At 54.0% G+C, this 55,908-nt stretch carries 60 protein-coding genes and 3 tRNA genes (2 of these 63 running past the window's edge); 42 read left to right on the top strand and 21 right to left on the bottom strand.

Going from position 1 to position 55,908, the window contains the following annotated elements; translation table 11 throughout:
• Together groL and VSR74_RS19795 are read left to right on the top strand one after the other, a co-directional pair.
• Positions 1-106: the 3' end of a chaperonin GroEL gene (gene groL / locus VSR74_RS19800; protein WP_347796279.1), read on the top strand. It extends 1,541 nt beyond the left edge of the window; the window shows 106 of its 1,647 coding nt (coding positions 1,542-1,647); its start codon lies off the left edge, out of view; it ends in the stop codon at positions 104-106.
• Positions 107-240: 134 nt separating this feature from the next.
• The gene (locus VSR74_RS19795; RefSeq protein WP_347796278.1) at positions 241-594 is read left to right on the top strand and encodes a DUF4156 domain-containing protein; all 354 of its coding nucleotides are present in this window, start codon (positions 241-243) and stop codon (positions 592-594) included.
• A gap of 87 nt (positions 595-681) precedes the next feature.
• Here VSR74_RS19795 and yjeJ read toward each other — a convergent pair whose 3' ends face one another.
• Positions 682-1,530, bottom strand: coding sequence for a YjeJ family protein (gene yjeJ, locus VSR74_RS19790; protein ID WP_347796277.1), 849 nt, complete (start codon positions 1,528-1,530; stop codon positions 682-684).
• A gap of 201 nt (positions 1,531-1,731) precedes the next feature.
• Entirely contained in the window at positions 1,732-2,760 is a 1,029-nt protein-coding gene (gene epmB, locus VSR74_RS19785; RefSeq protein WP_347796276.1) for an EF-P beta-lysylation protein EpmB, read from the bottom strand.
• A 40-nt stretch (positions 2,761-2,800) separates the two neighbouring features.
• On the opposite strand from epmB, the gene efp reads away from it, so the two are divergent.
• The 4 genes from efp (at position 2,801) to sugE (ending at position 4,290) form a co-directional block, all read left to right on the top strand.
• On the top strand, positions 2,801-3,367 hold the full coding sequence (gene efp / locus VSR74_RS19780) for an elongation factor P (RefSeq protein ID WP_149465080.1): 567 nt from the start codon (positions 2,801-2,803) through the stop codon (positions 3,365-3,367).
• 67 nt (positions 3,368-3,434) lie between these two features.
• On the top strand, positions 3,435-3,566 hold the full coding sequence (locus VSR74_RS19775; protein WP_347796286.1) for an entericidin A/B family lipoprotein: 132 nt from the start codon (positions 3,435-3,437) through the stop codon (positions 3,564-3,566).
• A 105-nt stretch (positions 3,567-3,671) separates the two neighbouring features.
• Positions 3,672-3,818, top strand: a complete 147-nt coding sequence (gene ecnB, locus VSR74_RS19770; RefSeq protein ID WP_015966233.1) for a lipoprotein toxin entericidin B — start codon at positions 3,672-3,674, stop codon at positions 3,816-3,818.
• Between the two features lie 154 nt (positions 3,819-3,972).
• Positions 3,973-4,290, top strand: coding sequence for a quaternary ammonium compound efflux SMR transporter SugE (sugE, locus tag VSR74_RS19765; RefSeq protein WP_015966232.1), 318 nt, complete (start codon positions 3,973-3,975; stop codon positions 4,288-4,290).
• Here the strand turns inward: sugE and VSR74_RS19760 are convergent.
• From VSR74_RS19760 to frdA, 6 genes are all read right to left on the bottom strand, one after another.
• Positions 4,287-4,817, bottom strand: coding sequence for a lipocalin family protein (locus tag VSR74_RS19760; RefSeq protein WP_347796275.1), 531 nt, complete (start codon positions 4,815-4,817; stop codon positions 4,287-4,289). The genes sugE and VSR74_RS19760 overlap by 4 nt on opposite strands.
• Before the next feature lie 88 nt (positions 4,818-4,905).
• Complete coding sequence (ampC, locus tag VSR74_RS19755) at positions 4,906-6,048, bottom strand: CMY2/MIR/ACT/EC family class C beta-lactamase (protein WP_347796274.1); 1,143 nt, start codon at positions 6,046-6,048, stop codon at positions 4,906-4,908.
• A gap of 60 nt (positions 6,049-6,108) precedes the next feature.
• Positions 6,109-6,468, bottom strand: coding sequence for a fumarate reductase subunit FrdD (gene frdD / locus VSR74_RS19750; protein WP_347796273.1), 360 nt, complete (start codon positions 6,466-6,468; stop codon positions 6,109-6,111).
• A gap of 10 nt (positions 6,469-6,478) precedes the next feature.
• Positions 6,479-6,874, bottom strand: coding sequence for a fumarate reductase subunit FrdC (gene frdC / locus VSR74_RS19745; RefSeq protein ID WP_347796272.1), 396 nt, complete (start codon positions 6,872-6,874; stop codon positions 6,479-6,481).
• Positions 6,875-6,884: 10 nt separating this feature from the next.
• Positions 6,885-7,619: a fumarate reductase iron-sulfur protein gene (gene frdB / locus VSR74_RS19740; RefSeq protein ID WP_347796271.1), complete on the bottom strand. Its 735-nt coding sequence runs from the start codon at positions 7,617-7,619 to the stop codon at positions 6,885-6,887.
• A complete protein-coding gene (gene frdA, locus VSR74_RS19735; RefSeq protein ID WP_347796270.1) occupies positions 7,612-9,402 on the bottom strand; it encodes a fumarate reductase (quinol) flavoprotein subunit in 1,791 nt (596 codons plus the stop codon). Before frdA ends, frdB begins: the two co-directional genes overlap by 8 nt.
• Positions 9,403-9,731: 329 nt before the next feature.
• Between frdA and epmA the strand changes: the two genes are divergently transcribed.
• Positions 9,732-10,709, top strand: coding sequence for an elongation factor P--(R)-beta-lysine ligase (epmA, locus tag VSR74_RS19730; protein ID WP_347796269.1), 978 nt, complete (start codon positions 9,732-9,734; stop codon positions 10,707-10,709).
• Between the two features lie 235 nt (positions 10,710-10,944).
• Complete coding sequence (yjeM, locus tag VSR74_RS19725) at positions 10,945-12,447, top strand: glutamate/gamma-aminobutyrate family transporter YjeM (RefSeq protein WP_347796268.1); 1,503 nt, start codon at positions 10,945-10,947, stop codon at positions 12,445-12,447.
• A gap of 83 nt (positions 12,448-12,530) precedes the next feature.
• Here yjeM and mscM read toward each other — a convergent pair whose 3' ends face one another.
• The 3 genes from mscM to rsgA form a co-directional block, all read right to left on the bottom strand.
• The gene (gene mscM / locus VSR74_RS19720; RefSeq protein WP_347796267.1) at positions 12,531-15,857 is read right to left on the bottom strand and encodes a miniconductance mechanosensitive channel MscM; all 3,327 of its coding nucleotides are present in this window, start codon (positions 15,855-15,857) and stop codon (positions 12,531-12,533) included.
• A gap of 20 nt (positions 15,858-15,877) precedes the next feature.
• Positions 15,878-16,840 (bottom strand): archaetidylserine decarboxylase, encoded by a 963-nt coding sequence (gene asd / locus VSR74_RS19715; protein ID WP_347796266.1) that lies wholly within the window; start codon positions 16,838-16,840, stop codon positions 15,878-15,880.
• Between the two features lie 117 nt (positions 16,841-16,957).
• The gene (rsgA, locus tag VSR74_RS19710; protein ID WP_347796265.1) at positions 16,958-18,013 is read right to left on the bottom strand and encodes a small ribosomal subunit biogenesis GTPase RsgA; all 1,056 of its coding nucleotides are present in this window, start codon (positions 18,011-18,013) and stop codon (positions 16,958-16,960) included.
• A 94-nt stretch (positions 18,014-18,107) separates the two neighbouring features.
• Here rsgA and orn point away from each other — a divergent pair, with 94 nt between their 5' ends.
• The 4 genes from orn (at position 18,108) to VSR74_RS19690 (ending at position 19,179) form a co-directional block, all read left to right on the top strand.
• The gene (gene orn, locus VSR74_RS19705) at positions 18,108-18,653 is read left to right on the top strand and encodes an oligoribonuclease (protein ID WP_347796264.1); all 546 of its coding nucleotides are present in this window, start codon (positions 18,108-18,110) and stop codon (positions 18,651-18,653) included.
• A 223-nt stretch (positions 18,654-18,876) separates the two neighbouring features.
• Positions 18,877-18,952 (top strand) — tRNA-Gly (locus VSR74_RS19700).
• A 38-nt stretch (positions 18,953-18,990) separates the two neighbouring features.
• Positions 18,991-19,066 (top strand) — tRNA-Gly (locus tag VSR74_RS19695).
• 37 nt (positions 19,067-19,103) lie between these two features.
• A tRNA-Gly gene (locus VSR74_RS19690) sits at positions 19,104-19,179 on the top strand.
• Positions 19,180-19,446: 267 nt separating this feature from the next.
• Here the strand turns inward: VSR74_RS19690 and queG are convergent.
• Positions 19,447-20,586 carry a tRNA epoxyqueuosine(34) reductase QueG gene (gene queG / locus VSR74_RS19685; RefSeq protein ID WP_347796263.1) on the bottom strand — a complete coding sequence of 380 codons (1,140 nt, stop codon included), beginning with the start codon at positions 20,584-20,586 and terminating at the stop codon, positions 19,447-19,449.
• Between queG and nnr the strand changes: the two genes are divergently transcribed.
• The 15 genes from nnr to VSR74_RS19610 all read left to right on the top strand — a co-directional run bounded on the left by nnr (position 20,585) and on the right by VSR74_RS19610 (position 38,241).
• On the top strand, positions 20,585-22,111 hold the full coding sequence (gene nnr, locus VSR74_RS19680; RefSeq protein WP_347796262.1) for a bifunctional ADP-dependent NAD(P)H-hydrate dehydratase/NAD(P)H-hydrate epimerase: 1,527 nt from the start codon (positions 20,585-20,587) through the stop codon (positions 22,109-22,111). The two genes, queG and nnr, sit on opposite strands and share 2 nt — an antisense overlap.
• Complete coding sequence (gene tsaE, locus VSR74_RS19675; protein ID WP_347796261.1) at positions 22,104-22,565, top strand: tRNA (adenosine(37)-N6)-threonylcarbamoyltransferase complex ATPase subunit type 1 TsaE; 462 nt, start codon at positions 22,104-22,106, stop codon at positions 22,563-22,565. Before nnr ends, tsaE begins: the two co-directional genes overlap by 8 nt.
• 16 nt (positions 22,566-22,581) lie before the next feature.
• Complete coding sequence (gene amiB, locus VSR74_RS19670) at positions 22,582-23,928, top strand: N-acetylmuramoyl-L-alanine amidase AmiB (RefSeq protein WP_347796260.1); 1,347 nt, start codon at positions 22,582-22,584, stop codon at positions 23,926-23,928.
• A 9-nt stretch (positions 23,929-23,937) separates the two neighbouring features.
• Positions 23,938-25,788 carry a DNA mismatch repair endonuclease MutL gene (gene mutL, locus VSR74_RS19665; protein ID WP_347796259.1) on the top strand — a complete coding sequence of 617 codons (1,851 nt, stop codon included), beginning with the start codon at positions 23,938-23,940 and terminating at the stop codon, positions 25,786-25,788.
• On the top strand, positions 25,781-26,731 hold the full coding sequence (miaA, locus tag VSR74_RS19660; RefSeq protein WP_347796258.1) for a tRNA (adenosine(37)-N6)-dimethylallyltransferase MiaA: 951 nt from the start codon (positions 25,781-25,783) through the stop codon (positions 26,729-26,731). The genes mutL and miaA overlap by 8 nt, the downstream gene beginning before the upstream one ends.
• 84 nt (positions 26,732-26,815) lie before the next feature.
• Positions 26,816-27,127: an RNA chaperone Hfq gene (hfq, locus tag VSR74_RS19655; protein WP_347796257.1), complete on the top strand. Its 312-nt coding sequence runs from the start codon at positions 26,816-26,818 to the stop codon at positions 27,125-27,127.
• 71 nt (positions 27,128-27,198) lie between these two features.
• On the top strand, positions 27,199-28,479 hold the full coding sequence (hflX, locus tag VSR74_RS19650; RefSeq protein ID WP_347796256.1) for a ribosome rescue GTPase HflX: 1,281 nt from the start codon (positions 27,199-27,201) through the stop codon (positions 28,477-28,479).
• Positions 28,480-28,572: 93 nt separating this feature from the next.
• Positions 28,573-29,832, top strand: coding sequence for an FtsH protease activity modulator HflK (gene hflK, locus VSR74_RS19645; protein WP_347796255.1), 1,260 nt, complete (start codon positions 28,573-28,575; stop codon positions 29,830-29,832).
• A 2-nt stretch (positions 29,833-29,834) separates the two neighbouring features.
• A complete protein-coding gene (gene hflC / locus VSR74_RS19640; protein WP_015966210.1) occupies positions 29,835-30,839 on the top strand; it encodes a protease modulator HflC in 1,005 nt (334 codons plus the stop codon).
• Positions 30,840-30,914: 75 nt separating this feature from the next.
• Positions 30,915-31,112 carry a DUF2065 domain-containing protein gene (locus VSR74_RS19635; RefSeq protein ID WP_347796254.1) on the top strand — a complete coding sequence of 66 codons (198 nt, stop codon included), beginning with the start codon at positions 30,915-30,917 and terminating at the stop codon, positions 31,110-31,112.
• Between the two features lie 102 nt (positions 31,113-31,214).
• Positions 31,215-32,513: an adenylosuccinate synthase gene (gene purA, locus VSR74_RS19630; protein WP_015966208.1), complete on the top strand. Its 1,299-nt coding sequence runs from the start codon at positions 31,215-31,217 to the stop codon at positions 32,511-32,513.
• A 207-nt stretch (positions 32,514-32,720) separates the two neighbouring features.
• Positions 32,721-33,146, top strand: a complete 426-nt coding sequence (gene nsrR / locus VSR74_RS19625; protein ID WP_015966207.1) for a nitric oxide-sensing transcriptional repressor NsrR — start codon at positions 32,721-32,723, stop codon at positions 33,144-33,146.
• 38 nt (positions 33,147-33,184) lie between these two features.
• Entirely contained in the window at positions 33,185-35,626 is a 2,442-nt protein-coding gene (gene rnr, locus VSR74_RS19620) for a ribonuclease R (protein ID WP_347796253.1), read from the top strand.
• 145 nt (positions 35,627-35,771) lie between these two features.
• Positions 35,772-36,503, top strand: coding sequence for a 23S rRNA (guanosine(2251)-2'-O)-methyltransferase RlmB (gene rlmB / locus VSR74_RS19615; RefSeq protein WP_015966205.1), 732 nt, complete (start codon positions 35,772-35,774; stop codon positions 36,501-36,503).
• 118 nt (positions 36,504-36,621) lie between these two features.
• Positions 36,622-38,241, top strand: a complete 1,620-nt coding sequence (locus VSR74_RS19610) for an isovaleryl-CoA dehydrogenase (RefSeq protein ID WP_347796252.1) — start codon at positions 36,622-36,624, stop codon at positions 38,239-38,241.
• A 56-nt stretch (positions 38,242-38,297) separates the two neighbouring features.
• Here the strand turns inward: VSR74_RS19610 and yjfN are convergent, their stop codons facing one another.
• Both yjfN and bsmA read right to left on the bottom strand, forming a co-directional pair.
• Positions 38,298-38,573, bottom strand: coding sequence for a DUF1471 family protease activator YjfN (yjfN, locus tag VSR74_RS19605; RefSeq protein ID WP_347796251.1), 276 nt, complete (start codon positions 38,571-38,573; stop codon positions 38,298-38,300).
• 160 nt (positions 38,574-38,733) lie between these two features.
• Positions 38,734-39,045 carry a biofilm peroxide resistance protein BsmA gene (bsmA, locus tag VSR74_RS19600; protein ID WP_347796250.1) on the bottom strand — a complete coding sequence of 104 codons (312 nt, stop codon included), beginning with the start codon at positions 39,043-39,045 and terminating at the stop codon, positions 38,734-38,736.
• A 194-nt stretch (positions 39,046-39,239) separates the two neighbouring features.
• On the opposite strand from bsmA, the gene yjfP reads away from it, so the two are divergent.
• Positions 39,240-39,968 (top strand): esterase, encoded by a 729-nt coding sequence (yjfP, locus tag VSR74_RS19595; protein WP_347796249.1) that lies wholly within the window; start codon positions 39,240-39,242, stop codon positions 39,966-39,968.
• Here the strand turns inward: yjfP and ulaR are convergent.
• Together ulaR and ulaG are read right to left on the bottom strand one after the other, a co-directional pair.
• Positions 39,965-40,720 carry an HTH-type transcriptional regulator UlaR gene (ulaR, locus tag VSR74_RS19590; RefSeq protein WP_347796248.1) on the bottom strand — a complete coding sequence of 252 codons (756 nt, stop codon included), beginning with the start codon at positions 40,718-40,720 and terminating at the stop codon, positions 39,965-39,967. The two genes, yjfP and ulaR, sit on opposite strands and share 4 nt — an antisense overlap.
• 145 nt (positions 40,721-40,865) lie before the next feature.
• Positions 40,866-41,930, bottom strand: coding sequence for an L-ascorbate 6-phosphate lactonase (ulaG, locus tag VSR74_RS19585; RefSeq protein WP_347796247.1), 1,065 nt, complete (start codon positions 41,928-41,930; stop codon positions 40,866-40,868).
• 361 nt (positions 41,931-42,291) lie between these two features.
• Here ulaG and ulaA point away from each other — a divergent pair, with 361 nt between their 5' ends.
• Genes ulaA through VSR74_RS19555 form a run of 6 tightly spaced genes read left to right on the top strand, consistent with a single transcriptional unit; the run spans position 42,292 to position 46,698 of the window.
• Positions 42,292-43,692: a PTS ascorbate transporter subunit IIC gene (gene ulaA / locus VSR74_RS19580; protein ID WP_347796246.1), complete on the top strand. Its 1,401-nt coding sequence runs from the start codon at positions 42,292-42,294 to the stop codon at positions 43,690-43,692.
• 12 nt (positions 43,693-43,704) lie between these two features.
• On the top strand, positions 43,705-44,010 hold the full coding sequence (gene ulaB, locus VSR74_RS19575; protein WP_000218358.1) for a PTS ascorbate transporter subunit IIB: 306 nt from the start codon (positions 43,705-43,707) through the stop codon (positions 44,008-44,010).
• Positions 44,011-44,019: 9 nt separating this feature from the next.
• Positions 44,020-44,484 carry a PTS ascorbate transporter subunit IIA gene (gene ulaC, locus VSR74_RS19570; protein WP_347796245.1) on the top strand — a complete coding sequence of 155 codons (465 nt, stop codon included), beginning with the start codon at positions 44,020-44,022 and terminating at the stop codon, positions 44,482-44,484.
• Between the two features lie 13 nt (positions 44,485-44,497).
• On the top strand, positions 44,498-45,148 hold the full coding sequence (gene ulaD / locus VSR74_RS19565; RefSeq protein ID WP_347796244.1) for a 3-keto-L-gulonate-6-phosphate decarboxylase UlaD: 651 nt from the start codon (positions 44,498-44,500) through the stop codon (positions 45,146-45,148).
• Between the two features lie 9 nt (positions 45,149-45,157).
• Positions 45,158-46,012: an L-ribulose-5-phosphate 3-epimerase UlaE gene (gene ulaE, locus VSR74_RS19560; protein WP_347796243.1), complete on the top strand. Its 855-nt coding sequence runs from the start codon at positions 45,158-45,160 to the stop codon at positions 46,010-46,012.
• Positions 46,012-46,698 carry an L-ribulose-5-phosphate 4-epimerase gene (locus VSR74_RS19555; protein WP_347796242.1) on the top strand — a complete coding sequence of 229 codons (687 nt, stop codon included), beginning with the start codon at positions 46,012-46,014 and terminating at the stop codon, positions 46,696-46,698. Before ulaE ends, VSR74_RS19555 begins: the two co-directional genes overlap by 1 nt.
• A gap of 68 nt (positions 46,699-46,766) precedes the next feature.
• Here VSR74_RS19555 and yjfY read toward each other — a convergent pair whose 3' ends face one another.
• Positions 46,767-47,042 (bottom strand): DUF1471 family protein YjfY, encoded by a 276-nt coding sequence (gene yjfY, locus VSR74_RS19550; protein ID WP_347796241.1) that lies wholly within the window; start codon positions 47,040-47,042, stop codon positions 46,767-46,769.
• 341 nt (positions 47,043-47,383) lie between these two features.
• On the opposite strand from yjfY, the gene rpsF reads away from it, so the two are divergent.
• The 5 genes from rpsF to VSR74_RS19525 all read left to right on the top strand — a co-directional run bounded on the left by rpsF (position 47,384) and on the right by VSR74_RS19525 (position 49,900).
• Complete coding sequence (gene rpsF / locus VSR74_RS19545; RefSeq protein WP_347796240.1) at positions 47,384-47,779, top strand: 30S ribosomal protein S6; 396 nt, start codon at positions 47,384-47,386, stop codon at positions 47,777-47,779.
• 6 nt (positions 47,780-47,785) lie between these two features.
• Complete coding sequence (gene priB, locus VSR74_RS19540) at positions 47,786-48,100, top strand: primosomal replication protein N (protein ID WP_347796239.1); 315 nt, start codon at positions 47,786-47,788, stop codon at positions 48,098-48,100.
• A gap of 4 nt (positions 48,101-48,104) precedes the next feature.
• Entirely contained in the window at positions 48,105-48,332 is a 228-nt protein-coding gene (gene rpsR / locus VSR74_RS19535; RefSeq protein WP_000135199.1) for a 30S ribosomal protein S18, read from the top strand.
• 41 nt (positions 48,333-48,373) lie between these two features.
• On the top strand, positions 48,374-48,823 hold the full coding sequence (gene rplI / locus VSR74_RS19530) for a 50S ribosomal protein L9 (RefSeq protein ID WP_347796238.1): 450 nt from the start codon (positions 48,374-48,376) through the stop codon (positions 48,821-48,823).
• A gap of 144 nt (positions 48,824-48,967) precedes the next feature.
• Positions 48,968-49,900, top strand: coding sequence for a DMT family transporter (locus VSR74_RS19525; RefSeq protein ID WP_347796237.1), 933 nt, complete (start codon positions 48,968-48,970; stop codon positions 49,898-49,900).
• 35 nt (positions 49,901-49,935) lie between these two features.
• Here the strand turns inward: VSR74_RS19525 and VSR74_RS19520 are convergent, their stop codons facing one another.
• Positions 49,936-50,583, bottom strand: a complete 648-nt coding sequence (locus VSR74_RS19520) for a LysM-like peptidoglycan-binding domain-containing protein (RefSeq protein WP_347796236.1) — start codon at positions 50,581-50,583, stop codon at positions 49,936-49,938.
• Between the two features lie 231 nt (positions 50,584-50,814).
• On the opposite strand from VSR74_RS19520, the gene fklB reads away from it, so the two are divergent.
• From fklB to VSR74_RS19505, 3 genes are all read left to right on the top strand, one after another.
• Complete coding sequence (gene fklB / locus VSR74_RS19515; RefSeq protein ID WP_347796235.1) at positions 50,815-51,435, top strand: FKBP-type peptidyl-prolyl cis-trans isomerase; 621 nt, start codon at positions 50,815-50,817, stop codon at positions 51,433-51,435.
• Between the two features lie 312 nt (positions 51,436-51,747).
• A complete protein-coding gene (gene cycA, locus VSR74_RS19510; RefSeq protein WP_347796234.1) occupies positions 51,748-53,154 on the top strand; it encodes a D-serine/D-alanine/glycine transporter in 1,407 nt (468 codons plus the stop codon).
• Between the two features lie 269 nt (positions 53,155-53,423).
• The gene (locus VSR74_RS19505) at positions 53,424-53,576 is read left to right on the top strand and encodes a Hok/Gef family protein (protein ID WP_188016907.1); all 153 of its coding nucleotides are present in this window, start codon (positions 53,424-53,426) and stop codon (positions 53,574-53,576) included.
• 69 nt (positions 53,577-53,645) lie between these two features.
• Here VSR74_RS19505 and ytfE read toward each other — a convergent pair whose 3' ends face one another.
• The 3 genes from ytfE to VSR74_RS19490 all read right to left on the bottom strand — a co-directional run.
• A complete protein-coding gene (ytfE, locus tag VSR74_RS19500; protein WP_347796233.1) occupies positions 53,646-54,308 on the bottom strand; it encodes an iron-sulfur cluster repair protein YtfE in 663 nt (220 codons plus the stop codon).
• 100 nt (positions 54,309-54,408) lie between these two features.
• A complete protein-coding gene (locus tag VSR74_RS19495; protein ID WP_347796232.1) occupies positions 54,409-55,386 on the bottom strand; it encodes a DMT family transporter in 978 nt (325 codons plus the stop codon).
• A gap of 75 nt (positions 55,387-55,461) precedes the next feature.
• Positions 55,462-55,908: the 3' portion of an AraC family transcriptional regulator gene (locus tag VSR74_RS19490; protein ID WP_347796231.1), read on the bottom strand. Its footprint extends 378 nt past the window's final position; 447 of the gene's 825 nt are visible here — the last part of the coding sequence; its start codon lies beyond the right edge, outside the window; its stop codon occupies positions 55,462-55,464.

Raw genomic sequence — 55,908 nt, 5'->3', positions numbered from 1 at the left:
GATCACCACCGAGTGCATGGTGACCGACCTGCCGAAAAGCGATGCGCCTGACTTAGGTGCTGCTGGTGGTATGGGTGGCATGGGTGGTATGGGCGGCATGATGTAATCGTGCGCTATACCCCATAGCAACAAAGAAACCCCTGGTCAGTAATGACCGGGGGTTTTTCTTTTGGTCATCTTTTTAGTATAAGATTTACACGCGGACGACGTGCGTCCAGCTCATTGATTGTGGGGAATAACATGCAGGTAAAATATTTAGCAGGGATCGTTGGCGCGGCGTTGCTGTTAGCAGGCTGTAGCACCAGCAATGAATTAAGCGCCGGTGGGCAGAATGTTCGTTTTGTTGAAGATAAACCGGGCGCAGAATGCCAGCTTTTAGGTACCGCTACAGGTCAACAGGGGAACTGGCTTTCTGGCCAGACCGGCGAAGAGGGCGGCTCGATGCGCGGTGCGGCGAATGCCCTGCGTAATCATGCAGCAGAGATGGGCGGCAACGTGATTTACGGTGTGAGTAGCCCAACCCAGGGGATGCTCTCAAGCTTTGTGCCGACCGATACCGAAATGAACGGCCAGGTTTATAAGTGCCCGAATTGATTTTGATGGTGCGGTAAGCCGGATGACGCTGTACTAGCCCGGCATACCGCCCGTAGGTCTGGAAGGCGTAATCGCCATCCGGAGTCGTTATTTTACCGACTGTACATGCAAATGGTGCAACGCCCGCAGACACTGCTCCTGGCTTAGTTGCTGCCCTTTATTCGCTGATAACGTTCTGACGTAAACCTGGCACGGTGTCCCTGTCAGTTTTTTCAGGCGTGGGCTAAAGTCGAGCAGACGGCGGGAAATTGCCTGCGCTTCTTTACTGCCGGATGGTGTACGCGTTTTCACGATGCTGCCGCTGAAACACTCTTTGCCATCTTTATCATTAAAGCGATAAAGCACCGCCAGATAATGGCTGAAAAGGTCGTGTTTCCATTGTGGCTGATTGTAGAAATCATATTCCAGATTGTCTTTTTCCTGACAATCCGCATCGTATAGCGGCAGGAAGTCCAGTAACGAAGAAATGCGTAATGCCAGTTCTCTCATTCCAGCGTTATTAATGGCGTGAATAATTGCTTTGACCAGAAGATCAATTTGTAGCTCATTAATAGTTAATTCGACGCTTTTGCCATTGTGCAATTTTAACGTAATCGTTAATTCATCTTCGCCATTGTGGGTAAGTTCCAGTTCATCGACGCGAAAGCTTATATCGGCATGGCGCAATTCCTCTTCCTGAAGCGCAGGAATATCTTCCAGCATCTTCTTACCGGTTTTATCACGCGCTTTTTCATATTTCTTTAATTCGTTGCCCTGCCGCATATGCAGCGCTGCGAGGCGACTTTCAAGAGCGATGAGCAGGTCTCTGAGGGGCAGTGCAGGGAAGAAGTAAAGAGACTCTTTGTCTTTTTGCTCTTTGATTTTAAAAGCCAATGCGACGAATGAATCTCCTTTACGAATGACTCCGGTATTAACACTTTTAATACGTAATGCCATATTGGTTCTCCATAACCATATTTCTGATATATGTATTATTAAAAATAATTGATGTGTTTTATTAATTGAGCGCTTGTCAGATGGGAAAGTAAAATATCACAGATGTCAGTGATGTCCAGAAAATCTCTATGGATATTATTATCTGTTTTGCGAATGTTTTTTTGGGGAAGAATAATGCCCCCTTGTAAGAGGGCATCGAAATTAATGCTGGCGAAGCTGCAGATCCAGAGGTGTTTTGCTTGGCTCACCGCCAATTTCACGCGCCAGTTTAGGCACCATATAACCGGAAATCAGCGTCAATAGCTCACGCATGATGGCGCGCGCGTCGTCATCGCTCACCAGAAAGTGAGCTGCGCCCTGTACTTTATCGAGTACGTGCAGGTAATAAGGCATAACGCCGGCATCAAAGAGCGCATTACTGAGCTCTGCGAGGGTTTGAGCACTATCGTTCACGCCGCGCAGCAGCACACTTTGGTTTAACAGCGTCACGCCCGCCTGGCGTAAACGCGCCATCGCAGCACGAAACTCATCGTCTATCTCTCTGGCGTGGTTGATGTGATTTACCAGCAGAATTTGCAGCCGACTTTGCGCAAAGCGCGTAACCAGCGCATCGGTGATGCGTGCCGGAATAACGATTGGTAAGCGACTATGAATGCGCAGACGCTTAACATGCGGAAGGGCTTCAAGGTGCGTTATCAACCACTCCAGCTCGTGATCTTTCGCCATCAGCGGGTCGCCACCGGAGAAAATAATTTCATCCAGCTCCGGATGCTGCGCGATATAGTCGAGCGCTGCCTGCCAGTTGCGCTTGTTACCCTGGTTTTCAGCATACGGGAAATGGCGACGGAAGCAGTAACGACAGTTCACCGCGCAGCCGCCTTTAACCAGCAGTAACGCCCGATTGCGGTATTTATGCAACAGCCCTGGCACTACGCTGTGCTGCTCTTCCAGTGGGTCGGTCGAGAAACCGGGGGCGGTGATAAACTCATCCTGCGCGGTTAAAACCTGACGCAACAGCGGGTCATCCGGGTTGCCTTTTTCCATGCGGGCGATGAATGCACGGGGAACGCGGAGTGGGAAAAGGCGTTTTGCTTCCCGACCTGCGAGCAATTTTTCATCAGCGTCTACATTTAAAAGACGTAATAGTTCATCCGGATCGGTCACAACATCGGCAAGTTGCGATAACCAATCTTCTCTGGATGGGGTGTTTAGGGTTACAATATGCGCCATTTTGTGGCTTAGCTACCATTTCACAATTTCAGAGGGCCTTATGGCGACTTACTATAGCAACGATTTTCGTGCTGGTCTTAAAATCATGTTGGACGGCGAACCTTATGCGGTTGAAGCCAGTGAATTTGTTAAACCAGGTAAAGGTCAGGCGTTCGCGCGCGTTAAACTGCGCCGTCTGCTGACCGGTACCCGTGTTGAGAAAACCTTCAAGTCTACTGACTCCGCTGAAGGCGCAGATGTTGTCGATATGAACCTGACTTACCTGTACAACGACGGTGAGTTCTGGCACTTCATGAACAACGAAACCTTCGAGCAGTTGTCTGCTGATGAAAAAGCGATTGGCGACAACGCTAAATGGCTGCTGGATCAGGCTGAATGCATCGTGACCCTGTGGAACGGTCAGCCTATCTCCGTTACTCCGCCGAACTTCGTCGAACTGGAAATCGTTGAAACCGATCCAGGTCTGAAAGGCGACACCGCAGGTACTGGCGGTAAGCCGGCGACTCTGTCCACTGGCGCAGTGGTTAAAGTTCCGCTGTTCGTTCAGATTGGCGAAGTGATCAAAGTGGATACCCGCTCTGGCGAGTATGTATCCCGCGTGAAGTAATCCATGTTATAAATGGATAAATGATGGCGCAGCACGCCGCTGCGCCTGAACAATTCAGGCAAGGATGATGACTCGTACTGTTAAAGCTCTACTTCTGTTGATTATCGCCAGCGCATTGCTTTCCGGGTGCAATACCACGCGTGGTGTTGGTGAAGACATCAAAGATCTCGGTAGCATCATTTCAAACGCTGCCAGCTAATCCTTCATAATTCTTAAATCGTTCTCCTTTTCCGCCACGGCGCGGGATTTTGTCTATGCTTAACAAGCTACATGCATAAAACATTGACCATTAAAGGACGACATGATGATTAAGAAAACAATTGCAGCGTTTTTTACCGTGGTAGTGCTTTCATCCGTGCTGACGGCGTGTAACACGACGCGTGGCGTTGGAGAGGATATTTCTGATGGTGGCAATGCGATTTCCGGTGCGGCCACCAAAGCTCAGCAGTAATTTACGCACTTAAACGGTACGGTAATCTCTCCGTACCGTTTTCACATTTGCCGCGCACACTTTCGATTGATAAAATATCCGCTCACATAGCCTTACGGGACGACCCGTAAGCGCCTCTTTCACCGGGGACGGCCCCATTTTTCTGGAGCCTGTTATGTCCTGGATTATTCTTCTTATTGCCGGTTTACTTGAAGTGGTGTGGGCCGTCGGCCTGAAATATACCCACGGATTCAGCCGCCTGACGCCAAGCGTTATCACCATTGCCGCGATGATTGTCAGTATGGCGTTGCTCTCATGGGCGATGAAAAGCCTGCCGGTCGGCACGGCTTACGCTGTCTGGACTGGCATTGGCGCGGTGGGCGCCGCCATTACCGGTATTCTTCTACTCGGCGAATCAGCAAGTCCGATGCGTCTGGCAAGCCTGGGGTTGATTGTCGCAGGGATTATTGGCCTGAAACTTAGCACCCATTAAAGGGGTTGTTTGACCCAAATTAGCTTACTGATATCAAACCCCTGCCGGGTCGCGACGTCCAGCATCTGTTGTTTCATCTCATCGGAAATGGTGGGGGTGCGTGAGAGTATCCACAGGTAGTCGCGGTCTGGCCCACAAACCAGGGCGTGACGATACGCTTTATCAAGCGCAATGACGTTGTAGCCGCCGTAGAACGGGCCGAAGAAAGACACTTTTAAGGCAGCGCGACTCGGATCGCCTGTGAAATACGCTTTTCCTTCGGCCTTCTGCCATATTCCCCGATCCGGGTTATAGCCTTTGTTGGTGACGTTTAACCCGCCGTCATCACGTAGTCGGTATGTTGCCGTGACCTGCTCGAGCCCACTTTCAAAACGGTGATCAAAGCGGGCGATTTCATACCAGGTTCCCAGGAAGCGGTTAGCGTCAAAACCGGTAATGACGGTGACGCCTTTCGGCGGCGTTGGAGAACTACAGGCCACCACCAGGAATGCCGCGGTGACAGCGGCGACAACGGGCAGAATGCGCATAAAAGTTTCCTTACTGTTTTTTTGTTAAGTGTAGATGACAGCAGGAAAAGCGAGAGGGAATGGCCTGTCGAAACAGGCCGGATATCACTTATTTCAATGAATTCAGAATTTGAAACGCCGCAGCCACGCGGGCCGGGTTGGGGTAGTTTTTATTTGCCAGCATGACGATGCCGAGTTCTTTCTCAGGAATAAAGGCGACGTAGCTGCCGAATCCACCCGTTGCACCGGTTTTATGTACCCAGGATGCGCGCACTACTGGTGTGGGTGGCGTAATGGCTTTTACCGGCAGTGCGGCGAGGGCGACTTTGCTATCGCTACCATCAATTATGGTTTTCGGATCTACCGGCCAGTTCAGCATCTCCCAGCCCAGCCCCTGATACATCTCGCCAATCTGCCAGTAGCGAGACTGCGCCAGCTCAATACCCTGTTGCAGCGTTTTCTCTTTGATTTCGCTGGCATTCATATTGACCTGCACCCAGTGCGCCATATCCTCAATACTGGATTTTACGCCATAAGCTTCGGCGTCCAGTTGGCCTGGCGAGACGTGCACGGCTTTCCCGTCGCGATATCCCCAGGCGTAGTGTTTCTGTTCTGCGGGCGGGACGGTTAGCCACGTATGGGTGAGCTTGAGCGGCTGCAACACGCGCTCGGTCATGGCCTTCTCAAAGCTCAGCCCGGACGGTTTCACCGCCATCGCGCCAAATAACCCAATGCTGGCGTTGGCATATAAGCGATGCGTTCCCGGCGCCCATTCCGGCTGCCAGTTTTGATAGTAGCGGCGCAGTTCAGCATCCGTCGTGACCTCGTCAGGTACCTGCAGCGGTAATCCGCCAGCGGTGTAAGTCGCGAGATGCAGTAACGTAATACCCTGCCACTGTTTACCGGTCAGCTCTGGCCAGTATTTTGTTGCCGGGTCGTTCAGGCTAATCTCTCCACGCGCAATAGCATCGCCACCCAGAACGCCTGTGAATGTTTTACTGACCGACCCCAGTTCGAACAGCGTCTGTTGTGTCACAGGCTGCTTTTTTGCAACGTCCGCTTCACCCCAGGTAAAATAATAAGGTTTACCCTGATAGATGACCGCAACAGCCATGCCGGGGATTGCCTGCTCTTTGATGAGCGGCGTAATCGTGCGGTTAACAATATCGGTTAACTGTTGTTCAGTGTGGGAGGCGGCAAATGCAGTGCAGGTTGCGCCGAGCAGCGTGATACAGAGAATCTTCTTGAACATGACCTGGCTTCCATACAAAACGGCCCGCCAGTGGCGGGCCGGATTAACATTGAGACTTCATCAGAGGGTGACGACACCAATCAGCGTCACCACCGTCAGAATAGCAGCCAGGCCGTAGAAAACCCACTTTCCGCTGGGAACGTGAATTTTCAGATCGTGCATTGCGTGGTGAATACGGTGTAAACCGCACCACAGCGGTAGCACAATCATCAGGAACAGAAATGCGCGGCCAATAAAGCTTTGTGCAAAGGCCAGTACGCGTTCATAGCTTAATGCATCGCCCGGAAACAGCCCCAGCGGCAGCATGATGCCGACCAGCAGGACGATCACCGGCGCGACGATTGCGCCCCACATCCCACCTGCGCCAAACAGGCCCCAGAATACCGGTTCGTCAGAACGTTTTGGATTTGGATTAATCACCTGGGCCTCCTTACCAGAACAGCGCTACAAACAGCACAACTACGGTGACGATAGCTGTCACCACCCAGAGCCCTTTGATGATCGGCTCCGGCCCCATTTTTGCGTCTTTCACGATAATATTGGCGGCTTTCGGCGCCAGCTCAAACCAGGTTTTGGTATGCAGCAGCGCGCCCGCGAGGGTGATAATGTTGAGGATCACCACAATTGGGTTTTGCAGAAAACCGACAAAACTGGCCCAGGACTCAGGCCCATGTTTCAGGGAAAACAGGCCGCAAATGAGCACGATGCTGAACCAGACAACAGTAACCGCCGTTCCTTCACGCAGCATATAGAAGCGATAAAACGGCAGATTTTTCCACCAGGTGGACGGCATCGGCCGCACATAGGGTTTGCGTTTAGTCGTCATAATGCACTCCTTAGCGTGGTTTCAGGGTAGCGATAAGAAAGTCTTTCGAACTTTCAACTTTACCCTGTTGAATGGCGGCTGCCGGGTCGACGTGTTTTGGACACACTTCGGAGCAGTAACCGACGAAGGTACAGCTCCAGACGCCATTCTGGCCGTTAAGCTGCGTCATACGCTCTTTCTTTCCATGGTCGCGGCTGTCTTCGTTATAGCGATGTGCAAGCGTAATTGCCGCCGGGCCGATAAACTCAGGGTTCAGACCGAACTGCGGGCAGGCGGCGTAGCACAGGCCACAGTTGATGCAGCCGGAGAACTGATGATACTTCGCCATCTGCGCAGGGGTCTGGTTATTCGGGCCCTGATCCGGCGTGCGCGGATTGCCAATGATGTACGGCTTAATGGCTTCCAGGCTCTCGATAAAGTGGGTCATATCGACCACCAGATCGCGCTCAATCGGGAAATTGCCCAGCGCTTCGACCTTGATGCCTTTGGTGTAATCACGCAGGAAGGTTTTGCAGGCCAGCTTCGGCACCTTGTTGACCATCATGCCGCAGGAACCGCAGATCGCCATACGGCAAGACCAGCGGTAGCTGAGATCCGGCGCCAGGTTATCTTTGATGTAGCCCAACGCATCCAGCAGCGAGGTGGTTTCATCATAAGGTACTTCATAAAATTCGCTGTGCGGCGCGGAGTCCACTTCCGGGTTGTAGCGCACCACTTCGATTTTCAGGTTATGCATCTCAGCCATTCGCTTTCTCCTTTTTATCGGCTGCTTCAGCTTCGCCGCCGTAGACACGTTTAGCTGGCGGCAGCGTTGTGATTTTCACATCGCTGTAGTCCAGACGCGTGGTGCCGTCGGCATCGCGGAAAGCAAGCGTATGCTTGAGGAAGTTGACGTCGTCACGCTCGGTGCAGCCTTCGTCCAGACGCTGATGCGCGCCGCGAGACTCTTTACGCGCCATGGCGGAGTGCGCCATACATTCGGCAACGTTCAGACCGTGGCCCAGCTCAATGGTGTAGAGCAGGTCAGTGTTGAACACGCTGGAGGTATCGGTGATGCGCACGCGTTTGAAGCGTTCCTGGAGTTCGGCCAGCTTATCGATGGTTTTCTGCATCAGCTCCGGTGTACGGTAGATGCCACAACCTTCTTCCATCGACAGACCCATTTCGTCGCGGATCTTCGACCAGTTTTCGCTGCCTTCCTGATTCACCAGCCCTTTCAGGCGGCTTTCAACGTCGGCAACCTGGGCGTCCAGCGCGGCGCTATTGGCTTCACCTGCCGTTGCGGCGCGTTCCATTGCCTGTTCGCCCGCCATGCGGCCAAAGACCACCAGTTCTGCCAGCGAGTTGGAACCCAGACGGTTCGCGCCGTGCAGGCCAACAGATGAGCATTCACCGACGGCGAACAGACCTTTGATACGGGTTTCACACTGCTGATCGGTTTCGATGCCGCCCATGGTGTAGTGCGCGGTTGGACGAACCGGAATCGGTTCTTTCACCGGATCAACGCCGACATAGGCTTTCGCCAGTTCGCAAATGAATGGCAGACGTTCGAGCAGTTTTTTCTCACCCAGGTGACGCAGATCGAGGTAAACCACATCGCCGCGCGGCGTGGAGATGGTGTTGCCTTTGCGCCACTCGTGCCAGAAGGCCTGAGAAACTTTGTCGCGCGGGCCCAGTTCCATATATTTGTTTTTCGGCTCGCCCAGCGGGGTTTCCGGGCCCATGCCGTAATCCTGCAAATAGCGATAGCCATTTTTGTTGACCAGAATACCGCCTTCACCGCGGCAGCCTTCGGTCATCAGGATGCCGGAACCCGGCAGGCCGGTTGGGTGATACTGAACAAATTCCATATCACGCAGCGGAATACCATGGCTGAGCGCCATACCCATTCCGTCGCCAGTAACGATGCCGCCGTTGGTGTTGTAGCGATAGACGCGGCCTGCGCCGCCAGTCGCCATCACTACCGCATTGGCACGAATTTGCACCAGCGTGCCTTCCATCATATTCATCGCTACCAGGCCGCGAGCCTGGCCGTCGTCCACGAGAATATCGAGGACGAAATGCTCATCGAAGCGTTGAATTTGTGGGAATTGCAGAGAAGTCTGGAAGAGGGTGTGGAGCATGTGGAAGCCGGTTTTATCGGCGGCGAACCAGGTGCGTTCGATTTTCATTCCACCGAAGCGGCGCACGTTAACGCTACCGTCCGGACGACGGCTCCACGGGCAGCCCCATTGCTCCAGTTGCGTCATTTCCGTTGGGCAATGATGGACGAAGTAGTCCACGACATCCTGTTCACAGAGCCAGTCGCCGCCGGCTACGGTATCGTGAAAATGGTATTCAAAGCTATCGTGATCCTGCGCGACGGCAGCGGAGCCACCTTCAGCCGCAACGGTGTGGCTGCGCATCGGGTAAACTTTTGATATTAAAGCTATTTTTGCATTTGGATTAGCCTGCGCTGCGGCGATGGCCGCTCGTAGACCAGCTCCGCCAGCGCCTATAATGGCAAGATCGGCTTGAAAGGTTTGCACGACATTCCTCCAGATTATTGTTATTCCGCAACAGCGTTAACCAAAAGGTAGTTCACCCTGTTATGGCTTGCTATGACGGAAACGTTTCCACTGCTCCTTTATGGGTAAAACAGTATACCCGCAGAAACCTGAGGGAAATTTGATGTGTTCGATTATTTTTGAGTCTGAACGCCCTGAATCATCACTAATTTTGATTAATTTAATTACTAAACTACCCCCAGCTACTCCCTTACGCCAACTCACCAGGCTAATAATTTCCGCACAAAATTTGTCTCGTAGACGGGTTACGAGTAGACTTCGTGCCCTTGTCTGAAACTGGAGAAAGTACCATGAGCGAGACGGCAACCTGGCAGCCGAGCGCATCCATCCCAAACCTGTTAAAACGCGCGGCTGTGATGACGGAAATCCGTCGTTTCTTTGCCGATCGCGGTGTGCTGGAGGTGGAAACGCCCTGTATGAGCCAGGCAACGGTAACTGATGTGCATCTGGTACCGTTTGAAACTCGCTTTGTGGGGCCGGGTCATTCTCAGGGGGTGAATCTCTACCTGATGACCAGCCCGGAATACCATATGAAGCGTCTGCTGGCTGCAGGCTGCGGCCCGGTATTCCAGCTTTGCAGAAGTTTCCGTAATGAAGAAATGGGACGTCATCACAACCCGGAATTTACCATGCTGGAGTGGTATCGCCCGCATTTTGATATGTATCGACTTATCAACGAGGTGGATGATTTACTGCAGCAGGTACTGGAGTGCCAGCCGGCGGAAAGTCTCTCTTATCAGCAGGCGTTTCAGCGCCATCTGGAAATTGACCCGCTTTCAGCCGATAAAACGCTGCTGCGAGAAGTCGCGGCGAAGCTGGATCTCAGCAACGTCGCTGATGAAGAAGAAGATCGGGATACCCTGTTACAGTTGCTGTTTGCCTTCGGCGTAGAGCCGCACATCGGCAAAGATCGCCCAACCTTCGTTTACCACTTCCCGGCAAGCCAGGCATCTCTGGCGCAGATCAGCACGGAAGATCACCGTGTAGCAGAGCGTTTCGAGGTGTACTTCAAAGGCATGGAGCTGGCGAACGGTTTCCACGAGCTGACTGACGCGCGTGAACAGCAGCAGCGTTTCGAGCAGGATAACCGCAAGCGTGCTGCGCGCGGTCTGCCGCAGCAGCCTATCGATCAGAATTTGCTGGACGCTTTAGCTGCAGGTCTGCCTGATTGTTCCGGTGTGGCGCTCGGCGTCGATCGTCTGGTGATGCTGGCGCTGGATGCGGAGCAAATTGCCGACGTTATCGCCTTTACGGTCGATCGCGCCTGATATCTTCGCGCGGCTAATATTGATGAAATATAGCTGCGCGTTATTTAAAACAATCGTAATATTCACCTCGCTTAGATAATGTAGCTATCCCACCTCTTTTTTGCAGTTTTTCATTCGTTATCCGCCAGTATTGTCACAATAATAATCTGGTTTTTTGCTACTATCCGCGCTTTCGTCCCTGCCAGTCGGCGTGGGATAACGTTATTTGCGTTATGACTCTTTTTGGAACGGCAAGATGAACCAGTCTCTAAAAAAGATGAGCCTCACCGGGCTTATTCTGATGATCTTTACGTCGGTGTTTGGCTTCGCCAATAGCCCGTCGGCATTCTATTTAATGGGCTACAGCGCAGCCCCTTTCTATATTCTCTCGGCACTCTTCTTCTTCATCCCTTTTGCCTTAATGATGGCGGAAATGGGATCGGCGTACCGCAAAGAAGAGGGCGGGATCTACTCATGGATGAATAACAGTGTTGGGCCACGCTTCGCCTTTATCGGCACCTTTATGTGGTTCTCCTCTTATATCATCTGGATGGTCAGCACCGCGGCGAAAGTATGGGTGCCGTTTTCCACTTTCTTGTGTGGCGCAGATCAAACGCAGGTGTGGGCCTTCGCTGGCCTGACGCCCACCCAGGCTGTCGGTATTCTGGCGGTATGCTGGATGCTGCTGGTGACGTTTGTTGCTTCCCGTGGGATCAATAAAATCGCCAAAATTACCGCCGTCGGCGGGATTTCAGTGATGTGCCTGAACCTGGTGCTGCTGGTGGTGAGCATCACGATTATGGCGCTGAACGGAGGAAATTTTGCCGAGCCGATTAATTTTGTTACCTCACCGAACCCGGGCTACCAGTCTGGCCTGGCGATGCTCTCGTTTGTGGTATTCGCCATTTTTGCCTATGGCGGCATTGAAGCGGTCGGTGGGCTGGTTGATAAAACCGAAAACCCGGAAAAGAACTTTGCGAAGGGAATTATCTTTGCGGCGATTGTTATCTCGATTGGTTACGCGCTGGCGATTGTCCTGTGGGGTGTGAGCACAAACTGGCAGGCCGTGCTGAGCGATCGTGCGACCAACCTTGGCAATATTACTTATGTGCTGATGCATAGCCTGGGCGAAACGCTGGGACATGCGTTGGGGCTATCGCCTGAGGCGACCACCTCGCTTGGTGTGTGGTTTGCGCGCATTACCGGCCTGTCGATGTTCCTTGCTTATACCGGCGCGTTCTTTACCCTGATCTACTCGCCGTTAAAGGCGATTGTGCAGGGCACGCCAAAAGCGCTGTGGCCAACATCCATCACGCGCCTGAACGCGAGCGGCATGCCAGAAACCGCGATGTGGGCGCAGTGTGGCCTGGTGTGTCTGTTTATTTTGCTGGTGTCGTTTGGCGGTGATACCGCTTCCGCGTTTTATAACAAGCTTACGCTGATGGCGAACGTCTCGATGACGCTACCGTACCTCTTTCTGGCGCTGGCGTTCCCGTTTTTTAAAGCGAAAACGGGCCTGGAAAGGCCGTTTGTTATCTTTAAAACGCGCGCTTCTGCGCTGGTCGCCACCGCCGTCGTGGTGCTGATCGTATCGTTTGCCAACATCTTCACCGTTATCCAACCGGTTATTGAAGCGAATGACTGGAGTAGCGCCCTGTGGATGATGGGTGGGCCGATCTTCTTCTCACTGATGGCGATGGGAATTTATGAGAACTATCGCCGCCGGACAGCGAATGCGCCTGAGCTGGCGATAGAGTAAGAAAAAGGATCGGTAGGCCTGATAAGCGCAGCGCCATCAGACAATGGCGCTGCGCTTGCCGTCCTATCGATCCCTTAAAGGCTTTACAAACTTCCCGCCTTACGCCCACGTCCCGCAGACGTTAATGTCCTTCCTGCCGGCGTTTTCGTCCCGCCCAGGCTTTCAAGACGCATCTGGAAAGGTGGGAATGGCATGTCGATACCGTGCTCGCGGAAGCCCGCCAGAATCAACTGATGGATTTCGTGGCGTAGCGGCATACGGTGTCCCATCTCTGCTGCGTAGATACGCAGTTCAAAGATTTGGATCCCTTGTTGCAGATCGACCAGGAAAGCTTCCGGCTGCGGGTTATCAATTACCAGCGAGCAGCGCTGTGCGGCGGTGAGCAGGATCTGCGTTACCTCTTCGCTGTCCGCATCTGACGGCGCCGGAATGCTCAACACCACGCGGGTAACGGAGTCCGACAGCGACCAGTTGATGAACTGTTCGGTGATAAAGGCCTTGTTCGGCACGATAATCTCTTTACGATCCCAGTCGCTGATGGTGGTGGCGCGGGTGTTGATTTTGGTCACGCTACCGGTCAAATCGCGGATGGTGACGGTATCGCCGATACGAATCGGTTTCTCAAACAGGATAATCAGGCCGGAGATAAAGTTGGCGAAAATTTCCTGTAACCCGAAACCTAACCCGACACCGAGTGCCGCGACCAGCCACTGCAATTTCGACCACTCAATACCAATCATCGAGAAGCCAATCAGCCCGCCAAACAGCATCAGCAGGTATTTGGTGATGGTGGTGATGGCGTAGCCGGTGCCTGGCGTCAGATTGAGATGTTGTAGCAGCGCCAGTTCCAGCAGCGCAGGCAGATTTCGCACCAGTTGGGTGGTGATGATAAACACCAGAATCGCAATCAGCACCGCGCCAAGCGTAATCGGCTCAATACTCTCCACACCCTGCACGGTTGAGGAGACGTCCCACAGGGAGATATTTTCCAGGAAGCCGAAGGCCGAGTGAATTTCTGACCACAGCACGATGACCGAAACCAGCGCGATCAGCATCAGAATCGAGCGCACCAGGCGCAGGGACTGGGCGCTGATGGTATCGAGATCAACCTCGCTGACTTCTGCCTCAGCAGAGCCCTCCAGGCTGGTGGAGTGGGTCTCTTCTTCACCACGCGCACGATGGGCCAGCATCTCCGCACGGCGGTGTTTGGCGCGGTCAAACGCCAGACGGCGACGTTGGATCAGCATCCAGCGGCGGATGACGTGATAAATCACCAGCAGCAGGAACCAGATAGCGACCGATGTTTCCAGACGCGCCAGTAGCGCCTGGGATGTCGCCAGATAGCCTACGGCCGCCGCCAGAATCGCAACCATCGGCGCGCCGGAAAGCAGGTTCCATAGCAGACGGTTAACCATGTTGTCACCGTCGCCCTCTTTATCGAGCCAGAGCGGAATGCCTGCGCGCTTCAGGCTGAGCGTCACCACCGCCAGCGCCCCGCAAATCAGGATAAAGCACAGCCTGCCTAATGAGGCGGAAAACTCGCGATCGTTGAGATTATCGAACATGATCAGCGCCATAATCAGCGGTACGATAAGCCCGATGCTCATCAGGTAGTAGCGCATCGCCCGTAATACGCGGTTGCGCGGCCAGCCGAAGTGAACGATAAACAAACCGTTCGGGCGGGCAAAGGCGGCGCAGATCATCACCACCCACAACAGCGGCACCGTGGCGGTCACGCCATCGCCGATGGCTACCGCAAGCGGATACGGCCAGGCCTCCTGGAGACCATACCCCAGCGTCGCCCACAGGACGGGCAGGGGAGAAGCAACCAGAATCGACCAGAAGACGGTGCGCATAGTCAGCCAGAAGTGATCCTGAGTGACTTTGCCAACGCGAGCGCTGGAACGCTCCAGAAAACGGGTGAAATGTTTGCGTGAACTGATGCTAAAACCGACCAGAATCAGCGCGGCAAAGAGCGGCAGCAGCGTTTGCTTGCTGGTCAGCATCATGACCGTAGCTTTGCCCAACTGGCTGAAGGTATCCAGCGAGATTAAACGGCGCAGATCCTGAACCACTTCCAGCGGCCAACTGAAGTCCATTGGACGCACATCTGATGTCCAGAACAGATAGCGGTGGGTAGCTTCATTCACCTCTTTTAGCGCATCTTCAAGCTGGCTATTGGAAACTTTAAGTTTAGTCAGTTCCAGAATCAGCGTATCGCCGCCCTGTAACAGCGAGTTGAGCAGTTCACGTTGAGTGCGCAACTGTGCTTCCAGAATACGATTTTGCTCGGCGGTAAGCGGTTTACCATCGGCCTGAAGGATCTGCCGCAACTGTGGCTGCTTGTTGAGCAGGTCTTCATAGCGCAGACGATGTACGCGCAACTGCGCCATTTCGGTATCAAGCTGCTGAGGCTTCGGCATTTCCGGCAGGCGGGCGACCTGGGCACGAAGCGCTTCGCCCAACAGGTTAGAGGAACCCAGCCATTGCGACTGTTCACGCAGTGTATTCAGCGCCTGGCGCACCTGCAATGTCTGGCTGGTGGCCTGACGTTGTTGCGAGGCGACCAGATCCATACGCTGTGCCTGCTGGTTCAGTGCCTGAGAAAGCTCACGGTTAACTTTGAATTGATTAACAATACCGGCGGGCAAATTGGCACTGTTTTCAGCCAGTAACTCTGTACTTTCCAGCGCCCGTTCGGCTTCGCGCTGGCGCTGACTGTTGAGCTGATTACGCAGCGCCTGAAGATAAGCGTCGAGCTGTTCTCCCTGCTTTTGCGCCAGTTCAGAGCGCATCCGCGACAGTTCCTGGCGGTTGTTGGCAGAAAGCTGTGCCAGTTCCAGTTCATCAACCAGCGCTTTCAGGCGCGCGGAGTCAGCCTGAAGCGCCAGGTTTTGCGCCTGTGCCTGCGGCGTATTCGCGGCCAGGGTACCGATGCGTCGCTCCACTTCATTTAACTGACGACGGGCATCGGTCTGCTGCTGGGGAAGCTGGTTCAGGGAGTCGGCGATTTCCCGGGCGCGTTCCTGTTCCTGCTGTGCCAGACGGCTCTTTTCCAGAAGCTGGCTACTGACCTGCAGGATCTCCTGGCTCAGCGCATCCGCACTCAGACCTTCGGGAGCCTGCCGTGGCTCTTCACGCAGGTTATTTAACTGGGAACGTAATGTTTGGGAGAGTTTTGGAAAGTTGTCGATAACATGCTGATACTGCGTCGCACGCTCAAGAGAGCCTTTACGCTCCTCAAGCGCGTTGAGCGCACCCTGCAAAGTTTCAACGGTTTCGGGCTGGGCAGGTTTGGCGGATTTCGCCTGCTCCAGCTCCTGGGCTATCTGTTTACTGTCGGGAGCGGTCGCTGCGAACGCCCCCTGGCTGAGGCACCAGGCCATCAGGAAAGTGATAATCAGGCGCACGTCAGAACCCTTTTTTAAAGTTAGCTTTCGTCTTTCTTATCATCGACCAGCGGGCTGGCCTCAATTTCAGCCGCCACTTCTTCTTCTGGCAGAACGTCCGGCTCTGGCATCACTACAGCTTCGGTTGATACCGCCAGCGGCTGGCCGAGTTTGGTCACGGAGAGGCTTTGCAGTTGTTCAATCAACTGAACTTTCCCCGGAGAGAAGAGGTTGATAACCGTTGAACCCAATTTAAAGCGGCCCATCTCCTGACCTTTCAGCAGGGCAACGGAGCCTTCGCTGTCGCCAGCAGGCCATGTCCAGCGTTTAATGACCCCTTCACGCGGTGGCGTAATGGTGCCAGCCCATACGGTTTCGATGCTGCCGACGATAGTTGCGCCGACCAGAATTTGCGCCATTGGGCCAAACTCGGTATCGAACAAGCAAATCACACGCTCATTACGGGCAAATAAGTTCGGGACGTTCTGCGCCGTCAGGTGGTTTACGGAGAAGAGATCGCCTGGCACGTAGATCATCTCGCGCAGAATGCCGTTGCACGGCATGTGAACGCGGTGATAGTCGCGCGGTGAGAGATAGGTTGTCGCGAAGGTACCGTTACGGAAGAGATCCGCCATCAGGTAGTTGCCTGCCAGCAGCGCCTCCAGCGAATAGTCATGGCCTTTGGCCTGCAAAATTTTATCTTCTTCGATGCGACCAAGCTGGCTGATTACGCCGTCTGCCGGCATAACCAGCACGTTCGGGTCGGTGTCGACAGGGCGCACATCGTCACGCAGAGGGCGCACAAAAAAGTCGTTGAAGGTGCGATAGCTGGCAGTGTCTGGTTTCTGCGCCTCTTGCATATCGACCTTGTAGTATTTCACAAACAGATCGATAACCAGTTTGGTCAGCCATCCTGCTCGCTTGCTCGCACCCCAGCCTGCGAGGCGGGTAAGCCACAGTTTAGGCAGAATGTATTGCAGTGAAAGTTTAAGATCGTTTAACAAAGTAGCCTCCAGGCCATGATGTGTCGTTCCTGAGCCCGTATTATGCGCGGGCTCCAAAAGAAAAGGTGGCGATTTTAGCGATGCCCGAGATAAATGTCAGTCGCTAAAGCATAATTCTCAGTTATCGCCATCAGAAAAGTTTTTACGCGTTTTTACCTGCGACATACTTTCCAGGATGCGGTGATAATTTTCGAATCGCGTCTCGGCAATTTTACCTTCTTCAACGGCTTCGCGGATGGCGCAACCAGGATCGGTGTCATGTTTGCAGTCGCGGTATTTGCATAACCCCAGATAATCATGAAATTCGACAAAGCCGTGGGTGATTTGTTCCGGCTCAAGATGCCACAGACCAAATTCCCGAACGCCTGGCGAATCAATCACATCGCCGCCGTGCGGGAAGTGATAAAGGCGTGCGGCGGTGGTGGTGTGCTGTCCAAGACCCGAGTTATCGGAAACATCGTTGGTGAGGATCCGCTCTTCGTTGAGGCCCAGCAGGGCATTGAGCAGGCTCGATTTTCCAACGCCAGACTGCCCGGCAAAAATACTGATGCGGTCGGTCAGCGCCTCTTCAAGCGGCTTCAGGCCGTCCTGGGTATGGCTGGAGACCATCAATACGCGATAGCCAATATTCCGGTAGATATCCATTTGCTCATTTACGAAAGCCAGGCTTTCGTCATCCAGCAGATCGATTTTGTTCAACACGATGATGGGCTCGACGTCCAGCGTTTCGCAGGCGACAAGATATCGGTCGATAATATTCAGCGACAGCTCCGGCAGGATGGCCGAGACGATAACGATTTGGTTTATATTGGCGGCAATGGGTTTCACGCCATCGTAAAAGTCCGGACGCGTCAACACAGAGGTACGTTCATGTACCGCTTCAACGATGCCTTTGACATTAACGCCTTCGGCAGCCGCTTTGCCCGGACGCCAGACAACACGGTCGCCAGTAACCAGCGAGCGAATGGTGCGGCGGATGTTGCAGCGGTGCGTCTCGCCGTCGGCGGACTCAACGTCAGCATGCATGCCAAAGCGGCTGATAACGGTGCCTTCAGCGGCTTCACCAAACAGGTTGTCATCGTAGTCGGGCTTCTCCGCAGTCGTTTTAAGACGGCGCTGGTGGTTAGCCGACACGCGACGTTGCTGACCTTTGGAGAGTTTATTTTTACTCAATCGTACAGACTCCTGGTCGCCCATGATGGGCAAAAGTTCTATGATACACGCTATTTTAGATGAATATAGTCACGATACTGGGGTGGAAAATAGCATGAGTGCAGATGAAAACAACCTGATTTGGATCGATCTGGAGATGACCGGTCTCGATCCCGAGCGCGATCGCATTATTGAAATCGCAACCCTGGTGACCGACGCGAATCTGAACATTCTGGCGGAAGGGCCAACTATCGCTGTGCATCAGTCTGATGAACAACTGGCGCTGATGGATGAGTGGAACGTGCGAACCCATACCGGCAGCGGGCTGGTTGACCGCGTGAAAGCCAGCACCATTGACGACCGCGCGGCGGAACTGGCAACCATTGAATTTCTGAAGCAGTGGGTACCGGCTGGCAAATCGCCTATCTGCGGGAACAGTATCGGCCAGGATCGTCGTTTCCTGTTTAAATATATGCCGGAGCTGGAATCCTACTTCCACTATCGTTATCTGGATGTCAGTACACTCAAAGAGCTGGCGCGTCGCTGGAAGCCGGAAATTTTGGCCGGATTTAAGAAGCAGGGGACGCATCAGGCGATGGACGATATTCGTGAGTCGGTGGCGGAACTGGCGTACTACCGCGAGAACTTTATTAAGCTGTAATTCTCGTCTTTGCCGGATGGCGCTTGCCATTCGGCGTTAAAAGCACCAGGATGATGAATTATTCGGCACTTGAACGAGATTTCAAAAAAAACGCGCCAAAGGGGGTTGCAGCAAAAAGGATTTCTCGTATAATGCGCCTCCCGTAACGACAGAGAAATCAACGTTACGACAGCTTCAAATTAGTCACCAGATTTCAGATTTAAACGTCAGAAATCATGATGATGCGGGAATAGCTCAGTTGGTAGAGCACGACCTTGCCAAGGTCGGGGTCGCGAGTTCGAGTCTCGTTTCCCGCTCCAAAATTTGAAAAGATGCTTTCTAAGCATGCACCACCCAAGCGGGAATAGCTCAGTTGGTAGAGCACGACCTTGCCAAGGTCGGGGTCGCGAGTTCGAGTCTCGTTTCCCGCTCCAAAATTTGAAAAGTGCTTCCTAAGCACGCACCACCCAAGCGGGAATAGCTCAGTTGGTAGAGCACGACCTTGCCAAGGTCGGGGTCGCGAGTTCGAGTCTCGTTTCCCGCTCCAAATTTTCTTTCTGATTATCAAAAACCACAGTGAAATGATTTGCTGAGGTGATTTCTCGTTTCTGAAACACTCTTGTAAACAGAGTTATCCACAGATCAAGACACAGCCACTGAAATACAAAATTCTTCGAACGGTGAATAATATATCCATATCTCACTGATAGATAAGATAAAAATAACATTTCAAAATGTTAATTCGATCACTTGACCTTACAGTGTGCTTTGAATCTCTTTGCTTTTTTATTTTTATTCACAGCCTGTGAATGTTTTATGCATCCCGCGGTAATCCTTTCTCAACGACCCTCACAAGACGCTGCTTTTGCGGTAACTGCACCTCAACGACGCAGTCATTTCGTTTCTTGATCTGCTGCGCAATCGCCCACTCTATGTGTTCGTCGAGAAGTGGGTGCTCACCTCGCCGTGTTTTAAGCGCCTCAATGACTGTTTCGCTCCAGGGGGCATTTCCCAGCGCGACGGCAATATTACGCAGCCAGCGTAGATGGCCTATACGACGGATGGGCGATCCTTCGGTGACTTTAAGAAACCAGGCCTCATCCCAGGCGAAGAGAGTAATCAGTTCAGGGGCATGCAATGCCTTACGCGGGCTGAAGTCCGCTTCGTCTGTCAGTTGCGAAAAACGATTCCATGGGCAAATCAACTGGCAATCGTCACAGCCGTAGATGCGGTTGCCCATCAGCGGGCGAAATTCTTCCGGGATGGCACCTTCCAGCTCAATGGTGAGATAGGAGATACAGCGGCGGGCATCGACGGTGTAAGGTTCAACAATAGCGCCCGTCGGGCAGATGGTCATGCAGGCGACACAGCGTCCGCACTCTTCCTCCACCGGTTTATCGGTGGGCAATGGCAGGTCAATCAGTAACTCACCGAGGAAAAAGAACGATCCGGCATCGCGATTGAGGATAAGTGAGTGCTTACCTGTCCAGCCAATTCCGGCTTTTTCGGCTAGCGGGCGCTCAAGGATGGGCGCAGAATCGACAAAAGGTCTAAAATTCAGCGAGACGCACTGTTCCTGAATCATTTCGCCGAGCTTTTTAAGGCGATTACGCAGCAGCTTATGATAATCGCGCCCAAGCGCGTAGCGGCTGATGTAACCGAGCGCAGGGTTTTTCAGGGTGCTGGCAAAGGCTGCATTGGCGGGCAGATAGTTCATTCGCACGCTGATGACGCGCAATGTGCCGGGATGCAGCTCGTGAGGGCGCGCGCGCATCATACCGTGGCGTGCCATCCACTCCATCTCGCCATGGTACTGTTTGTCCAGCCATGCCTGTAATTTGGGCTCGGAGGCGCTGAGGTCGGTATCGGTGATACCTACCTGCTGAAAGCCCAGTTCAGTGCCCCATTGTTTGATTTGTTGCGCTAACTGATTGAGATCGAGGGGCTGTGACATGACGGACCATACATTGACGAGAAACTCCACAAGTATACCACACTCCGTGTGGGCTGCGGAGGCGCTGCGTTGTGCGGAAAGAGAGGCGGCAGATAGTCTTGATATCACTCTTTATGAGTTGATGCAGCGGGCGGGAGAAGCCGCTTTTAGTCTGGCGCGGGAGATTTATCCCGATACCGCGCACTGGCTGATCCTTTGCGGTCATGGCAATAACGGTGGCGATGGTTATGTCGTCGCGCGGCTGGCACAGGCCGCGGGTATTTCCGTCACTCTGCTCGCCCAGGAGAGCGATAAACCGCTACCGGAAGAAGCCCACGCCGCGCGGGAAGCCTGGCTCAACGCGGGTGGGGTGATTCATTCGACGCAGACGGTGTGGCCCGAAGAGACGGAGTTGATTATTGATGCGCTGCTCGGTACGGGCTTACAAAGCGCGCCGCGCGAAAATATCGCTCGCCTGATTGAACTGGCGAACCTGCATTCTGCGCCTGTATTTGCTCTCGATATTCCTTCTGGTCTGAACGCACAAACCGGCACGACGCCGGGCGCAGTCATTCACGCCGCACACACCCTCACCTTTATAGCCCTGAAACCCGGTTTATTAACCGGCAAAGCGCGAGATGTCGTTGGACGCTTGCACCATCATGCGCTGGGGCTGGAGTCATGGCTTGCCGCGCAAACTACGGCGATTTCTCGCGCGGATGCCTCGCAGCTTGTGCATTGGTTACCGACTCGCCGCCCAACATCACACAAAGGCGATCACGGTAAGCTGGTTATTATCGGAGGCGACCACGGTACCGCCGGGGCCATACGCATGACCAGCGAAGCGGCGCTGCGTGCGGGGGCAGGGTTAGTGCGAGTACTTACTCACATGGAAAATATCGCCCCGATTATCACCGCCAGGCCGGAACTGATGGTGCATGAACTCACGCCGGAAACGCTGGACGAAAGCCTGCACTGGGCCGATGTGGTCGTGATAGGGCCAGGGCTTGGGCAAACCGCATGGGGGAAACAGGCGCTGCGTAAGGTCGAGAACATCAACAAACCGATGCTCTGGGATGCCGACGCACTGAACCTGCTGGCAATCAATCCCGATAAACGTCACAATCGCGTAATTACCCCGCACCCCGGTGAAGCCGCACGGTTGCTGAACTGCCGCACAACAGAAATTGAAGCCGATCGCTTACTTTCTGCGCAGCGTCTGGTAAAACGGTATGGTGGTGTCGTGGTGTTGAAAGGCGCAGGCACGGTTGTGGCTTGTGAGGCGGGGGCGATAACAATTATTGATGCCGGGAATGCCGGAATGGCCAGCGGCGGAATGGGTGATGTGCTCTCCGGCATCATTGGCGCATTGCTGGGACAGGCACTCTCGCTTTATGATGCTGCCTGTGCAGGCTGTGTCGCGCACGGTGCGGCGGCGGATAAACTCGCGGCGCGCTTCGGTACCCGCGGTATGCTGGCCACCGATCTCTTTTCCACGCTACGGCGTGTTGTTAACCCGGATGTGATTGACGTAGACCATGATTAATCGAGTGATTCCCTTACCCGACGAGCAGGCGACCTTAGACCTCGGTGAACGCGTGGCGAAAGCCTGCGACGGCGCGACGGTCATCTATCTTTACGGCGACTTGGGCGCCGGCAAAACCACCTTCAGCCGCGGTTTCCTGCAAGCGCTGGGCCACCGCGGCAACGTCAAAAGCCCAACCTATACGCTGGTCGAGCCTTATACCCTCGATAAACTGATGGTTTACCATTTTGACTTGTATCGCCTTGCGGATCCTGAGGAACTCGAATTTATGGGGATCCGCGATTATTTTTCTAACGATTCCATCTGCCTGGTGGAATGGCCGCAACAGGGCGCGGGTGTACTGCCTGAACCGGATATCGAAATACACTTAGATTACCAGGCGCAAGGGCGTGAGGCGCGCATAACCGCTGTCTCCTCATTGGGTGAGTCTCTGCTGGCGCGGTTCGCCGGTTAATTTTAGGGATCACGGGATGATTTTACGCGCAAAAAGTTGGCTGGCTGCGGCGCTGATGCTGTTTAGCGTCGGCGCAACAGCGGCAACATTATCCGATATTCAGGTTTCAAATGGCGATCAGCAGGCACGCATTACCTTCAGTTTTATGGGCGACCCTGAGTACGCATTCAGCCAGGATGACCCACGCAGCGTGGCGCTGGACATTAAACAGACGGGCGTGATCCAGGGGCTACCGCTGCGTTTTAGCGGTAACAATCTGGTGAAGGCGATTCATTCCGGTACGCCGAAAGACGATCAGTCTCTGCGTCTGGTGGTCGATCTCACGCAGAAAGGCAAAACGAAGGCCGTTAAGCAGCAGAACGGCGCGAGTTATACCGTAGTATTCACCATCAATGCCGATGTTCCACCGCCGCCACCTCCGCCGCCTGCGCCGGTCGTGGTTAAGCAGGTTGAAGCGCCGGTGGTTACGCCTGCGCCGCGTCCGGTTGAGCCTGCGCGTAATCCGTTTAAAGCGCAAAACGACCGCATCACCGCGGTGACTAACACCGATACGGCGATTTCACGTCCGGCCAGCCGCAAACGCGTCGCCTCGGGCGATAAAGTGATTATCGCTATTGATGCGGGCCACGGTGGCCAGGATCCAGGCGCTATCGGCCCTGGTGGTACGCGCGAGAAAAACGTGACAATTTCTATCGCCCGTAAACTGCGTTCGTTGTTGAACGACGATCCGATGTTTAAAGGCGTACTGACCCGCGATGGTGACTACTTTATTTCGGTGATGGGGCGTTCCGACGTGGCGCGTAAACAAAACGCACACTTCCTGGTCTCTATTCACGCCGATGCCGCGCCAAGCCGTTCAGCGAGCGGCGCATCCGTATGGGTGCTCTCTAACCGTCGCGCCAACAGTGAAATGGCCGGCTGGCTGGAACAGCACGAGAAGCAGTCTGAACTGTTAGGCGGCGCGGGTGACGTGCTGGCGAACAGCCAGGCAGACCCGTACCTGAGCCAGGCGGTGCTGGATTTGCAGTTCGGTCACTCACAGCGTGTGGGTTATGACGTGGCAACCAAAGTCATCAGCCAGCTACAGCGTATCGGTAACATCCACAAGCCCCGACCGGAACATGCCAGCCTGGGCGTGTTACGTTCGCCGGATATTCCGTCGATCCTGGTCGAGACCGGTTTTATCAGCAACACTTCAGAAGAGCGTCTGCTGGCCAGCGATGACTATCAGCAGAAACTGGCGGAAGCCATCTACAACGGCCTGCGTAACTATTTCCTGGCGCACCCTATGCAATCCGGGCCGAAAGAGGAGCAGGCGCAGACCGCCAGCGCGACCTCATCGACCGGAACGTTGATTAACTAAGGAGTTTTCATGCCGATTCAGGTTCTGCCGCCACAGCTTGCGAACCAGATTGCCGCGGGCGAGGTGGTAGAGCGACCTGCGTCGGTGGTGAAAGAGCTGGTAGAAAACAGCCTCGATGCGGGCGCAACCCGCATCGATATTGATATCGAACGCGGCGGCGCAAAGCTTATCCGTATTCGCGATAATGGCTGCGGTATTAAAAAAGATGAGCTGGCGCTGGCGCTGGCGCGTCACGCCACCAGTAAAATCGCCTCCCTCGACGATCTCGAAGCGATTATCAGCCTTGGCTTTCGCGGCGAAGCGCTGGCGAGTATTAGCTCCGTCGCCCGTCTGACGCTCACTTCCCGCACGGCGGATCAGCCAGAAGCCTGGCAGGCCTATGCGGAGGGGCGCGATCAGGATGTAACGGTTAAACCGGCTGCCCATCCCATCGGCACCACGCTGGAAGTGCTGGATCTGTTCTATAACACCCCCGCGCGCCGTAAGTTTATGCGTACCGAAAAAACCGAATTTAATCATATCGATGAGATCATTCGGCGTATAGCGTTGGCGCGGTTTGATGTGGCGATCACCCTCAATCACAACGGCAAGATGATCCGGCAATACCGTGCCGTGGCACAGGGCGCACCGCGTGAGCGTCGGCTTGGCGCGATTTGCGGCAGTGCGTTTCTGGAACATGCACTGGCGATTGAGTGGCAGCACGGCGATTTAACGCTTCGCGGCTGGGTTGCCGACCCAAACCACACCACCACGGCGCTGGCGGAAATTCAATATTGTTATGTGAACGGGCGTATGATGCGCGATCGCCTGATTAACCATGCTATCCGTCAGGCCTGTGAGGATAAACTGGGGGCGGATCAGCAACCGGCATTTGTGCTCTATCTGGAGATAGACCCGCATCAGGTGGATGTAAACGTCCATCCGGCGAAGCATGAAGTGCGTTTCCATCAGTCGCGGCTGGTGCATGATTTCATCTACCAGGGCGTGATCAGCGTGTTGCAACAGCAACTTGAGACGCCACTGACGCTGGAAGAGGATGATGATGAACTTGCGCCGCGTCCGATTGCGGAAAACCGTGCCGCAGCAGGCCGTAACCAGTTTGCGCAGCCTGCGGTAGCCCGCGAGCCCGAAGCGCCGCGTTTTAATCAGCCATCTTCCGGTGTCAGTACGCGCGGTGGCGCAAGCTGGCCGAATGCACAACCGGGATACCAAAAGCAGCAGGGCGCGCTCTATCGGCAGTTGCTGGACACGCCGAAAACTGCGGATAAACCGGCACAGCCGGTTCCTGAATCCCTTGCCGGACACAGCCAGAGCTTTGGCCGCGTCTTAACCATTGTGCCGCCATGTTATGCACTGCTGGAACGCGGCGGAAAACTCAGCTTGTTATCCCTGCCCGTTGCTGAACGTTGGTTGCGTCTGGCTCAGCTTACACCGGGCGAGACCGCGATTTGCGCGCAGCCGCTGTTGATCCCTCTGCGGCTGAAAGTCAGTGAGGCGGAAGGTCAGGCGTTGCAAACCGCGCAGCCGCTACTGGCGACGCTGGGCATCGACCTTCAGGCGGAAGGCCAGCACGTGACCGTTCGCGCCGTGCCTTTACCCTTACGCCAACAAAATTTACAAAACTTGATTCCTGAACTGATAGGCTATCTGGTGCAGCAAACTCAGGCTGATGCGGGCGATATCGCCCAATGGCTGGCCCGCAACCTGGCGAGCGAGCATGTCCAGTGGAACATGTCTCAGGCTATTGCGATGTTGGCGGATGTTGAACGACTCTGCCCACAACTGGTCAAAGCACCTCCAGGTGGTCTGTTACAACCTGTTGATTTAGATTCTGCGATGAACGCCCTGAGAAATGAGTGACGTGACTGAGGCTTGCCTGCCAAAGGCGATTTTTTTAATGGGGCCAACCGCTTCCGGTAAAACGGCGTTGGCTATCGAATTACGTAAAGTTTTACCTGTAGAGTTGATTAGTGTTGATTCCGCCCTCATTTATCGAGGGATGGATATCGGGACGGCGAAGCCGAATGCGGAAGAACTGAATGCCGCACCGCACCGATTGTTAGACATTCTCGACCCGGCACAGGCCTACTCCGCCGCGGATTTCCGCCGCGATGCGTTAGCCGAAATGGCCGAGATTACTGCCGCAGGGCGAATACCGCTACTTGTTGGCGGAACGATGTTATATTTCAAGGCGTTACTGGAAGGGTTGTCGCCGTTACCGTCGGCAGATCCGCAGATCAGAGCGCGAATTGAGCAACAGGCAGCAGAGCAGGGATGGGCCGCGTTACACGAGCAACTTACGTCAATTGACCCGGTTGCCGCCGCGCGAATTCATCCGAATGATCCGCAAAGACTTTCCCGGGCACTGGAAGTTTTTTTCATTTCGGGTAAAACTTTAACGGAACTGACGCAAACGTCAGGAGAGGCTCTGCCCTATAAGGTGCATCAGTTCGCCATCGCCCCGGCGAGCCGTGAACTGCTCCATCAGCGCATTGAGCAGCGTTTTCATCAGATGTTAGCTTCAGATTTTGAAGCAGAAGTGCGGGCGCTTTTTGCCCGTGGAGATTTGCATACGGATATGCCTTCCATTCGTTGTGTTGGATATCGCCAGATGTGGTCATACCTCGAAGGCGAGATCTCATACGATGAAATGGTTTATCGAGGAGTTTGCGCCACGAGGCAGCTTGCCAAACGCCAGGTGACCTGGTTGCGCGGTTGGGATGGGGTTCACTGGTTAGATAGCGAACAACCTGAACGAGCGTTCAACGAAGTATTAGAGGTTATTGGTGATTGTGTAGGCTGAATGTGTACAATTGAAACGTATTCGTGCGCAATTTTAAGAACCTGTAGGTTCTAAGTACAAATAAGCATATAAGGAAAAGAGAGAATGGCTAAGGGGCAATCTTTACAAGACCCGTTCCTGAACGCACTACGTCGGGAGCGTGTTCCGGTTTCTATTTATTTGGTGAATGGTATTAAGCTGCAAGGTCAAATTGAGTCTTTCGACCAGTTCGTGATCCTGTTGAAAAACACGGTCAGCCAGATGGTCTATAAGCACGCAATTTCCACTGTTGTTCCGTCCCGTCCGGTATCTCATCACAGCAATAACGCTGGCGGCGGCACCAGCAGTAACTACCATCATGGTAGCAACGCGCAGGGTTCTACCACTGCGCCGCAAGACAGCGACGACACAGAATAAGTTAACGCTGTTTCCCGGTCGGGGAGCCAGGTTTACCCGGTTCCCCGCTGGTATTTTATGAGGATTTACGCTTGTTTGACCGTTATGATGCCGGTGAGCAGGCGGTGCTGGTACACATCTATTTTTCGCAAGACAAAGATATGGAAGATCTCCAGGAGTTTGAATCTCTGGTCTCTTCCGCCGGTGTCGAAGCAATGCAGGTGATTACTGGTAGCCGTAAAGCACCGCACCCAAAGTATTTTGTTGGTGAAGGTAAGGCTGTCGAAATTGCGGAAGCCGTAAAAGCGACAGGCGCTTCTGTCGTTCTCTTTGACCATGCGCTGAGCCCAGCCCAGGAACGTAACCTGGAACAACTGTGCGAATGCCGGGTTATCGACCGCACTGGTCTGATATTGGATATTTTCGCCCAACGTGCGCGTACCCATGAGGGTAAACTGCAGGTTGAGCTGGCGCAGTTGCGCCATCTGGCGACGCGCCTGGTGCGTGGCTGGACCCACCTTGAAAGACAAAAAGGCGGTATCGGTTTGCGCGGCCCGGGTGAAACCCAGCTCGAAACTGACCGTCGTTTACTGCGTAATCGTATTATGCAAATCCTCTCGCGGCTTGAGAAAGTGGAAAAGCAGCGTGAGCAGGGACGTCGATCCCGAACAAAAGCGGATGTCCCGACGGTGTCGTTGGTGGGTTACACCAACGCCGGGAAATCGACGCTGTTTAACCAGATAACCGAAGCGAAGGTTTACGCGGCAGATCAGTTGTTTGCCACGCTGGATCCTACACTACGCCGTATTGATGTCGCCGATGTCGGTGAGACGGTGCTGGCGGACACGGTCGGCTTTATTCGCCACCTGCCGCATGACCTGGTGGCGGCGTTTAAAGCAACGTTGCAGGAAACCCGTCAGGCGACCCTGCTGCTGCATGTCATTGATGCTGCAGATGTTCGCGTGCAGGAAAATATTGATGCTGTAAATACAGTGCTGGAGGAGATCGATTCGCTTGAGATCCCCACGCTGCTCGTGATGAACAAAATCGACGTGCTGGACGATTTCGAACCGCGCATCGACCGAGATGAAGAAAACAAACCTGTCCGGGTCTGGCTTTCCGCGCAGACCGGGGTGGGTGTGCCACTGCTTTTCCAGGCTTTAACCGAACGGCTTTCCGGGGAAGTAGCGCAGCATACTCTGCGCCTACCGCCTGAGGAAGGGCGTTTAAGAAGCCGGTTTTATCAGCTTCAGGCGATAGAAAAAGAGTGGATGGAGGAGGACGGCAGTGTCAGTCTGCAAGTTCGTATGCCGATTGTTGACTGGCGTCGCCTCTGTAAACAAGAACCGGCGTTGACCGATTACGTGGTCTAGCCGGCAGCTTGCCTGGAGCATGGAGTCATTTCGCCTGTCCCCTGCCGTCGCAAGACATTGGGGATCACCGCATAACAAATATGGAGCACATACATGGCGTGGAATCAGCCCGGTAATAACGGACAAGACCGCGACCCGTGGGGAAGCAGCAAACCTGGCGGCAACTCTGAGGGAAATGGAAACAAAGGTGGTCGCGAACAGGGGCCGCCCGATCTGGATGATATCTTCCGCAAACTGAGCAAAAAGCTCGGTGGCCTTGGCGGCGGTAAGAGCGGTTCTGGTGGCGGTACAACTCAGGGGCCGCGCGCGCCTATGAGTGGCCGCATCGTCGGTATCGCAGCGGCAGCCGTTGTCATCATCTGGGCAGCCAGCGGGTTCTATACCATCAAAGAAGCCGAACGTGGCGTGGTGACTCGCTTTGGTAAGTTCAGCCATCTGGTTGAGCCTGGTCTGAACTGGAAACCGACGTTTATCGACGAAGTGACGCCGGTGAACGTCGAAGCGGTTCGTGAACTGGCCGCTTCCGGCGTGATGCTGACCTCTGACGAGAACGTGGTGCGCGTTGAGATGAACGTGCAGTACCGCGTGACCGATCCTCAGCGCTATCTGTTTAGCGTCACCAGCGCCGACGACAGTCTGCGTCAGGCGACCGACAGCGCCCTGCGTGGTGTCATCGGTAAATACACCATGGACCGTATTCTGACGGAAGGTCGTACCGTTATTCGTAGCGATACCCAGCGTGAGCTGGAAGAAACCATTCGTCCGTACAACATGGGTATTACCCTGCTGGACGTCAACTTCCAGGCCGCTCGTCCGCCGGAAGAAGTGAAGTCTTCCTTCGATGATGCGATTGCCGCGCGTGAAAACGAACAGCAATACATTCGTGAAGCAGAAGCTTACACCAACGAAGTTCAGCCGCGTGCGAACGGTCAGGCACAACGTATTCTGGAAGAGGCGCGTGCTTATAAGACGCAGACCGTTCTGGAAGCGCAGGGTGAGGTGGCTCGCTTTGCCAAGATCCTGCCGGAGTATAAAGCTGCACCGCAAATTACCCGTGAACGTCTCTACATTGAGACCATGGAAAAAGTCCTGAGCCATACGCGTAAAGTGCTGGTTAACGACAACAAAGGTGGCAACCTGATGGTTCTGCCGCTTGACCAGATGCTGAAAGGTGGGAACACCTCCGGTGCAAAGAGCGATAACAGCGGGGCCAACAACCTGCTGCGCCTGCCGCCGGCGTCTTCCTCCAGCAACAGCGGAGCGAGCAACTCATCGTCCACCAGTCAGGGCGATATCATGGACCAACGCCGCGCTAACGCGCAGCGTAACGACTACCAGCGTCAGGGGGAATAACGATGCGTAAGTCAGTTATCGCGATTATCATCATCGTGCTGGTAGTGCTGTACACCTCTATCTTTGTAGTAAAAGAGGGTGAGCGTGGGATTAAGTTCCAGTTCAGCAGCGTCGTGCGCGACAGCGACAAAAAACCGTTGATCTATGAGCCGGGCCTGCACTTTAAAGTCCCGTTCATTCAGTCGGTTAAGATGCTGGATGCGCGTATTCAAACCATGGATAACCAGGCCGATCGCTTTGTAACCAAAGAGAAAAAAGACCTGATCGTTGACTCCTACATCAAGTGGCGCATCAGCGATTTCAGCCGCTACTTCCTGGCAACAGGCGGTGGTGACGTTTCTCAGGCTGAAGTGCTGCTGAAACGTAAGTTCTCTGACCGTTTGCGTTCTGAAATTGGTCGTCTGGATGTGAAAGACATCGTCACCGATTCCCGTGGTCGTCTGACCCTGGAAGTGCGTGATGCGCTGAACTCCGGTTCTGCGGGTACCGAAGACGAAGTGGAAACGCCAGCCGCGGATAACGCGATTGCCGAAGCCGCTGAGCGCGTGACAGCAGAAACCAACGGTAAAGTGCCGGTCATCAACCCGAACAGTATGGCGGCGTTAGGTATTGAAGTGGTCGATGTGCGTATCAAGCAGATCAACCTGCCGACCGAAGTGTCCGAAGCGATTTACAACCGTATGCGCGCTGAGCGTGAAGCGGTTGCCCGTCGCCACCGTTCACAAGGTCAGGAAGAGGCTGAAAAGCTGCGCGCGGCGGCTGACTATGAAGTCACCAAAACGCTGGCGGAAGCTGAGCGTCAGGGTCGTATCCTGCGCGGTGAAGGCGATGCCGAAGCGGCGAAACTGTTTGCTGACGCCTTCAGTCAGGATCCGGATTTCTATGCCTTTATCCGTAGCCTGCGCGCTTACGAAAGCAGCTTCCAGAGCAATCAGGACGTGATGGTTCTGAGCCCGGATAGCGATTTCTTCCGCTATATGAAAACGCCGAACGCAACGGCGCGTTAATCGCCCCTAAAGCGTGAGTGCTTAAAAACCACCGCATCTTCGGATGCCGGTGGTTTTCTTTTATAAGGACGAAAAATGAACTCTACAATCTGGCTCGCGCTGGCGTTAGTTTTGGTGCTGGAAGGGCTTGGCCCGATGCTTTATCCGAAGACCTGGCGCAAGATGATCGCTACGATGACCCAATTACCCGATACGATGTTACGTCGATTTGGCGGCGGTCTTGTGGTTGCGGGTATTGTGATCTACTACATGTTGACGAAAACGATTAGCTGAACAAAAAACGGCCTTTTCAGCATGATTTTGAATATAAAAAGTGCTGTATATCTGAAAAAGCGATGGTAGAATCCATTTTTAAGCAAACGGTGATTTTGAAAAATGGGTAACAACGTCGTCGTACTGGGCACCCAATGGGGTGACGAAGGTAAAGGGAAGATCGTCGATCTCCTGACAGAACGGGCTAAATATGTTGTACGCTACCAGGGCGGTCACAACGCAGGCCATACTCTCGTAATCAACGGTGAAAAAACCGTCCTCCATCTTATTCCATCAGGTATTCTTCGCGAAAACGTCACCAGCATCATCGGTAACGGCGTTGTGCTGTCTCCTGCGGCGCTGATGAAAGAGATGAAAGAACTGGAAGACCGTGGTATCCCGGTTCGTGAACGTCTGCTGCTCTCTGAAGCATGTCCGCTGATCCTCGATTATCACGTTGCGCTGGATAACGCACGTGAGAAAGCGCGTGGCGCGAAAGCGATTGGTACCACCGGTCGTGGTATCGGCCCGGCTTACGAAGATAAAGTCGCGCGTCGCGGTCTGCGTGTTGGCGATCTGTTCGACAAAGAAACCTTCGCTGAAAAACTGAAAGAAGTGATGGAATATCACAACTTCCAGTTGGTGAATTACTACAAAGTTGACGCAGTTGACTACCAGAAAGTGCTGGACGATGTCATGGCGGTTGCCGACATCCTGACCGGTATGGTGGTTGATGTGTCTGACCTGCTGGACCAGGCGCGTAAACGTGGCGATTTCGTCATGTTCGAAGGCGCGCAGGGTACGCTGCTGGATATCGACCACGGTACCTATCCGTACGTAACGTCTTCCAACACCACTGCGGGTGGCGTGGCGACCGGCTCCGGCCTGGGCCCGCGTTATGTGGATTACGTACTGGGTATCATCAAAGCTTACTCCACTCGCGTGGGTGCGGGCCCGTTCCCGACTGAGCTGTTTGATGACACTGGCGAGTTCCTGTGCAAACAGGGTAACGAATACGGTGCAACCACTGGTCGTCGCCGTCGTACCGGTTGGCTGGATACCGTCGCGGTTCGCCGTGCGGTGCAGATCAACTCCCTGTCTGGCTTCTGCCTGACTAAACTGGACGTACTGGACGGCCTGAAAGAGGTTAAACTCTGCGTGGCTTACCGTATGCCGGATGGCCGCGAAGTGACGACCACTCCGCTGGCAGCAGACGACTGGGAAGGTATCGAACCGATTTACGAAACCATGCCTGGCTGGTCTGAATCCACTTTCGGTGTGAAAGAGCGTAGCGGCCTGCCACAGGCAGCGCTGAACTACATCAAGCGTATCGAAGAAGTGACCGGTGTGCCGATTGATATTATCTCTACCGGCCCGGATCGTACCGAAACGATGATCCTGCGCGACCCGTTCGACGCATAATTGATGGAAATGCCCGGTAACGATGGTTAACCGGGCTGATAAGCCGGATAACGCGCTCAGCGCTGCAATCCGGCTTAATATCTTGCAAGATCCGCGCTTTTTTCCTTCCCGCACCGAAAAAATTAGCGACCTGGCTGGTGGCTGGTTTATCATCAATATAAATATCCGAAATTATTCTTCCCGAGTTCCTGTTCCCCTGAGGTTGATGTGCAGTTAACAAGCTTTACCGATTATGGATTACGCGCGCTGATCTACATGGCGTCGTTGCCAGATGGCAAGATGACCAGTATCTCTGAAGTGACAGAGGTCTATGGCGTGTCACGTAACCATATGGTGAAAATTATCAACCAGCTAAGCCGTGCGGGCTACGTGACGGCAGTGCGGGGGAAAAATGGCGGGATCCGGCTGGGCAAGCCGGCGGAGACGATTCGCGTAGGCGACGTTGTCCGCGAACTGGAACCTCTCTCGCTGGTGAATTGCAGCAGTGAGTTCTGCCACATCACACCGGCCTGTCGATTGAAACAGGCGCTTTCTCAAGCCGTGCAAAGTTTTCTCAAGGAACTGGATAACTACACACTGGCCGATTTGGTTGAAGAGAATCAACCGCTTTATAAATTATTGTTGGTGGAGTAAAGACTATCGCCGACAACGATGACAACGGAGGAACCGATATGTCACAAGACCCTTTCCTGGACCGCGAAGCTGAAAAATACGCCAATCCTATCCCGAGCCGGGAATTTATCCTCGATCATTTAACCAAACGTGAAAAGCCAGCTAATCGCGAAGAGCTGGCGGTTGAACTGAACATTGAAGGCGAAGAGCAGATTGAAGCCCTTCGCCGTCGCCTGCGCGCCATGGAGCGTGACGGGCAACTCGTCTTTACCCGTCGTCAGTGCTACGCGCTGCCGGAACGTCTCGACCTGCTGAAGGGCATGGTTATCGGCCATCGCGATGGCTATGGCTTCCTGCGCGTAGAGGGGCGTAAAGACGACCTGTATCTCTCCAGCGAACAGATGAAAGTCTGCATGCATGGCGACCAGGTGCTGGCGCAACCGCTGGGCGCGGATCGTAAAGGCCGTCGCGAAGCGCGTATTGTACGCGTGCTGGAGCCGAGAACTGGGCAAATCGTTGGCCGCTACTTCACCGATGCGGGCGTCGGCTTTGTTGTGCCGGACGACAGCCGCCTGAGTTTTGATATTCTCATCCCGCCAGAAGCGGTGATGGGCGCGCGTATGGGCTTTGTGGTGGTGGTAGAACTGACCCAGCGCCCGACCCGTCGTACCAAGGCGATTGGTAAAATTGTCGAAGTGCTCGGCGATAACATGGGCACCGGCATGGCTGTCGACATGGCGCTGCGTACCCATGAGATCCCTTACGTCTGGCCGCCAGCGGTTGAAGCGCAGGTTGCCGGGCTGAAAGAGCAGGTGCCGGAAGAAGCGAAAATTGGCCGCGTCGATCTGCGTGATTTACCGTTGGTGACTATCGACGGCGAAGACGCTCGTGACTTTGACGATGCGGTTTACTGCGAGAAAAAACGCGGCGGTGGCTGGCGTCTGTGGGTGGCGATTGCTGACGTAAGCTATTACGTCCGCCCGCCAACCCCGCTGGACAAAGAAGCGCGCAACCGTGGCACCTCCGTTTACTTCCCGTCGCAGGTTGTCCCAATGCTGCCGGAAGTGCTCTCGAACGGCCTGTGCTCGCTGAACCCGCAGGTTGACCGCCTGTGTATGGTCTGCGAAATGACCGTCTCATCGAAAGGCCGCTTAACGGGCTATAAATTCTATGAAGCGGTGATGAGCTCTCACGCCCGTCTGACCTACACCAAAGTGTGGCATATGCTGCAGGGCGATCAGGATCTGCGTGAACAGTATGCGCCGCTGGTTAAGCACATCGAAGAGCTGCATAACCTCTATAAAGTGCTGGATGAAGCGCGTGGCGAACGTGGCGGGATCTCGTTCGAGAGCGAAGAGGCGAAGTTTATCTTTAACGCCGAACGTCGCATCGAGCGTATTGAGCAGACGCAGCGTAACGACGCGCACAAACTGATTGAAGAGTGCATGATTCTGGCGAACATCTCGGCGGCGCGTTTCGTTGAGAAAGCGAAAGAACCGGCGCTGTTCCGTATTCACGATAAACCAACGACTGAAGCGATTACCGCGTTCCGTTCCGTTCTGTCGGAGCTGGGCCTGGAACTGCCGGGCGGCAACAAGCCGGAGCCGCGCGACTACGCCGAGCTGCTGGAATCTGTTGCCGATCGTCCTGATGCTGAAATGCTGCAAACCATGCTGCTGCGTTCGATGAAGCAGGCGATTTACGACCCGGAAAACCGCGGCCACTTTGGCCTGGCGTTGCAGTCGTATGCGCACTTTACTTCGCCGATTCGCCGTTATCCTGACCTGTCGCTGCATCGCGCCATTAAGTATCTGCTGGCGAAAGAGCAGGGCCATAAAGGCAACACCACGGAAACCGGTGGCTATCACTACTCGATGGAAGAGATGCTGCAACTCGGTCAGCACTGTTCCATGGCCGAGCGCCGCGCTGATGAAGCCACGCGTGACGTCGCTGACTGGTTGAAGTGTGACTTCATGCAGGATCAGGTGGGTAACGTCTTTAAAGGCGTCATTGCCAGCGTGACCGGTTTTGGCTTCTTTGTCCGTCTCGATGAACTGTTTATCGACGGCCTGGTGCACGTTTCGTCGCTGGATAACGATTACTATCGTTTCGACCAGATTGGTCAGCGTTTGATTGGTGAATCCGGCGGGCAGACCTATCGTCTGGGCGACCGCGTGGAAGTTCGCGTGGAAGCGGTAAACATGGACGAGCGTAAGATTGACTTCTCGTTGATTTCCAGCGAACGTGCGCCGCGTAATGTCGGCAAAACTGAACGCGAAAAAGCGAAGAAAGGCCCGGCGAATAAAAACGGCAGTCGCCGTCGCCAGGTCGGCAAGAAAGTGAATTTTGAGCCGGACAGCGCTTTCCGCGGTGAGAAAAAGCAGAAACCTAAAGCCGCGAAGAAAGACGCGAGAAAAGCGAAGAGGCCGTCTGAGAAAACGCAGAAAATTGCTGCCGCAACCAAAGCGAAGCGCGCGGCGAAGAAGAAAGTGGCGGAGTAAAACCCGCCCCTCACCCTAACCCTCTCCCGCAGGGAGAGGGAACCGATCGAGCCGATGTTTGGTCCGGCGCCGGTTTTCTCCCTCTCCCTTAGGGAGAGGGTGGGGTGAGGGTGACCTGATAACAAAGTTAACAACGAGTCCATCAATGAGTGAAATGATTTACGGTATCCACGCAGTCCAGGCCCTGCTGGAGCGCGCTCCTGAACGTTTTCAGGAAGTCTTTATTTTAAAAGGCCGCGAAGATAAACGTTTGTTGCCGCTGATCCACGCGCTGGAAGCGCAGGGCGTGGTGATCCAACTGGCGAACCGCCAGTATCTGGATGAGAAAAGCGAAGGTGCCGTGCATCAGGGCATAATTGCGCGGGTGAAACCGGGCCGTCAGTATCAGGAAAACGATCTGCCGGATCTGATCGCTTCGCTGGAAAACCCGTTCCTGTTGATCCTCGATGGCGTCACCGATCCGCACAACCTCGGCGCCTGCCTGCGTAGCGCCGATGCGGCGGGCGTGCACGCGGTGATTGTTCCGCGCGACCGCTCTGCACAGTTGAACGCAACGGCGAAGAAAGTGGCCTGTGGCGCAGCAGAAAGCGTGCCGTTGATCCGCGTGACCAACCTGGCGCGCACTATGCGTCTGTTGCAGGAAGAGAACATCTGGATCGTCGGTACCGCTGGTGAAGCCGATCATACGCTCTATCAGAGCAAAATGACCGGCCGCATGGCGCTGGTGATGGGCGCAGAAGGCGAAGGCATGCGCCGTCTGACCCGCGAGCACTGCGACGAACTGATCAGCATCCCAATGGCGGGCAGCGTCTCTTCGCTGAACGTCTCCGTGGCGACGGGCATCTGCCTGTTTGAAGCGGTACGCCAGCGCGGGTAATTTTTCCCGTGTTGAAATCAGGCCATCCTGCGGGATGGCTTTTTTGTGACCGTAATCCAGCGCCAAATGTTTACCTCTGTCCATACTTAAGGCATTGCCGATTGATGGAGGGAGACACATGTCCTGGCAAACGCATACTGTTTTTAATCAGCCTGGCCCGTTAAATAACAGCAATCTTTTTTTGTCCGATGGCGCACTGCGCGAGGCGCTGGTACGCGAAGGCGCAGGCTGGGATAGCGACCTGCTGGCCAGTATTGGTCAGCAACTGGGCACCGCCGAATCGCTGGAGCTTGGGCGGCTCGCCAACACCAATCCCCCTGAGCTTCTGCGCTACGACGCCACCGGCTCGCGGCTGGACGACGTGCGTTTTCATCCCGCGTGGCATCTGCTGATGCAGGGGCTGTGCGCCAACCGGGTACACAATCTGCCGTGGGAAGAGGATGCGCGTGCGGGCTCGTTCGTTGCCCGCGCCGCGCGCTTTATGCTGCATGCTCAGGTGGAAGCCGGAACGCTGTGCCCGATTACCATGACCTTCGCGGCAACGCCGTTGCTGCAACAGGCCCTGCCTGCTGAATTTAACGAGTGGCTCACGCCGCTGTTAAGCGATCGCTACGATCCGCACCTGTTGCCCGCAGAGCAAAAGCGCGGCCTGCTACTGGGCATGGGGATGACTGAAAAGCAGGGTGGTTCGGATGTATTGAGTAACACCACGCGTGCGGAACGCTTAACTGATGGCAGCTATCGGCTGGTGGGGCATAAATGGTTTTTCTCCGTGCCGCAAAGCGACGCACATCTGGTGCTGGCGCAGGCCAAAGGCGGGCTCTCTTGTTTCTTTGTCCCACGACTGTTGCCGGACGGTCAGCGCAACGCCATTCGTATCGAACGGCTGAAGGATAAGCTCGGCAATCGCTCGAACGCCAGCAGTGAAGTAGAGTTTCAGGACGCCAGCGGCTGGCTGTTGGGCGAAGAGGGGGAAGGCGTGCGGCAAATTCTGCGTATGGGTGGATTGACGCGCTTTGACTGTGCGTTGGGTAGCCATAGCATGATGCGGCGGGCGCTGTCGGTCGCGCTCTATCATGCCTTCCAGCGACAGGCGTTCGGCAAAAACCTGGTCGATCTGCCGTTGATGCATCAGGTACTGGGGCGGATGGCGTTGCAGCTTGAAGGGCAAACGGCGTTTCTGTTCCGTCTTGCAGGCGCATGGGGACGTCCTCAACAGGAATCGGAACGGCTATGGGCACGGCTGTTTACCCCAGCGGCGAAGTTCGCCATCTGCAAAACGGGAGTGCCGTTTGTGGCCGAGGCGATGGAAGTGTTGGGGGGCTCCGGTTATTGCGAGGAGAATGAACTGCCGCGTCTTTATCGTGAAATGCCGGTCAACAGTATCTGGGAAGGTTCCGGGAATATCATGTGCCTGGATGTATTGCGGGTACTGACAAAACAACCGGATGCGCTTGAACTGCTGGCAGAGATGTGTGGCGAAGTGAAAGGTCGGGATCGGCACTACGATCGCCAGTGGCGACAGCTACAGCAGCGGTTACGTAAGCCGTCGGAAGCGCAGGGGCGTGAAATAGCCATGCAAATTTATCTGCTGGGCGCAGGGGCGCAAATGCTGAAGTATGCTTCTCCGCCAATAGCGCAGGCCTGGTGTCGGATGATGCTGGATACGCGCGGTGGGGCGTTACTCAGTGAGCAGGTTAGCAATGATGTACTGCTGAGGGCGACCGGGGGAGTATAGCGGGAGGGCGTGGAAGAGAGGTTACAGGAATCTACCCTTCCACGCTTTTTTTAGTTTCAGGCATAGATAATCGCCTGTGCTCGCCAGTTGTCCGGCTGCTGTTCTTCGTACATCTGAACAATGCGATACCAGGAAGCGCCTTGCTCATCGGCTTTATGCGCGATGGCATCCTCTACGTCTTGCTGACTACCAGAGATATTGTTCACGGAAATGAGTCCGATTTCATTAAGGCCGGTAACACAATCCGCGCTGGCAAATTCAGCCGATTGCGCTACTGCTGAGTTCGCACCACCAGAAAATAGCAGGGTAGATAAAGTAAGAGATCGTTTCATCGTCAGCTCCATATACAAAACCCAATTGGGCAGTCCATAGCAGACGTCAGGGCATACTTTCATTCGCTCCTTCGAATGAGTCGTTGATGACGCCATATTGCATCAGGGAAACGTGAATAAGGTACAAACCTGCGTAAATAAGATTCAACAATGTTGTCTACTATTTACGGTAAAGGATGGCCTGCGAATACCACTGCCCCGGAACCACCGTGCTGTCATCGATCATGATAATCACGTAGTAATCCGCTTTGGCCGCAATCGCTTTAGCTTTCAGGGCAGCTTCGACATCCATTGGCGAGCCATATATCATGACGCTAATGGTGCCCATCCGCTGTAAGCCTTCCGTCTGGTTACGACGAATTTCTTGTGGAGTATCCGTTGCCGCCGGAGGTGCCGTAGGCGTCCCTTCCAGTATGCTGCAACCACTCAACAATAACGCCAGTAACAGAGGAGTAAAGCGACGCATAACCATATCCCGTTTCCTGATATTTGTAGTGTAGTGGTATAAGGAAAATCCCATTAGGGGAATGTTCCCGATTTGTTATCTCAAACGCTATTTTCGAATGAAAATTTCACGAAAGTACAACCTGGTTCTCAATGTTAAAAATCAGATAAAGTGGTATCCACTTTTGTCTTACTTCTCAGTATGCCGTAAGGAGTCGCTCCATGATTGAACTTGAAATGCGTATGCTCGCGGGCAATGAAGTTTTACATGCTTTCCCGAAAGGCTGTGTAGAAAAACCGCTGCCTTGCATTGTGTTTTATCATGGTTTTACATCGTCAAATCTGGTGTATAGCTATTTTGCGGTCGCCCTGGCGCAGGCCGGATTCCGGGTAGTGATGCCCAGTGCGGCAGAACATGGCTCGCGTTTTCATGGTGATGAACAGGAACGATTACAGCATTTCTGGCAGATCCTGCTGCAAAATTTCAACGAGTTCCCGGCCCTGCAGGACGCGCTCTACCAGGAGCGGCTGATAAATGACGGGCGATTGGCCGTGGCGGGGGCGTCGATGGGCGGTATGACGGCATTGGGGATCATGACGCGCCATCCTGAACTTAAATGCGTTGCCAGCCTGATGGGTTCCGGTTATTTCAGTTCGCTTTCCACAACGCTGTTTCCCCCTGCCGCAGAACAACGCGGCCCTCTGGCGACGCCGCTTGCCGGGTGGGATGTGAGTCAACAACTTGCGCGCGTCGCGGACAGGCCGCTGCTGCTTTGGCACGGCGATGCCGATGATGTCGTGCCGCCGGGAGAGACATTCCGTCTTCAGCAGGCGCTGAAGCGTGAAGGGCTGGATGCCAACTTAACCTGCATCTGGCAGGCTGGTGTGCGCCATCGCATTACGCCGGAAGCGCTGGCGAGTACCGTGGCTTTCTTTAAACAGCATCTCTAAACGCGTAGCACCTGCACACCCTGCTCCTCAAGTTTGCTGAGGATCTCCGGGTCTGCCTGTTTTCCGGTGATCACCATTGCTATTTCATCGGCACGGCTGAACAGCATGCCTGCGCGTTCACCCACTTTGCTGCTATCAACCAGTACGGCGAGCTTACCGACGACATTAAGCATTTTTTGTTCGGCCATCGCGGTGAGCATGTCGGTTTTATACAACCCTTCCGCGGTGAGCCCTCTCCCGCTGGTGAACATCCAGTGGCCAGCGTAGAGACTATTTTCGCTGCCCTGCGGGCTGAGTGTAATGGCGTGACTTTTGTTGTACTGCCCACCCATGATGATCACGCTTTCATGCTCCTGGTCTATCAGATAGTTCGCCAGGGGCAAATAGTTGGTAATGATTTGCACCGGTTTGCCGCAGATCTCCTGGCCCAGCAGAAAAGCGGTCGATCCACAGTTAATTACCACGCTTTCACCAGGCATAACCAGTTGCGATGCCGCCCTGGCGATACGCACTTTCTCGTCGTGATTCAGCGCCTGATGAATATTCATCGGCGACCAGCGCGGGCGCGGTTGATTGATAGCTTCAGCACCGTTGCGCACTTTTTTCAGCTTCCCGCTCTCATCAAGCTTGTTGATATCCCGTCGGGCTGTCGCCGGAGAGATCCCCAGCCGGGTGATCACCTGCCCCACGGTAACAAAGCCGGTTTGTGCCAGGAGTTCCAGCAATATTTGATGTCTTTGCGCTTCGGTCATGAGCTAATCCGATAAAAAATGATGATCGAAGATGATATTTGAAATATCACGAAAATACTATGTCAGGAATATACCGGATAGGATCTATCCGGTAATTAAGAGCATGCAGGCCGGATGAGCAAAGGTCATCCGGCAACAAGGTGGATTACAGGAATGATTTGAACGGTAGGTCTGGCTCAATGGTAAAGCAATCGTCGAAACCGCGTGGGTAGTGATATTCGAAATTGTCTTTATCCAGAGGCCAGGTGAATTTGCCGCCAACCTGCCAGATAAACGGCTTGAAACCATACTTCAGGCGGTCTTTTTTCATCTCCCAGAGCACGCGAATCTCCTGCGGATCGGCCTGGAAGTTCGACCAGATATCGTGGTGGAACGGGATAACCACCTGGGTATTCAGCGCCTCGGCCATGCGCAGGATGTCGGCGCTGGTCATTTTATCGGTTATACCACGCGGGTTTTCGCCATAAGAGCCCAGCGCCACGTCAATTTTGTGCTCGTTGCCGTGCTTCGCGTAGTAGTTGGAGTAGTGGGAATCTCCGCTGTGGTAGAGCGTGCCGCCAGGGGTTTTGAACAGGTAGTTAACGGCGCGTTCATCCATGCCATCCGGTAGTACGCCTGCGGCTTTTTGATCGGCGGGAAGGGTGATCAGCGCCGTGCGGTCAAAGGCGTCCAGCGCATGGATTTCAATATCCTTCACTTTGACCACATCGCCAGGCTTGACTACGATGCAGCGATCTTTTGGAACCCCCCAGCCAATCCACAGATCGACGCAGGTTTTCGGCCCGATAAACGGCACGTCGCTGGCGCAATTTTGCATCACGGCTGCGGCAACGTTCACATCAATATGATCGTTATGATCGTGAGTGGCCAGCACGGCGTCGATCTGCCGAATGGCGAATGGATCGAGCACAAACGGCGTGGTGCGCAGGTTTGGCTGCAGTTTTTTCACACCGGCCATGCGCTGCATCTGATGCCCCTGCTTCATAAGCGGATTGCCGTGGCTTTGTTTGCCTGTACCACACCAGAAGTCGACGCAGATATTCGTCGCCCCCTGCGATTTCAGCCAGATCCCCGTACAACCCAGCCACCACATCGCGAAGGTTCCCGGAGCGACCTGCTCCTGTTCTATCTCTTCATTCAGCCAGCTTCCCCACTCCGGGAAGGTACTCAGGATCCAGGACTCACGGGTGATGGTTTCCACTTTACTCATGATCTCTTCCTCACTAATTATTCAAAATACGTCACACTTTGATTTGTTATGATTGATAGTGACGCTAAATTTTCAGGATTGCAATGGCCTTTTTTGTCTTCTTTTGTATGTGTATTTGACCAGATAAGTCTTTTGTAACGTGATGAATCAAAGTGTATTTTTTATATTTTATTGATTTAATTGAGCTATTTTTCTGTTTTGGCGTAAGTGAATAAACGCTTTAATTCTGTGTGATTATTATTGCGGCGCAAGTCACATTTAATCAGTTTGAATCTTGTTGTGATTACTTTTGATTATTAGAGTGAGCGGACTAACAGACTGATGCGCGCTGACCGCAGCGCCTTCATTTTCGGAGAGCGTTATGGATATCCTCTACAACATCTTTACCGTCTTTTTTAATCAGGTCATGACCAATGCTCCGCTGTTGCTGGGTATTGTGACCTGCCTGGGTTATATCCTGCTGCGCAAAAGCGTCAGCGTCATTATCAAAGGCACTATCAAAACCATTATCGGTTTTATGCTGCTGCAGGCCGGTTCCGGCATCCTGACCAGCACCTTTAAACCTGTTGTGGCGAAAATGTCGGAAGTCTACGGCATCAATGGTGCAATTTCAGATACTTACGCTTCAATGATGGCGACCATCGAGCGGATGGGCGATGCCTATAGCTGGGTGGGGTATGCGGTGCTGTTGGCGCTGGCGCTGAACATTTGTTACGTACTGCTGCGCCGTATCACCGGTATTCGCACGATCATGCTTACCGGCCACATTATGTTCCAGCAGGCGGGGCTGATTGCCGTCACGCTGTTCATCTTTGGCTACTCCATGTGGACGACCATTATCTGCACCGCAATTTTGGTTTCGCTCTACTGGGGCATCACCTCCAACATGATGTATAAGCCAACCCAGGAAGTCACCGACGGCTGCGGTTTCTCCATCGGTCACCAGCAGCAGTTTGCATCCTGGCTTGCCTATAAAGTTGCGCCGTTCCTCGGTAAAAAAGAGGAGAGTGTTGAAGACCTCAAGCTCCCTGGCTGGCTGAATATTTTCCACGACAACATCGTCTCCACGGCGATTGTTATGACCATCTTCTTTGGCGCCATTTTGCTCTCCTTCGGCATTGATACCGTGCAGGCCATGGCGGGAAAAGTGCACTGGACGGTCTACATCCTGCAAACCGGTTTCTCCTTTGCGGTGGCGATTTTCATCATCACTCAGGGTGTGCGCATGTTTGTGGCGGAACTCTCTGAAGCGTTTAACGGCATTTCCCAACGCCTGATCCCGGGTGCTGTTCTGGCGATTGACTGTGCGGCTATCTATAGCTTCGCGCCGAACGCCGTGGTCTGGGGCTTTATGTGGGGCACCATCGGTCAGTTGATTGCGGTTGGCATCCTGGTCGCCTGTGGCTCCTCCATTCTGATTATCCCGGGCTTTATCCCGATGTTCTTCTCCAACGCCACCATTGGCGTGTTCGCTAACCACTTCGGCGGCTGGCGGGCGGCTATCAAGATTTGTCTGGTGATGGGGATGATTGAAATCTTCGGCTGCGTCTGGGCGGTAAAACTCACCGGTATGAGCGCCTGGATGGGCATGGCGGACTGGTCAATTCTGGCCCCGCCGATGATGCAAGGCTTCTTCTCCATCGGCATCGCCTTTATGGCCGTCATCATCGTTATTGCACTGGTTTACATGTTCTTTGCCGGACGCGCGCTGCGCGCTGAAGAAGATGCGGAAAAACAACTGGCAGAAGCTTCTGCTCAATAAGGAGTTTTGATTATGACCGTTCGTATTCTGGCTGTATGTGGTAACGGGCAGGGCAGTTCCATGATCATGAAGATGAAAGTGGATCAGTTCTTAACCCAGTCAAACATCGATCACACGGTAAATAGCTGCGCAGTGGGTGAATATAAAAGTGAACTGAGTGGCGCGGATATCATCATCGCTTCCACGCATATCGCGGGCGAAATCAGCGTAACAGGCAATAAATATGTGGTTGGCGTGCGTAACATGCTGTCGCCTGCGGATTTTGGCCCCAAGCTGCTGGAGGTCATTAAAGAGCACTTCCCGCAGGACGTTAAATAAGGACGCGAAATGAAACTACGTGATTCGCTGGCGCAAAACCACTCCATCCTTTTACAGGCGGAAGCCAGCACCTGGCAGGAAGCGGTAAAGATCGGCGTCGACCTGCTGGTGGCGGCGGATGTCGTTGAGCCGCGCTACTACCAGGCGATTCTCGACGGCGTCGAGCAACATGGCCCCTACTTTGTGATTGCACCGGGGTTGGCGATGCCGCATGGCCGTCCGGAAGAGGGCGTGAAGAAAACCGGTTTTGCCCTGGTGACGCTGAAAAAGCCGCTGGTGTTCAATCACGAGGATAACGACCCGGTCGATATCCTCATCACCCTGGCGGCGGTCGATGCCAATACCCATCAGGAAGTGGGCATCATGCAGATCGTTAACCTGTTTGAAGATGAAGCCAACTTTGACCGTTTACGTGCCTGCCGTACCGAGCAGGAAGTACTGGATTTAATTGACCGCACCAACGCGGCAGCTTAAGAAGGAATTGCAGATGTCATTACCAATGTTGCAGGTCGCGCTGGACAACCAAACCATGGACAGCGCTTACGAAACGACTCGCCTGATCGCCGAAGAGGTCGACATCATTGAAGTGGGCACTATCCTGTGCGTGGGCGAAGGCGTCCGCGCGGTGCGCGATCTGAAAGCGCTCTATCCGAACAAAATTGTGCTGGCGGACGCTAAAATTGCTGATGCGGGCAAAATTCTTTCTCGCATGTGCTTTGAAGCTAACGCCGACTGGGTGACGGTTATCTGCTGTGCGGATATCAACACCGCCAAAGGCGCGCTGGATGTGGCAAAAGAGTTTAACGGCGACGTGCAGATTGAACTGACAGGCTACTGGACATGGGAACAGGCGCAGCAGTGGCGTGACGCAGGTATTCAGCAGGTGGTTTATCACCGCAGCCGTGACGCGCAGGCCGCGGGCGTAGCATGGGGCGAAGCGGACATCACCGCCATCAAACGTCTTTCCGATATGGGCTTTAAAGTGACCGTCACCGGTGGCCTGGCGTTGGAAGATCTGCCGCTGTTCAAAGGCATTCCAATTCATGTCTTTATCGCTGGCCGCAGCATCCGCGATGCCGCGTCTCCGGTCGAGGCTGCGCGTCAGTTCAAGCGTTCCATTGCCCAACTGTGGGGCTAAGGAGCGGATATGTTGTCCAAACAGATCCCGCTTGGCATCTATGAAAAAGCGCTCCCCGCCGGGGAGTGCTGGCTGGAACGTCTGCAACTGGCGAAAACGTTAGGCTTCGACTTTGTCGAGATGTCAGTTGATGAAACCGACGATCGCTTGTCGCGCCTCAACTGGAGCCGCGAGCAGCGTCTGGCGCTGGTCAATGCGGTAGTTGAAACCGGCGTTCGTGTGCCGTCCATGTGTCTTTCCGCCCATCGACGTTTCCCACTGGGTAGCGAAGATGACGCGGTGCGCGCGCAGGGGCTGGAGATTATGCGCAAAGCTATCCAGTTCGCTCAGGACGTTGGCATTCGCGTTATTCAGTTGGCGGGCTATGACGTCTACTATCAGGAAGCCAACAACGAGACGCGTCGTCGTTTTCGTGAAGGGCTGAAAGAGAGCGTTGAAATGGCCAGCCGCGCGCAGGTGACGCTGGCGATGGAGATCATGGATTACCCGTTGATGAACTCCATCAGCAAGGCGCTGGGTTACGCACACTACCTGAATAACCCGTGGTTCCAGCTCTATCCTGACATCGGCAATCTGTCAGCATGGGATAACGACGTGCAAATGGAACTCCAGGCAGGAATGGGGCATATCGTCGCGGTTCACGTCAAAGACACCAAACCGGGCGTCTTTAAAAATGTACCCTTTGGCGAAGGCGTGGTCGATTTCGAGCGCTGCTTCGAAACTCTCAAACAGAGTGGCTATTGCGGGCCCTATCTGATTGAGATGTGGAGCGAAACGTCGGATGACCCGGCGAGGGAAGTAGCGAAAGCGCGTGACTGGGTGAAAGCGCGTATGGCTAAAGCAGGCCTGGTGGAGGCAGCATAATGCAAAAGCTAAAGCAGCAGGTGTTTGAAGCCAATATGGATCTGCCGCGCTACGGGCTGGTGACTTTTACCTGGGGCAACGTCAGCGCTATTGACCGCGAACGTGGGCTGGTGGTGATCAAGCCGAGCGGCGTCGCCTACGAAACCATGAAAGCGGGCGATATGGTGGTGGTGGATATGAGCGGCAAGGTGGTGGACGGGCAGTATCGTCCTTCATCAGACACCGCAACCCATCTCGAACTCTACCGTCGCTACCCGTCACTCGGCGGCATCGTGCATACCCACTCCACCCATGCCACGGCGTGGGCGCAGGCAGGCATGGCGATCCCGGCATTGGGTACGACCCATGCGGACTACTTCTTCGGCGATATTCCCTGTACCAGGGCGTTAAGCGAAGAAGAGGTGCAGGGGGAGTATGAGCTGAATACCGGTAAAGTGATCATCGAAACGCTGGGTGACGTTGAGCCGCTGCATACGCCGGGTGTTGTGGTCTATCAACATGGGCCGTTCGCGTGGGGAAAAGATGCACATGATGCAGTGCATAACGCCGTGGTGATGGAAGAAGTTGCGCGAATGGCGTGGATTGCGCGCGGCATCAATCCGCAACTCCAACCTATCGACAGCTATCTGATGAACAAACACTTCATGCGTAAGCATGGGCCTGACGCCTACTACGGTCAGAAGTAACAAGGCACCCCGGATCTGATTCACCTCAGGGATGCTATCGGTCAGGATCCGGGGCCTTTCTGCATGCTTTAACGGTAAATATCGGCGCTGGCATGAATCGCGCCGTTGCTGCCTGGCTCATGCATAATGATGGGGCGGAAATAGGTCGCGCCCTGTGCATCGCTTTCTTCATTGAGTGCCAGTTCAGCCTCACTCAGGGTGGCGAGATTATGGTTAATATAAATGACCCCTAAGCTCTGCACATCGTCCATATTGCGGGCCTGGCGGGCATCTATTTTTATGGCGGCGGAGACGTTTGCACTGAGCAACAGCGCCGCGAGAATGGCAATGGTGATTTTTTTCATCCTGTACGCTCCACTTCAGTCTGATGCTTAGGGTAACGACCCCTCCTCTCAACACAGTTGTTCTCTGATTAAAGTGTAATCTTTTCTATTAGGTTTAATCGTGACCATTTTTGATGCGATTGTTCAAAAAAACCGCGACTCTTGTGTCGTCTAATTTTAAATCAACGGGTTAATCTGAGTTTGCGCTTTGTGCGAATTATTTGTGCAATCACCTTGAGTTTCACGGGGCATACCAGTATTATGACGCGTCAATTTTTCAGCCGCCCTTTAACACGTTCCTTGCCTCCATGGGCCGCGGCTGACCCAGACAGGAGGCTGAATAATCCGTAAGGAGCAATTCGATGCGTCATTACGAAATCGTTTTTATGGTCCATCCTGACCAGAGCGAACAGGTTCCGGGCATGATCGAGCGTTACTCTGCTGCTATCACTGGTGCAGAAGGTACGATCCACCGTCTGGAAGACTGGGGCCGCCGTCAGTTGGCTTATCCGATCAACAAACTGCACAAAGCTCACTACGTTCTGCTGAACGTTGAAGCACCGCAGGAAGTTATCGATGAGCTGGAAACAACTTTCCGCTTCAACGATGCCGTTATCCGCAGCATGGTTATGCGTACTAAACACGCTGTTACCGAAGCATCTCCGATGGTTAAAGCGAAAGACGAGCGTCGTGAACGTCGCGATGATTTCGCAAACGAAACCGCAGATGATGCTGAAGCTGGGGATTCTGAAGAGTAATTTCTGATGACCAACCGTCTGGCGCTGTCCGGCACCGTGTGCAGGGCTCCCCTTCGAAAGGTCAGTCCATCAGGAATACCTCATTGCCAGTTCGTGCTTGAGCATCGTTCTGTGCAGGAGGAAGCCGGTTTTCACCGGCAGGCGTGGTGCCAAATGCCCGTTATTATTAGCGGACACCAAAACCAGGCCATTACTCACAGTATAACGGTCGGCAGTCGCATAACCGTTCAGGGCTTTATCTCTTGCCACAAAGCAAAGAATGGCCTGACAAAAATGGTTCTGCATGCCGAGCAGATTGAATTGATAGATTCTGGAGACTAGCCATATGGCACGTTATTTCCGTCGTCGCAAGTTCTGCCGTTTCACCGCGGAAGGCGTTCAAGAGATCGACTATAAAGATATCGCTACGCTGAAAAACTACATCACCGAAAGCGGTAAGATTGTCCCAAGCCGTATCACCGGTACCCGTGCAAAATACCAGCGTCAGTTGGCTCGCGCTATCAAACGCGCTCGTTACCTGTCCCTGCTGCCGTACACTGATCGTCATCAGTAATCGGTCACGGTCCATTAATACGACTTTGAGAGGATAAGGTAATGCAAGTTATTCTGCTTGATAAAGTAGCAAACCTGGGTAGCCTGGGTGATCAGGTTAACGTTAAAGCGGGCTATGCTCGTAACTTCCTGGTACCACAGGGTAAAGCTGTTCCTGCTACCAAGAAAAACGTTGAATTTTTCGAAGCACGCCGTGCTGAACTGGAAGCCAAACTGGCTGACGTTCTGGCCGCTGCGAATGCACGTGCTGAAGCAATCAATGCACTGGGCAACGTGACCATCGCGTCTAAAGCTGGCGACGAAGGTAAACTGTTCGGTTCCATCGGTACCCGCGATATCGCTGATGCAGTTTCTGCAGCAGGCGTTAAAGTGGCTAAGAGCGAAGTTCGTCTGCCGAACGGCGTTCTGCGTACCACTGGTGAGCACGAAGTTGACTTCCAGGTTCACAGCGAAGTCTTCGCTAAACTGGTTGTAAACGTTGTTGCTGAGTAATTAATTACTCATCACCACGACAAGACGCCGGCCCTGTGCCGGCGTTTTGCTTTTTATCGCACTCGCTTTAATGCTGGTATGGTAGCTATTTCTCATACGATCCATGATAATAAATGAAACGTCATTTTAACTCTGGTGTATGGAATGGAAACTGCCTGCCCGGCTCCCGTCTTTGCCCGTAAACATGTGGCTTATGCCTGCGCGACACTCTGCTGTTTATTATGGGGAAGTTCCTATCCCGCCATTAAGAATGGCTATGAGCTTTTTCATATCGCCACCGACGATATTCCGTCGAAAATAGTTTTCGCCGGCTACCGTTTTCTGCTTGCCGGGCTGGTGCTGCTGCTCTTTGCGCTGACGCAGCGTAAACCCATTGCGCGATTGAATAGCCGTCAGTTTGGCCAACTCACGCTGCTGGGGCTCACTCAGACGTCTATCCAGTATGCGTTCTTTTATATCGGCCTTGCATTCACCACGGGCGTAAAGGGCTCGATTATGAATGCGACAGGCACCTTCTTCAGCGTCCTGCTGGCGCACTTTATCTACCAGAACGACCGGCTGAGCTATAACAAAACCATCGGCTGCGTGCTGGGCTTTATCGGCGTGATGCTGGTGAACTTCAACCACTCGCTGGCCGATTTTAGCTTTGTCTGGCAGGGAGATGGCTTTGTGGTGCTGGCGGCTTTTATCCTCTCCGCATCAACGCTGTATGGTAAGCGGATATCGCAAACGGTAGACCCGACAGTCATGACCGGCTGGCAACTGGCTATTGGTGGTTTTGCGCTGGTCGTGGGGGGCTATCTGACGGGGGGACATCTGGCGATAGAGAGCACCACGGCACTGGCGGTTCTCGCGTATCTGGTGTTCCTCTCATCCGTCGCTTTCGCCCTGTGGAGCGTGATCCTTAAATACAACCGCGTCAGCATGATTGCGCCGTTTAATTTTGTTATTCCGGTAGCGGGGACGGTGCTGTCGGCGATTTTCCTCGGCGAGAATATTTTCGAGCTGAAGTACGCGGTGGCGCTGGTGCTGGTGTGTTCGGGGATCTGGTGGGTGAATAAGGTCAGCAAAAAGTAAGGTCAGCCCGATGATGTTATCATCGGGCTAATGCGTTAACGCACCCGGATAAAGCTCCCGTTCGGCTGGCGGGTAAACAGCACTTGTCCATTCCCGGTATCGATAGTCAGCCCGGTCACGACGCCGCTGGCGTTCTGACGAATTTGCACCATTTGGCCGTTTTGCAGATTGCTCAGCGGCTTGCCTGCGCCTTCAACCTGCGCCATGGCGTAAACATCGGTCGCCGGGAGGTTATGGTCGCGGAATAACTGTGCCAGCGTTTTCCCCGGCTCAACGCGGTAAGAGCGCCACTGCTGGTCAATCCCCTGATTTTCCTGGAACGGCTGCGTCTGCGGTTGGCTTTGCGCCTGTGGCTCTTCCTGCGGCTGCTCTTCAGGGATCGGTTCGGGTTCAATAGGCGCCACCTGACCGGGATCGTTATTCGGTGTAACCAGTTGCGGCTGGACAGGCGGGTTGTCCGGCTGTGGACGTGACTGAGACTGAACGTCGAGCTGCGCATTGCGGCTGACGGGATCAGGCGTGTTATCGTCAGCGGATGGCAACAGAAAACCGATAATCACTGCCAGGGCGGCAATAATAATGCCGCGACGGTGCGGGGTCGGTAGCGGATCCATGATGCGAAGATTATCCGGCGCATGCCAAATCTTCACCAGCGTAGGTTTTAACTCAAATCGCCCGGGCATGGTTTTCCTCCTGCTCCGCGTTTTTTATAATCCTCGTCACGAGTATAGCTGGCTAACTGCCTGAACGATGTGGCAAAGCGCGCTTTCGCGACATATCCATAGGTAAGATCATTCTTCCGGCCTATTGTTTCTTTTTCCCCGTGATTTGTCATCTTTCCTGACACAAAGTTTACCGTATCGGGCATGGCTGTTATGCTGCCCGCTACTTTATACCCGAAGAAAGGAAAGACAATGGCCACCCCGACTTTTGACACCATCGAAGCACAGGCAAGCTATGGCATCGGCCTGCAGGTAGGACAGCAACTGAGTGAATCCGGTTTAGAAGGCCTGCTGCCGGAAGCGCTGGTTGCAGGCATCTCTGATGCGCTGGAAGGCAAACAGCCTGCTGTGCCGGTTGAAGCTGTGCATCGCGCCCTGCGTGAAATCCACGAACGTGCTGATGCCGTGCGTAAAGAACGTTTTGCGGCGATGGCGGCTGACGGTGTGAAATACCTGGAAGAAAACCGTGAGAAAGAAGGCGTGAACAGCACCGAATCCGGTCTGCAATTCCGCGTACTGACTCAGGGCGAAGGCGCTATCCCGGCGCGTACCGACCATGTTCGTGTGCACTACACCGGTAAACTGATCGACGGCACGGTATTTGATAGCTCCGTCGCGCGCGGCGAACCGGCTGAGTTTCCGGTAAACGGCGTTATCGCAGGCTGGATCGAAGCACTGACCCTGATGCCAGTCGGCTCCAAATGGGAACTGACCATTCCTCACAACCTGGCCTACGGTGAGCGCGGCGCGGGTGCATCCATCCCGCCATTCAGCACCCTGGTCTTTGAAGTCGAGCTGCTGGAAATCCTGTAAGCCCGTATCATCCCCTCTCCTTATGGTGAGGGGATAACCAAAATCAGTGATTAATCCTTAAGTTAGACATTCGCTGGAGTTTTATCTTGCAAATACGTCTATTGCGTGTATTTTTGTGACGTGTTTCCCATACCTGGAGTGATATAACACTCACTTTCAACATATACTTAACATTATATTCAAATCATAGTATTCATCCCGCCGATTCTTACCTAATATCGAGTCATCCTATAATCGGGATCGTCTCACTAGATGAAATAAAGGCCACAAGAGCCTGCACAACACAGACAGAACCAACAGGAAGAAAATCACATGGTAGATCAGATAAAAGTCGCTGCCGACGAAGAACAGGCACCGGCTGAACAATCGCTGCGGCGAAACCTCACCAACCGGCATATTCAGCTTATCGCGATTGGCGGCGCGATTGGTACCGGGTTGTTTATGGGTTCCGGGAAAACGATTAGCCTTGCCGGGCCGTCGATTATTTTTGTTTATATGATAATCGGCTTCATGCTCTTCTTCGTGATGCGTGCGATGGGGGAGTTGCTGTTATCCAACCTCGAATATAAATCTTTCAGCGACTTCGCCGCCGACCTGCTCGGCCCGTGGGCGGGCTACTTCACCGGCTGGACTTACTGGTTCTGCTGGGTTGTCACCGGTATGGCTGACGTGGTGGCGATAACCGCCTATGCGCAGTTCTGGTTCCCGGGACTGTCGGACTGGGTGGCGTCGCTTGCTGTTGTCGTACTCCTGCTGAGCCTCAACCTTGCCACCGTGAAGATGTTTGGTGAGATGGAGTTCTGGTTTGCGATGATTAAAATCGTCGCCATCGTGGGGTTGATTGTCGTCGGCCTGGTGATGGTGCTGATGCACTTCCAGGCGCCAAACGGTACCGAAGCTTCGTTTGCGCATCTGTGGAATGACGGCGGCTGGTTCCCGAAAGGCATTAGCGGCTTCTTCGCAGGCTTCCAGATAGCGGTCTTCGCCTTCGTCGGTATTGAGCTGGTGGGCACTACCGCTGCGGAAACCAAAGATCCGGAGAAATCGCTGCCGCGCGCCATCAACTCGATTCCGATTCGTATCATCATGTTCTACGTCTTCGCGCTGATCATTATTATGTCGGTCACGCCGTGGAGCTCTGTGGTTCCGGAGAAAAGTCCGTTCGTTGAACTGTTTGTGCTGGTGGGGCTGCCAGCGGCGGCGAGTATCATCAACTTTGTGGTGCTGACGTCTGCGGCGTCTTCCGCAAACAGCGGTGTGTTCTCAACCAGCCGCATGCTGTTTGGTCTCGCACAAGATGGCGTGGCGCCGAAAGCCTTCGCTAAACTCTCCAAACGCGCAGTACCGGCAAAAGGGCTGACCTTCTCCTGTATCTGCCTGCTGGGCGGTGTAGTACTGCTGTATGTGAACCCAAGCGTGATCGCGGCGTTTACCATGATCACCACTGTCTCCGCGATTCTGTTTATGTTCGTGTGGACGATTATCCTGTGCTCTTACCTGGTGTACCGTAAACAGCGTCCGCATCTGCATGAGAAATCAATCTATAAGATGCCGCTGGGTAAAGTGATGTGCTGGGTGTGCATGGCGTTCTTCGCGTTCGTTATCGTTCTGCTGACGCTGGAAACCGATACCCGTCAGGCGCTGATCGTCACCCCGCTGTGGTTCGTGATTCTGGGGCTGGGCTGGATGTTCCTGAGAAAGAAAGCCATCGCCAGATAAGCGGATGAGAAATGTCAAAAAGGTGCTTAACGGCACCTTTTTTATGCCCGTCTAAACGTATTCCGAAAATTAAACTTTACTGTATAAACAAACAGTGTTTTGCGCGGCGAAGGGTATGATTGCTGGCGGGTGCCTGAGGCTTTCTGACTTCAGGCTACTGCGGAGGTCGGAGAGAGGAGGCCCCAGGAAGATGTTAATTATCAACCTGAGGCTGACTACCCGAACCAAACAATCGGATAGTAGCCTCTTCTTCGCATGGAGGCAACGCAATGCTGACAAAATACGCCCTTGTGGCAATCATAGTACTCTGTTTTACGGTGCTGGGATTGGCGTTGATGATGGGAGATTCGCTCTGCGAATTGAGCGTCAAGGAGCGCGGTATTGAGTTTAAGGCTGTTCTCGCTTGCGAAACGAAGAAATAGCCGTTATGCGGGGAGCAATCCCCGCATATTCGGATCCGATTCCTGGGAAAGGAACCTAAGGCACCCTTTTTATTCGCCCGCCAGCGCGCGCGGGAACAGCACGTTGTTTTCGAGACTGATGTGTTCCATCAGGTCGTCGATCATTTCGTTAATGCCGTTATACATCGCCTTCCAGGTGGTGCAGGCTTCGGGCGGAATCGTCACATTGTTGGTCGTGTGTTTAATGACTTCCAGCAGTTCGCCCGCTTCGTCATGTTCACTTTCCATCACGCTGATTGGCCCCATTGCCTGGCTGCCCATGCCCTGTTTGATCATCGGGAACAGAATCTGCTCCTCTTTCATCATGTGGCTGGAAAGCTCCTGGTGCAGCATGGTGAGGTATTTAGCCAGGCCTTTTGGTACGTTCGGCTTATCGGCGTGTACGCGTTCGACTTTGCTGGCCTGTAAAATCAATTCCGGTAGTTGTTCGCGGTGACGATCGTGGTAGCGTGGGATGATGTAATCGATGATTTCGGCCAGCGGAGCGGTACGCCAGTCTTTCTCAACCGGCTGTTCAGCCAGTTGCGCCAGTTCAGCCTCAATAATTTCAACGTCCAGTTCCTTGCGAGCCGCGGCGCGAGCCAGGGTTTGCTTACCGCCGCAGCAGTAGTCCATATCGTATTTACGAAACAGCGCGGATGCGCGTGGGATGGAGAGCGCCAGCTCGCCTAAAGGTTGGTCGCGGAAGGCCATAGTCGTTACCTCGTCATCGATAATATAAGATGCATTTTAAATGCATCTTTAAGTTGAAGATATACCCCTTTGGGGGTGTATCTTCAACTGTGCGGCCCGATCAGGTGTTTTTTACTTCTTCGCTCAACGTCTGAAGCGCTGGCTTCACAGGCTTTGCCCGCACGGCGATCACTACACCCAATACCAACAGAGTGATGCCGCTCAGCGTAAGCAGCGGTGGTACGCTGTGACGCAAAACAAAGGTATAAAGCAGCCCGGCAAGCGTCTCGAAAACGATCAGCGGCCCAAGGATCACCGTCGGTAAACGCTGGCTAGCAATGTTCCAGCACAATGCGCCTACCCAGGAGCAGAGCACCGCAATCACGATCATCAGGGTAATGAACACGACCGGGCGTGGGCCAAACGGTAGCGGAAAAACTTCCGGCTGTGTGCTCAACCAGCCGCAGGCGGCAAGATAGCCCAGCAGCGAGACCGGCAGCGTCACCAGCGCCTGGGCGGTAGCCCACATCATCGGATGTTTATCCGGATTTTCCCGCAGCCAGCGAGCATTACGCAGGGCATACCACGCCCAGCAGACGACCGAAACCAACGCCAGCGCGATGCCTGATGCGTAACGCACCCAGTTGAAATCCGGCAAGCCGTGGCTTAACTCGGCGATGTTTACGCAGGCCAGACCAATACCGATGCAGAGGAGCGCCGGTGCCAGTTTCGACCAGGCGAGTTTGCCGTCGCGCTGGCTGTAGAGCAGGTTTGCGAAAACAGGAATGACGACGGGCAGGGTGCCGATAATCATTGTCGACACAGGCGCGCCGGTGCGTTGTATGGCGCTTGCCAGGCAGACGTAATAAATCAGGTTGCCCATCATGGTCAACGCCAGCGCGGTTAACCAGTCCCGCCCGGTCAGGTGTTTAAGCCTCGCGCGGCCCAACCATGCCAGCGGCAGGGCGATCAGCCCCAGCGCCAGATAGCGCCCGGTCGATTGAAGCACCGCAGGATATTCCGGCACGATCAACGGCCCGACAAAAATTAAGCCCCACATCAGCCCCGCCAGCAGGGCATAAAGCACACCACTAATCATCTTCACATCCACATTGACCACCATTTGCCGCAGTGTAGGCGAGGTGGGGAAGGGAATATTGTACAGGATTGCGCATCAGCGCCGGTTTACCTGCTTTTGATAGCGCACCGGGGTGATCCCGTAACGTCGGGTAAACGCACGGGTGAGGTGTGATTGATCGGTGAGGCCGGTCGCGACCGCCACTTCTGCAGCTGGCATCCCGTGTGTGAGGAATGCTTTCGCGCGCCACAGGCGGATAGCCATCAGCATCTGGTGCGGTGTAACGTGAAAATGGGCTTTAAACTGGCGCTGAAAGTGATAGGGACTCAGGGAGACCACCTTCGCCAGCTCGTCGAGCATCACCGGGTGCATGTAGTTATCGTGCAGATAGTCGCGAACCTGGTCAAAACGATGGCTGGCTTCTGCTGCCTGCGGCGCATGGTGCGCGAAGGGGCGGAAGGTGTCGATCAGGTTGAGTAATAGACCCTGCTGCTCCAGCGGATCGTGGGTATTCCACAGTTGATAAATCTGCTGACCAAGAAG

Source organism: Pseudocitrobacter cyperus, assembly GCF_039889165.1.
GTDB classification, from domain to species: domain Bacteria; phylum Pseudomonadota; class Gammaproteobacteria; order Enterobacterales; family Enterobacteriaceae; genus Pseudocitrobacter; species Pseudocitrobacter cyperus.
This window is presented reverse-complemented; position numbering and strand designations above follow the sequence as displayed.

Bases quoted from the DNA above. Each gene is read 5' to 3' on its own strand.
- VSR74_RS19795 (WP_347796278.1), top strand. From the start codon at position 241: ATGCAGGTAAAATATTTAGCAGGGATCGTTGGCGCGGCGTTGCTGTTA.
- yjeJ (WP_347796277.1), bottom strand. From the start codon at position 1,530: ATGGCATTACGTATTAAAAGTGTTAATACCGGAGTCATTCGTAAAGGA.
- epmB (WP_347796276.1), bottom strand. From the start codon at position 2,760: ATGGCGCATATTGTAACCCTAAACACCCCATCCAGAGAAGATTGGTTA.
- efp (WP_149465080.1), top strand. From the start codon at position 2,801: ATGGCGACTTACTATAGCAACGATTTTCGTGCTGGTCTTAAAATCATG.
- VSR74_RS19775 (WP_347796286.1), top strand. From the start codon at position 3,435: ATGACTCGTACTGTTAAAGCTCTACTTCTGTTGATTATCGCCAGCGCA.
- ecnB (WP_015966233.1), top strand. From the start codon at position 3,672: ATGATTAAGAAAACAATTGCAGCGTTTTTTACCGTGGTAGTGCTTTCA.
- sugE (WP_015966232.1), top strand. From the start codon at position 3,973: ATGTCCTGGATTATTCTTCTTATTGCCGGTTTACTTGAAGTGGTGTGG.
- VSR74_RS19760 (WP_347796275.1), bottom strand. From the start codon at position 4,817: ATGCGCATTCTGCCCGTTGTCGCCGCTGTCACCGCGGCATTCCTGGTG.
- ampC (WP_347796274.1), bottom strand. From the start codon at position 6,048: ATGTTCAAGAAGATTCTCTGTATCACGCTGCTCGGCGCAACCTGCACT.
- frdC (WP_347796272.1), bottom strand. From the start codon at position 6,874: ATGACGACTAAACGCAAACCCTATGTGCGGCCGATGCCGTCCACCTGG.
- frdB (WP_347796271.1), bottom strand. From the start codon at position 7,619: ATGGCTGAGATGCATAACCTGAAAATCGAAGTGGTGCGCTACAACCCG.
- epmA (WP_347796269.1), top strand. From the start codon at position 9,732: ATGAGCGAGACGGCAACCTGGCAGCCGAGCGCATCCATCCCAAACCTG.
- yjeM (WP_347796268.1), top strand. From the start codon at position 10,945: ATGAACCAGTCTCTAAAAAAGATGAGCCTCACCGGGCTTATTCTGATG.
- orn (WP_347796264.1), top strand. From the start codon at position 18,108: ATGAGTGCAGATGAAAACAACCTGATTTGGATCGATCTGGAGATGACC.
- nnr (WP_347796262.1), top strand. From the start codon at position 20,585: ATGACGGACCATACATTGACGAGAAACTCCACAAGTATACCACACTCC.
- queG (WP_347796263.1), bottom strand. From the start codon at position 20,586: ATGTCACAGCCCCTCGATCTCAATCAGTTAGCGCAACAAATCAAACAA.
- tsaE (WP_347796261.1), top strand. From the start codon at position 22,104: ATGATTAATCGAGTGATTCCCTTACCCGACGAGCAGGCGACCTTAGAC.
- amiB (WP_347796260.1), top strand. From the start codon at position 22,582: ATGATTTTACGCGCAAAAAGTTGGCTGGCTGCGGCGCTGATGCTGTTT.
- mutL (WP_347796259.1), top strand. From the start codon at position 23,938: ATGCCGATTCAGGTTCTGCCGCCACAGCTTGCGAACCAGATTGCCGCG.
- miaA (WP_347796258.1), top strand. From the start codon at position 25,781: ATGAGTGACGTGACTGAGGCTTGCCTGCCAAAGGCGATTTTTTTAATG.
- hfq (WP_347796257.1), top strand. From the start codon at position 26,816: ATGGCTAAGGGGCAATCTTTACAAGACCCGTTCCTGAACGCACTACGT.
- hflK (WP_347796255.1), top strand. From the start codon at position 28,573: ATGGCGTGGAATCAGCCCGGTAATAACGGACAAGACCGCGACCCGTGG.
- hflC (WP_015966210.1), top strand. From the start codon at position 29,835: ATGCGTAAGTCAGTTATCGCGATTATCATCATCGTGCTGGTAGTGCTG.
- VSR74_RS19635 (WP_347796254.1), top strand. From the start codon at position 30,915: ATGAACTCTACAATCTGGCTCGCGCTGGCGTTAGTTTTGGTGCTGGAA.
- purA (WP_015966208.1), top strand. From the start codon at position 31,215: ATGGGTAACAACGTCGTCGTACTGGGCACCCAATGGGGTGACGAAGGT.
- rnr (WP_347796253.1), top strand. From the start codon at position 33,185: ATGTCACAAGACCCTTTCCTGGACCGCGAAGCTGAAAAATACGCCAAT.
- rlmB (WP_015966205.1), top strand. From the start codon at position 35,772: ATGAGTGAAATGATTTACGGTATCCACGCAGTCCAGGCCCTGCTGGAG.
- VSR74_RS19610 (WP_347796252.1), top strand. From the start codon at position 36,622: ATGTCCTGGCAAACGCATACTGTTTTTAATCAGCCTGGCCCGTTAAAT.
- yjfN (WP_347796251.1), bottom strand. From the start codon at position 38,573: ATGAAACGATCTCTTACTTTATCTACCCTGCTATTTTCTGGTGGTGCG.
- bsmA (WP_347796250.1), bottom strand. From the start codon at position 39,045: ATGGTTATGCGTCGCTTTACTCCTCTGTTACTGGCGTTATTGTTGAGT.
- yjfP (WP_347796249.1), top strand. From the start codon at position 39,240: ATGATTGAACTTGAAATGCGTATGCTCGCGGGCAATGAAGTTTTACAT.
- ulaR (WP_347796248.1), bottom strand. From the start codon at position 40,720: ATGACCGAAGCGCAAAGACATCAAATATTGCTGGAACTCCTGGCACAA.
- ulaG (WP_347796247.1), bottom strand. From the start codon at position 41,930: ATGAGTAAAGTGGAAACCATCACCCGTGAGTCCTGGATCCTGAGTACC.
- ulaA (WP_347796246.1), top strand. From the start codon at position 42,292: ATGGATATCCTCTACAACATCTTTACCGTCTTTTTTAATCAGGTCATG.
- ulaB (WP_000218358.1), top strand. From the start codon at position 43,705: ATGACCGTTCGTATTCTGGCTGTATGTGGTAACGGGCAGGGCAGTTCC.
- ulaC (WP_347796245.1), top strand. From the start codon at position 44,020: ATGAAACTACGTGATTCGCTGGCGCAAAACCACTCCATCCTTTTACAG.
- ulaD (WP_347796244.1), top strand. From the start codon at position 44,498: ATGTCATTACCAATGTTGCAGGTCGCGCTGGACAACCAAACCATGGAC.
- ulaE (WP_347796243.1), top strand. From the start codon at position 45,158: ATGTTGTCCAAACAGATCCCGCTTGGCATCTATGAAAAAGCGCTCCCC.
- VSR74_RS19555 (WP_347796242.1), top strand. From the start codon at position 46,012: ATGCAAAAGCTAAAGCAGCAGGTGTTTGAAGCCAATATGGATCTGCCG.
- yjfY (WP_347796241.1), bottom strand. From the start codon at position 47,042: ATGAAAAAAATCACCATTGCCATTCTCGCGGCGCTGTTGCTCAGTGCA.
- rpsF (WP_347796240.1), top strand. From the start codon at position 47,384: ATGCGTCATTACGAAATCGTTTTTATGGTCCATCCTGACCAGAGCGAA.
- priB (WP_347796239.1), top strand. From the start codon at position 47,786: ATGACCAACCGTCTGGCGCTGTCCGGCACCGTGTGCAGGGCTCCCCTT.
- rpsR (WP_000135199.1), top strand. From the start codon at position 48,105: ATGGCACGTTATTTCCGTCGTCGCAAGTTCTGCCGTTTCACCGCGGAA.
- rplI (WP_347796238.1), top strand. From the start codon at position 48,374: ATGCAAGTTATTCTGCTTGATAAAGTAGCAAACCTGGGTAGCCTGGGT.
- VSR74_RS19525 (WP_347796237.1), top strand. From the start codon at position 48,968: ATGGAAACTGCCTGCCCGGCTCCCGTCTTTGCCCGTAAACATGTGGCT.
- VSR74_RS19520 (WP_347796236.1), bottom strand. From the start codon at position 50,583: ATGCCCGGGCGATTTGAGTTAAAACCTACGCTGGTGAAGATTTGGCAT.
- fklB (WP_347796235.1), top strand. From the start codon at position 50,815: ATGGCCACCCCGACTTTTGACACCATCGAAGCACAGGCAAGCTATGGC.
- cycA (WP_347796234.1), top strand. From the start codon at position 51,748: ATGGTAGATCAGATAAAAGTCGCTGCCGACGAAGAACAGGCACCGGCT.
- VSR74_RS19505 (WP_188016907.1), top strand. From the start codon at position 53,424: ATGCTGACAAAATACGCCCTTGTGGCAATCATAGTACTCTGTTTTACG.
- ytfE (WP_347796233.1), bottom strand. From the start codon at position 54,308: ATGGCCTTCCGCGACCAACCTTTAGGCGAGCTGGCGCTCTCCATCCCA.
- VSR74_RS19495 (WP_347796232.1), bottom strand. From the start codon at position 55,386: ATGATTAGTGGTGTGCTTTATGCCCTGCTGGCGGGGCTGATGTGGGGC.